This window comes from Flavobacterium sp. (genome assembly GCF_044368995.1).
GTDB lineage: Bacteria > Bacteroidota > Bacteroidia > Flavobacteriales > Flavobacteriaceae > Flavobacterium.
On record NZ_JBIPMS010000005.1, the window covers coordinates 1 to 43,998 of the forward strand.

A 43,998-nucleotide genomic window follows, 5' to 3' on the forward strand; every position below is an offset into this window, starting at 1 on the left:
TTAATCCAGAAATTATTCCTGTGCAGTTTTTAGGTGCTATTTCAGAAGAAAGCGATGCTTTTAAAATTGCGTATAAATACATAAGAAACTGTAGTTTGTTAGATGTTTCCAATTTAAAAGCTGTTTTTGATGTTCCTGAAAAAGACTTATTAAAGCATTTTATTTTATTTCACTCATGAGAATAATATCAGGAAAATATAAAGGCAGACGTTTACAAGCACCTAAAAACTTACCGGTACGACCAACAACAGATATGGCCAAAGAGGCCCTATTTAATATTTTAAATAACCATTTTAATTTTGGCGAATTAAAAATATTGGACTTGTTTTCTGGTACGGGAAATATTGCTTATGAATTTGCCTCTCGAGGTGCCACACCACTTGTAGCCGTTGATGCAGATATGGGTTGTGTAAATTACATAAGAAAAATTGCAACCGAATTTGACTTTGATATTACGCCAATTAAAAGTGATGTTTTTGCTTTTTTACAAAAACACAAAGGAAGTTACGATATTATTTTTGCAGATCCGCCGTATCATCTTGATCAAAAAGATTTTGATAAAATTCCTGTTTTGATTTTTGAAAATGATATTTTAGACGAAGAAGGCATGTTGATTATTGAACATTCTAAAGATACGAAATTAGAACATTTGGATAATTTTTCTTTTGCTAGAACCTATGGAGGAACAACATTTAGCTTTTTTGAATTGGTAAAAGATGAAGTCGAATCAGACGAAGATGATGAAGACGATGATGAAGACGATGAATCGGAATAAAAGCCATTAAGGCGATAAACGATCAATTTTCCAACTAAAATCTGCTTCTAATTTATAACGAATTCTATCGTGTAATCTGTTGGCTCGTCCTTGCCAAAACTCTACTTCAACTGGTTTTACTAAAAAGCCACCCCAATTTTCAGGTCGTTTTATTTCGGATCCGGAAATTTCCTTTTCTAAGTTTTTTAATTTTTCATCTAAAAAATCTCTTGATGGAATTATTTCACTTTGATTTGAAACAATAGCGCCTAATTTGCTGCCCTCCGGGCGAGAATCAAAATAATTATCTGAAATTTGTGCGGCTGTTTTCTCAGCTATTCCTTTAATAATAACTTGTCGTTCTACTATCGGCCAAAAGAAAGAAAGGCAAACATTTGGTTGTTTTAAAATGGCTTTTCCTTTTTCTGAATTGTAATTGGTATAGAAAATAAAACCTTCTTCATTGAATTTTTTAAGCAGTACTACCCTACTTTTTGGGAATCCATCCAAACCAATTGAAGCAATAGTCATGGCGTTTACTTCTCCATTTTCTTGAGCTTCCGCTTCATAAAACCATTTATGAAACAATTGCATCGCATCATCAGGAATGGTGTTTTCTAACAATTCGCTTTTGTTGTATGATTTTCTATAATCGGATAAATCTTTCATTTTTTTTGGTAATTATTCTTTATTCAAAACTTTAAAATTCAATTCAAATATAAAATTTTTGTTTTCTTTTTTGTGTTTCTCTGTAAATCTTTGTGAATCTCTGTGTAATATCTCTTAAAATTCAAAATCCAATCCATCATCTGCTAGCAATACTTTTTTAAAAATTTCTTGTGCTTCTTTTTTAAATAAGTCAATATTTCCGTAACGCGTGGAATAATGTCCAAGTAATAAATATTTTGCTTCTGCTAATTTAGCAATTTTTGCAGCTTGTTTGGCAGTTGTATGCATAGTTTTTTCTGCTAAATGACTTTCGCTCTCTAAAAACGTGCTTTCATGATATAAAACTGTTACATTCTTAATTTGAGGAATAATTTCTACATCATAAATGGTATCCGAGCAAAACGCATAACTTTTAGTTTCCTCAGGGTCAAAAGATAATTCTGAATTGGGTATGATGCTTCCATCATCTAAACTAATATCACCGCCTAATTTAATTTTATTATAATATAATTTTTCAATATTGTGATTTAAAATGGCGTCAATATTCAGTTTTCGCTCTGTATTTTTTTCTTCAAACAAAAAGCCGTTGGTGTACACCCTGTGTTTTAAAGGAATCGTTGTGACCTTTACTTTTTCATCTTCAAAAATCACTTCACTTTCTTTTGAAGTCAATTCCTGAAAAAATAAATTATAAGAAGTGTAAGCGTTTCCTAATTTCAAAAGCAACAAAATGGCTTCTTTTATGCCTTTCGGACCATAAATGTGTAAGTCTTTTTCTCTACCTAATAACATAAAAGTAGAAATTAAGCCAATTAACCCAAAAAAATGATCACCATGTAAATGGGAAATAAAAATATGCTCAATTTGGGAAAACTTAATTTTATATTTACGAAGTTGCACTTGTGTACCTTCTCCACAATCTATTAAGAACATGTGGTTTTTTATCTCTAAAACTTGCGAAGTAGGATGGGTTATGGTTCTTGGGGTGGCGGCATAACAGCCTAATATTTTTATTTTCAAGATGAAATTATGGTTGTTTTTGTTTCTTGTTTTCTTCGTAAATATTCATGGAAAAAAGGAAAATTAGTAGCACATTTGAAATTAATCTAAACCATTCTACTTTATTTTCTTGGTAAAAAATAATTACATTTAACACCAATAAAATTATGCCTAGTAGTAGAAAAAACAAATTAAATTTGGCTCTAGTTGTCATTATTTATTGTTTTCTATTTTGCTTAATTTGATAATCTGTAAAATCAAACCTATTGCAAATAACAGATTTGTAGCAATGGCTAAAAAATTATATTCGTTGGTTTTTAATCCAGAAAATATAAGCATTGCACTCAAAAAAGTACATCCAAATAATAATCCTGTAAAAATGTATATTTTTGTTTGATTGGAAAATTTCATAATTAAAATCCTAAGTCACGTTCAATTTCTTCCATTTCAATAATATCATGTGCTTCAAGCAAAGAAGGAACCGTATTAATTGAAGTTGGCACTTTATTAAAATCTATATCTGTTGCAACAATTACAAAAGATTTTTTATTTTTTTTATGCGCTTTTGCTAAATCTGAGAATTGCTTTAAGTTGCTTATTTCAAATGATTTATCATGCGTAATATCAATTATTAAATTAACAGATTTGTACGAGTTATATTGTTCAGTTAATTTTTGTAAAAAAACATCAAAACTACTTTCAGTATCTTTAATTGTGGTAGTATGTCCTTTATGTGCTACTTTCATTTGAACTAATTTTTAATCTTACTTGCTAATAAATAGATAACAGCCATTCTTACAGCTACGCCGTTTTCCACTTGATCTAAAATAACAGAATGATTGCCATCAGCTACATCAGAAGTGATTTCCACACCACGGTTTATAGGTCCTGGGTGCATGACAATAATTTCCTTGTTTAAGTTATTTAATATTTCATTTGTTAGTCCAAATTGCTGCGTATATTCTCTTGTATTTGGAAAATAACTTACGTCAAGTCTTTCATTCTGTACGCGCAGCATGTTGGCTACATCGCACCATTCTAGGGCTTTTATCAGATTTGGTTCGTACGTTACCCCTAAAGAATTGATGTATTGTGGAATTAGTGTTTTTGGTCCGCAAACTTTTACTTCTGCGCCTTGCATTTGTAAGGCAAAAATATTGGAAAGCGCTACTCTACTGTGTAAAATATCGCCAACTATAACTATTTTTTTACCTGCAACTTCACCTAATTTTTCTCTGATTGTATAACTATCTAACAAAGCTTGTGTGGGATGTTCGTGTGCGCCATCACCAGCATTTACTATACTTGCTTTTACATGTTGCGATAAAAAATGTGCCGCTCCAGGCGAACTGTGTCGCATTACGACCATGTCCACTTTCATGGCTAAGATATTATTAACGGTATCAATTAAGGTTTCTCCTTTTTTAACCGAAGATTGTCCGGAAGAAAAACTCATTACATCGGCTGAAAGTCGTTTTTGAGCCAATTCGAAAGATAATTTGGTACGTGTGCTGTTTTCAAAAAAGATATTTGCGATGGTAATATCTTGTAAAGAAGGTACTTTTTTAATAGGACGATTGATTACTTCTTTAAACTGATCAGCGGTTTCAAGAATTAAATTAATATCATTCTTATTGATGTATTTTATTCCTAGTAAATGATTGACGCTTAATTCTTTCATTTTAGTTATGTTGTTTTTCTTTAATTGTCCTTTATCTCGATATAAACGGCATCTTCGCCATCATTTTCTGCCCATTTTACTAAAACTTTTTCGTTATTTATGGCATCTACTTGTCGCCCACGATAATCGGGTTGAATAGGTAAATCACGACTAAATCGTCTATCAATTAAGGTTAAAAGTTCTATTGACTTTGGTCTTCCAAAAGACTGAATTGCTGTTAATGCCGCACGAATACTTCTTCCGGTATACAATACATCATCTATAAAAACCACATTTTTATCTTCAACTAAAAAATCAATTTGGGTTTGATTGGCTTCAAAATGTTTTTCGTTTCTTCTAAAATCGTCTCTGAAGAAAGTGATGTCTAATAGACCTAATTTTAAATCGGAAACTTGGTAATCGTTTTTTAAAATTTTTGACAATCTATTGGCTAAAAATGTGCCTCTTGGTTGAATTCCGATAAGAATAGTATTGGAGAAATCGAGGTGTTTTTCGATTAATTGACAGGCCAATCGATGTAGAATGATGTTGACTTCTTTTGAATTGAGCAATATTTTTTGACTCATATTTGGTGTATTGTGGCTACAAATGTAAGTAATAAATTTCAAATTTTAAAATACATCAATAAAACATGCTATTTGATAATGAAATCTAAAGCTAAAATTGCTTTTTTAAAGTGTCAGTTTCATTAATTCTTTATATAATTTATGTGTTGGCAAACCTACCACATTCGCATAACTACCATCAATTTTATCGATGGCTACCAAGCCAATCCATTCTTGAATGCCATAAGAACCCGCTTTATCAAAGGGCTTGTAATTCTTTAAATAATATTCAATTTCTTGTAACGTTAACGAAGCAAAAGTTACTGAGGTTTCATCATGAAAAACAATTTCTTTTTGTGCGGTTTTAATACAGACAGAAGTAATGACTTTGTGTGTTTTTCCTGACATTTCTGTTAGCATTCTTAATGCATGAGATGCGTCTTTAGGTTTTCCTAAAGCCACATCATCTAACCAAACTATAGTATCAGAAGTTATTAAAATTTCATTTTCTTTTAGTTTATTTTCAAAAGCACTGGCTTTTAATTTGGCTAAAAAATCAGTTATTTCTTCGGCTTGTAAATGATTTGGATAAATCTCTTCAATTTCCTTTAATCTAATTTCGAAATCAATATCTAATTCTTTTAAAAACTGTTGTCTTCTTGGAGAACCAGAAGCTAAAATAATTTTATGATTTTTGAATTTCTCTTTAAGCATATTGCATAGAAATTAAGATAATAAGTAAGGATAATATGGTTGTAATTTGAACTATTTTTAAAACATTAACTAGCAAAACGTATTCTTTAATTCGTTCGTATTGAAACAATTTGAATGCTACAACCACTAAAGGCAACATGATAAATAATATAAAATAACCTAAAGCATATGAATTATGTGCTAAATTTTCAACTAAATAATAAGTTAGATAAACAATAAAAAGCACAAGCGAAGCACTGCAAATAAGTTTTGCATTTTTAATTCCGAAAGAAGTTGCAACAGTGGATATTCCGAAAGCAGCATCTCCTTTTTCATTTGCAATTGTTTTGATAATCTCAATTGCAAATTGCAATAGAAAAATAAAAATCGCATAATCTGTAAGAATTGAAACTAGCGTTTTCATGAAAAATTCATTACCAGAATATATGGTAGGCAGAATATTAAAAAAACAAATATTTATTATAGATAATCCAGCTACAATTGCAACTATTACATTTCCTAAAATCGGAATTTGTTTTAACCCATTGGAATAAATATATAAAAGTGCGGCACAAATTATAAACAGAGTTGCAAATGCAGGTTTATTAATAACGCGACTTAAATAAAAACCAATTCCAACGCCTAAGCATGTAAATACAAAATACAAATTATAAGCCGTTTTTTCAGAGATGTGAGTGCCAATAACCACTTCATTTGGTTTGTTGATGTTGTCGGTATCTACATCAAAAATGGCATTAATAATATAACCACCTGCTAAAATAAAAAGTGTAGCACTTACAAGTAAAATATATTGAAAATTGGATAATGATTGCCAAAGTACCAAAGATTGTGGCGCACCTAAAGCATCTTTAAAATGAACATGATTTAAGAATCCGTATTTAATTATGAGTTGCATAAAAGCAAACAATGCTAAATTTTCAATTCGAATTAATTTTAAAAAATGTTTCATTACAAATTTATGGTTGTATTAAAAAAACTTAGCATCAAAATCGTCCATCCATTTCCCTTGAACTTTTAAAACTTGCTCTATAACATCTCTTACAGCTCCTTTACCACCATTGGCATGCGAAATGTATTTACTAATGCCTTTTATTTCCTGTACTGCATCTTGTGGGCATGTTGGTAAGCCTACTTTTTGCATCACTAAATAATCAGGAATATCATCGCCCATATACAGAATTTCTTCAGGCTTTAATTGATAAGCGTCACAAATTTCATGAAATTTTTCTACTTTATCTGGAGTTGCCATATAGATATCTTTTATACCCAAATTTTGTAACCTAATGCGAACACCTTCGTTGCTTCCACCAGAGATAATATAAACAGGATATCCTTTGTCTGTAGCGACTTTCATGGCATAACCATCTTTGATATTCATTTGACGAAGCAATTGTCCGTCTTCAGCAATATGAACGATTCCATCAGTTAATACGCCGTCGATATCAAAGATAAACGCTTTGATATCATTCATTAATTCTTTATAACTTTTAGCCATTTTGAATAGATTTTGTCATGATTTTATATATTTCTTTTTGATTTTCGTTTGAAAGAAAATCGATATGTTTTTCTATGGTTTTTTGGTCATTTCTTAAAGCAGGTCCCGTTTGTGCTTCACTAGGTGAGAGTAATTTTATCTTTTCAGCTGTTTCTATAATTAAAGGCTGTAAAATTTCAAACGGAATAGTATTTTTCAAACAAATATCCTTTCCAATTTGATACAAATGATTAGTGAAATTACAAACAAAAACTGCGGAAACATGAAGTGCTTTTCGTTGCTCACCTGATATAGCATGTATATTATTTGATATTGATTTTGCAACTTTTTCTAATATTTTATAATCTGAATCAGTTTCAGTTTCCAAACAAATAGGAATTTCAGAAAAATCAACAGGTTTGTTTTTTGTAAAGGTTTGTAAGGGATAAAAAACGCCCCTACTATTTTTACTATCAAGTACATTTAAATCAGAACTTCCAGAAGAATGTACTATTAACCTGTTTTTAAATTGTAATTGAGTCGATACGCTTGATATGGCAGCATCTGAAACACAAATAATATAAACATCCGCTTCTGCAATTTTAGAAAAATTAGTTGTTTGAAGTATTTCTGGAAAATCGTTAGATACTGTTCTAGAAAATACTTGAACCACTTCTATTTCATTGGCTTTCGAAAATGCCTGAAATAGATGAGTAGCTACGTTTCCTGAACCTAAAAGAATTACCTTTATCATGTGGCGAAGATAAACAATCGCAATAACAATATCAAATTTCAATTTTTTAAAACTCAGATTTAAATAATTTCTCAAATCGGAGTTGTGAAAAATAATCCTATTGTCTATTTTTGAAAAAAAAATATAAAATGAAAATTGTTATTTCTCCAGCAAAATCTTTAAATTTAGATAAAGCACTCCCTACTCCTTTATTTACGGAAGCGGCTTTTATAAAACAAGCTGAAACCATTCAGAAAACGTTAAAAAAGAAAAAGCCTAAGCAGTTAATGGAACTAATGGATATTTCAGAAAAATTAGCAGATTTAAATTGGCAAAGAAATCAAAATTGGCACCTACCATTTACTTCAAAAAATGCACGACCAGCAATTTATACTTTTGATGGTGAAGTGTACACGGGTTTAGATGTATATTCATTATCAGCTGAGAAAGTTGCTAATTTACAAGATAAATTACGTATTTTATCTGGATTATACGGCATATTAAAACCTTTAGATTTAATGCAAGCTTACCGATTAGAAATGGGCACTTCTATAGCAATAGGCACAAAAAAAAATCTTTACGAATTTTGGAAAAAATCAGTGACAGATTATTTAAATTCAGAATTAAATAAAGACGAATTATTTATAAACTTAGCCAGTACCGAATATTTTACTGCTATTGATGCTAAAATGCTGAAAGTGGCAGTAATTACTCCAGAATTTAAAGATTACAAAGACGGAAAGCTTAAAATGATTTCGTTTTTTGCCAAAAAAGCCAGAGGTTTAATGGTTAGATATATTATAGATACTACTGCTGAAACTATTGATGATTTAAAAGGTTTCAACTATGAAGGCTATGCGTTTGACAGTAATTTATCTGAAGGAAATAAATTGGTTTTTACTAGATAAAAAAAACCTCTAACTTTCGCTAGAGGTTTCTGTTTCTTTATTAATTATAGTTTATTTTACAATTAATTTTTTTACAATTCCTTCGCTAGTTTTTACTAAATAAATTCCTTTTGAAAGTTGACTTGTATTTATTGTATAGGCTTCTTTTTCTGAACTAATTTTCTTTCCAGATATGTCAAATAATTCATAATCTGCTACTCTATTGAAATACACAATTCCATTTTCAGACGGATTAGGGAAAATTGTAAATGTTTTAGTGTCTGAATCAAAGCTAGGATTGGTTAATGCATTTGTGTCTACTTCAAAAGTAGTAATTGTACCACTAATTTCGTTAGCTACCAATATATATGCTTTTCCATTTGGACTATTTTCAGGTTTGATATAAGTTATCCCTTCAGGTCCATTATCTCCTGCCCAAGCTGATGTACTTCTGCTGTTTTTATAATCTACAAAAGTTACATTGTTTGGATTTGTAATATTATAAACCATAACACCACCCACTCTTTCTAAAGAAATAAACGCAAAAGTTTGTGTTCCAATTTGAGCAATTGCTACTCCTTCTGGTTCAGGTCCTTTTGCACGGCTACGACCCTTAGGAGTATTGTTTTCGTGATCGGCATTGAAAATAGTAGGATAATTGGCAGCTGTATATTTTTCAAAATCATCACCGCTATCAAAAACAAGTTGTTTTGTGTTAGCATTAAAAATTGAAAAGGAACGAGATCCAACCGAACTAATTACTTCAAAATCGGTGTCAACGTCAGTATTTCCACTTAAATTAGATACTCTAAAGCGACCCATATTATGGGATTGTTTTAGAACTGCAGCGTGAGGAAATAAGGTGGCATCTAAAATGTATGATGATGCACCAACAGTAGTTCTTTCATTAAAACCTGTATATTCTTTTTCATCACCTTCGTTAGCTGTAACTAAATAAGTTGTTCCACCGATTGTATAATTTGCAACGGCATCAGGCATATAAAATGCTTTTATTGGCCAATTTGCAATTAACACTTGTCCGTTATTATCTGAAATATCCATTCCGTTACCAGGAATACTAACATCTTTTGCTCCTAAAGCCCAAAGTTCAGAAAAAGTTAAAGTTGTTAAATTTATTTCTGCTATTGCGTTATTTTCTTGAATTGTCACCCAAGCTTTTTGAGAATCAGCACTTATAGTAATAAATTCTGGTTCAAAATCTTGAGATAAAGTACTTGTCGCTTTTAATTTTCTGACACCTGAAGCAATTAAAGTTGCTTCTTGTGAATTAAAAGCTGTAAACATTAAATTTGTAACGTTTGCTTGAGTTAAAGCGGGAATTCCACCAGAAATATCAATTACGCTTACAGAACCTTCTGGATCAATAGAATAATCTGCGTTTGGTTGGCCTTCATTGGCTGTCATTACTTTCGTTCCATCAGGTGAAAAAGTAATCATATCTGGTAATGCGCCAACAGTAACTTGTTTTAAAAAAACTCCATTCGTATCAAAAAACACCACAGAACCATCTAAAGTTGCATTTACATTTGGTGAAGCTACAGCAACAATTCCATTTTTTACAGCTACCGAAGTTACGCTACCGTAAGTGTTCATATTTATAGATGAGACCAATATAGGTGCTGCTGGAATAGAAAAATTAATAATATCTAAATAACCAGCAATAGCACTTGTAGTAAATATTCGTTGTGAAGCTGGATCGTGAACTACTATTTCACACGTACTTGAACTTGCACCTGAAGGGTCAAAACTACCAATGTAATTTAGTTCAATTTCTTGTGAAGGAACTGGCGCTAAATCGTCATCATCTATAATAAATATGGTTGCTGTACTAGCAGTAGCTGTTACACTTACTCCAACAGGATTTTCTAAGCTTAAAACAAAATATTCTGCTTGTTGTTCTATGGTAGTATCATTTATAATTGGAATACTAATCGTTTGTGTTAAAGGACTAGAACTTGTAAAGTTTAGTGTTTGAGTAACTAATGTAAAATCAGAAGCATTTGCAGTACTGAACGGACTAGATTTTACAACTAATTCTACAGATGAAGTTGTAGGACTTACTAAATTAATAGTAAAATTAAGTGAACCTGCAGTTTCATTAACAGTTAAAAAATTTGATGCTAAAGCAACACTTGGTACTCCTGTTGTAAAAGTTGAAGATTGGATTGTAGTTAAAGCATTATTGCTTAAATCTTCAACAGAATTAGGTAATAAAGCTATATAATACAATTGGCTAGTACTTAAAATTGTAGTAGGTATAATTGTAATTACGTTTCCAGTAATTGTGGCATCAAATGGAACACTAGTTCCTGTTGCATTGCTTAATCGTAATTCAATTAAAGCATCTACATTAGTGTTTGTTATCGCACTGTTATCTATTAATCTAACAGCTTCATTAAAAGTAATTGTTGGATTTGTAGTTGTAGCAATATTCACAGCAGCGTTAGCCGGAACTATTGTTGCTGTTGGCGGAGTTGTATCTCCACCTCCTACGGTTGTTCCTTCTAAAGTAAAATTATCAAAACGATTATTTCCAACTGTTCCACCAGCTCCTTGTGTAAATTCAACTTTTAATTTAAAATTTGCATTATTATTTGCAGCTGCAATTGAAGAAAAGTCTAAAGTAGCTAATGATGGGTCTCCGTTATTAGGTAAAACCGTTGTAAAAGGAACATAGATTGTGCCATCCAGTGTATATGACCAAGATTGAGTTCCTGCACCAGAACCCGATCTTCTGGTTGCAAATTTTACAATAATGTTCTCATATCCAGAAGTTGGTAACGTAAAAATTAAAGCACCACCAATTGGATCATTAAAACGTAAATGAGTACCCTCCCCATCACCATTTCTAGCATTTAAATTTAAGACATTAAAGTTGTTACCAGTACCACCTGCAAAATCAATTGCACTAATACCACCTGCAATTGCAACTAAATTCGCACCACCAAAAGTTTGCGTAGGCGTCGTGATTGTTGCCACTGAGGCATTATTATTAAAGTTCCAATAATGAACTAAATTTTGACCCCAAGTGAAAGACGAGACCATTACTAAACCTAATAGTAAGAGTTGTTTTTTTAGATAATTTTTTGTCATGATATTTAAGTTTTAAAATACTTACAAATATCAATCTGTAAGTTTAAAATATCATTATTCAAAAATTATTAAATGGTAAATTTCAAAGAATAAATCTTTATAAATCATTAATTATTTATAAAAAATAGATAACGTATTTATATAAATCATTATCTAATCTTTAATTTAAAAAGTTTAAAAGAAAACAGAAAATAAAAGTTTAATTTATAAGCCAATTCTCTACTATTTTTTTTCCTTCAGGTGTAAGAATGCTTTCTGGATGAAATTGTACCCCTCGAACATCATAAACACTATGTTTAATTGACATAATATTTTTGTTTTCGTCCACAGAAGTAATCATTAAATTTTGTGGAAAATTGTCATTTGAAATCACCCAAGAATGATAGCGACCTACTTCCATTTCATTTGGCAACTTATTAAAAATAACATCGTTTTCAATAATCGTAATTTTCGAAGCCACACCATGAAATACGTTTTCTAATTTCGTTAACCTGCCACCAAAAACTTCACCAATGGCCTGCATACCCAAACAAATTCCTAATATACTTTTGGTTTTGGCGTAAGTTTGAATAACTTCTTTTAATAATCCGGCTTCTTCTGGAATTCCTGGTCCTGGCGACAAAACTATTTTATCAAAAACTTCTAATTCTTTTAATTCAAAGGCGTCATTTCTAAAAACAGTAACTGTTGCTCCTAAATCTTCTAAATAGTGTACTAAATTGTAGGTAAAACTATCGTAATTATCTATGACAACTATTTTCAAATTTAAATGTTTTTTAAAGTTATTATTTTACTTTTGTAAAAATATACTATTTTATGGAAAATGCAATGAAAATTGGTGATGTTGTTCAGGTTTTAGATGATAATTTAGAAGGTATAATCCTAAAAATTCAATCGGATAACTCAATTATCATTGAAACTAAAGATGGTTTCGAACTGACTTACAATCAAAAAGAGGTCATAAAAATCGCAAGTGATGCGCCTAAAATTAATTTTGAGGGTAACCTTTCTAAGGTACTAGCTGAGAAAGAAACCCCTAAAAAAACAGGTTCGGTTTTAACCAAATTAAGTAAAAAAGACCCAATGATTTTTGAGGTAGATTTGCATTTGGAGAAAATAATTACGGGTAGAAACCAAAATTTGACTAACTTCGATAAATTAAATATCCAACTTGAAGAAGCCAAACGCGCTATGGATTTTGCTATTTCAAAGCGTTATAATCGAGTCGTATTAATACATGGAGTTGGTGATGGCGTTTTAAAAAGTGAGTTAGAATATTTATTAAGACGATATGAAAACATAGTGATCCAAGAGGCCAATTATGGAAAATACGGATTTGGTGCTATGGAAATTTACATTAAGCAAAATTAATTTAATGAAGAAAATATATTTAGATAACGCCGCTACAACCCCATTACGAGAAGAAGTTATTCAAACAATGATAGCTGTTTTACAAAATGATTTTGGCAACCCATCTTCTACACATAGTTTTGGAAGAAGTGCGAAATCAATAATTGAAACCTCAAGAAAAAAAATTGCAAAATATTTAAACTGTTCTGCTCAAGAAATCATTTTTACTTCAAGTGCTACAGAAGGAACAAATTGGATTTTAAGAGAAATGGTGAAAAATAATGGTATAAAAAAAATTATTACTAGTAAAATTGAACATCACGCTACCTTGTATACCATATTAAATTTACATAGAGAATTTGGTGTTGAAGTGGAATATATTTCTGTTTTACCAAACGGAAATTTAGATTTATTTGATTTTGAAAGAAAATTAGATGATAAAATTCCAACTTTAGTAACTTTAATGCATGTGAATAACGAAATTGGAACACAATTAAATATAGATACAGTTGCTACGATTTGTCAAAAATACAATGCTATTTTTCATTCCGATACAGTACAATCTATTGGTAAAGTTGCTATCGATTTGCAAAATACACCTTTAGATTTTTTAGTGGCAAGTGCTCATAAATTTCATGGACCAAAAGGAATAGGTTTTGCATTTATTAGAAAAAACACACCTATGCAACCTATGTTGTATGGTGGTGAACAAGAGAAAGGATTGCGAGCTGGAACAGAAGCCGTTCATCAAATTGCAGGTTTAGCCAAAGCATTTGAGATAGCCAACGAGCAATTAATTGAAGAAACTAAATATATATCAGAATTAAAATCATATTGTATTGCAAAACTTCACGCTAATTTTGAGGGAATTATTATTAATGGAGAAAATACATTTTATACTATTTTAAACGTATTATTACCTTTTTCAGAAGAAAAAACAGCGCTAATTTTATTTAATTTAGATATCAAAGGCATTGCGGTTTCAAGAGGAAGTGCTTGTCAGAGCGGAAGTTTAAAGCCTTCACATGTTTTAGCTGAATTCTTATCATCTGATAACATTAAAAAACCTTCATTACGGATTTCATTTAGTCATTTTAATACCAAAGAAGAAATTGATATACTAATTGAAAGTTTGAAAACCATATAAATGCAAAAAGCCATTCAATTTGAATGGCTTTTTTATATTAGTTTATTCCAATTTATTTAGACCACAAATCAATACTATCTTTGTTTTGCTTAATATAATCTTCATTTTTTTCTGCTGTTGCACCTGCTAAAGATAATTTTGCAGTTTCAATCGCTCCTTTTTTATCACCTAATTTAAATTGAATTAAAGATTTTAATCTGTAATACCAAAATGGCACTTTCTCTCCTGACAAAGATATGCTTTGATTTACCCAAAGTAGCGCTTTATTTAAATCCGTATTCGATTGATAAAAGTATTGAGCACTAGCGTAATAGTCTTTTGCTGATGGGCCATTCATAGTGTCTTCAATAGATTTTAAAACGGTTTTCTGAGTTGGCACTTCAATTTTTATAGAAACCAATGTTTTTTCCCATGATAATTCTAAATTAGCAGCATCCGTTGTTACATTATTAAATGAAATGGTAAATGTTTCTACTAATCTGTTTAAGCTTTCAGGCTTTGCTGATGTTTTTACAGCAATCTTATCATCCATCCAGTTTTCTGGTAAACCCCAATTATCAGTATCTTTATAAAATATAATGTCCCACGAATCTGCTTTTGGAGTAGTGTATAACGCATATTTACCTTTTGCTAAAGATTTTCCATTTATGGAAACATCTTGCGAAAAAGTAACAGTTGTATTTTCATTGGCACCAGTTCGCCAATTTTTCCCATAAGGGACTAATTCACCATAAACTGCTCTTCCTTTTGCACTTGGTCTGTGATATTCTAAACTAATTTGTGTCAAACCAACTGTTTGATCAACTTTTGAGATTGGACTTGCTTGTGGTGTAGCAATCTGGGCACTTAAAATTCCTGAAATTAGAAATAAACTAAATAAGATGTATTTTTTCATAACTATATTTTTTTTGCTAAAATAATATTTTATTTTGTGTTTCAAAGTTAATATAATGATAAAACTTAAAATTAAATTTTTGCTTATTACTAATTAATCATTTAGTTTTGCAGATCAAAAATTAAAAATTATGAAAAAAATTAAAATTTTATGTTTTGCGTTATTAGTATTATCGCAATTAAGTTTTGCTCAAAAGAAAAAAATTGCTGTGGTAACCTTTTATGCAAATAAAATGATATCATTTGAGGATTTAGGACTTGGTGTTGATATTTTATTAGGAGATGTTTTAAAATTAAGGGATGATCCAAATTTCAATTTAAATCCAATATTGAAACAATACCATAATAACTTCTTTAACAATTACTCAAAAGAATTACCTTTTGATCTACTACCAGAAAGCGAAGTTCTAAATAATGCGACTTATCAAGCATTTTTACCTAAATATAATTTACCAAATTACATGGCAAACAATTATTTAACCATTGATAAATACAAATACATCTACGAAGGTATTGGCGGAAAAGTTAATGAAGAAGGAATTGCAAAAATATTTGCTGATAAAGCAGACGGTGTGATGTTTATAAATATTGATTTTGCTTTTGAAAAAGGTTTTGGAGTTGGAAGCACTTCTACTGTAAAAGTAAGAGCCACAACAAGAATGGCTTTATACAATAAAACTGGCGAGAAAGTATTCGCTTTTTCAGAATCTGAACGTTCTAAAAAGACATCTGTTATGATAAGCGGTATTCCAATTATGAGTCCAGAAAAGATTTTGCCAATGTGTGAAAGTGCTTTAACAGAACTAATGGGTGATTTAGGAAAAAGGATCGCTAAAATTGTTAAAAAATCAGAAATGAAATTATAAAAATAAATAAAAATCTAAAAATGCCTTTAAATTTATATTTAAAGGCATTTTTTTTTAATAATTTTGTTTACTATTTTATTTGTAAACTCAAACAAACGTATATTTGCAGTAATAAATAAATAATATGAAAATATACAGATTAGAATCAAAACAGAATTTGCCAATTTCTAAAAAAGAAGCTTGGGAATTTTTATCGAATCCAAAAAATTTAAAAAGCATAACACCTGAATACATGAGTTTTGATATATTGAGCGGCGCTGACAGACCTATGTTTGCAGGACAAATTATTCAATATATCGTTACACCTTTGTTAGGAATTAAAACCAAATGGATTACAGAAATTACACATGTAGTAGAAGGAGAATATTTCGTTGATGAACAACGTTTTGGACCTTACGCATTATGGCATCATAAGCATTTTATTAAAGAAATTCCGGGTGGCGTAGAAATGGAAGATATAATCGATTATAAAGTTCCAATGGGAATTTTAGGTCAATTAGTACATCCGTTTATAGTGAAACCAAAATTAGATGAGATTTTTGAATACAGAAGAAAAAAATTAATTGAACTTTTTGGAGAATTTAAATGATATGACACTTTTTTGGTTTAGACGAGATTTACGTTTAGAAGACAATACCGCATTGTTTTATGCTTTACAAGGCAATGAAAATGTGTTGCCAATTTTTATTTTTGATGAAACCATTTTGCAACATTTAGAAAAAAATGATGCTCGCGTAACTTTTATTCATAATCAGCTTGAAAAAATAAATATAGCGCTTATAGAAATCAATAAGTCTCTAGCAGTTTTTCATGGAAAACCAATTGAAATATTTAAAAAACTCTTTTTAGAAAATAAAATTGCCACAGTTTATACCAATCATGATTATGAACCCTATGCTCGAAAAAGAGACTTGGCATTAAATGAATTATTTAAAGAAAATAAAATTGAATTTAAAACCTGCAAAGATCAAGTAATTTTTGAAAAATCAGAAATTACTAAAGATGATGGTCTTCCTTATGTAGTGTATACTCCGTTTTCAAATAAGTGGAAAACAAAATTAAAAGCAACGCAACTTGTAAATTATCCTTCAGAAAAGTTACTAATAAATATTGCAAAGCATTCCTACCCTTTTTTATCCTTGCAAGATATTGGTTTCGAGGCAACGGCTATACAATTACCAAATTATAATATTTCAGAAAAATTAATTTCTGAATACGAAGCCTCTAGAAACTTTCCAGCATTAAAAAATGGGACTTCATTATTAGGCATTCATTTACGATTTGGAACTATTAGTATTCGAAAATTAGTGCAATACGCCTTAAAATTTGAGAATGAGACCTTTTTAAAAGAACTAATTTGGCGTGAATTTTTTATGCAGATTTTATGGCATTTTCCTCACACCCAAACCAAAAGTTTCAAACCTAAATACGATGAAATAAAATGGGTAAATGATGAAAAGCTATTTAAAAATTGGTGTGATGGAGCAACTGGTTATCCAATGGTAGATGCAGGTATGCGAGAATTAAATACCACAGGGCACATGCATAATCGCGTACGAATGGTGGTAGCAAGTTTTTTATGCAAACATTTATTAATTGATTGGCGTTGGGGTGAAACCTATTTTGCTTCTAAATTATTAGATTATGAGCAATCTAGTAATGTTGGTAATTGGCAATGGGCTGCCGGTTCTGGTGTTGATGCAGCGCCATATTTTAGAATATTTAATCCGACAGAACAAATTAAAAAATTTGATAAAGAGTTAAAATATATCAAAAAATGGGTACCAGAATTGGAAACGCTTCATTACCCAAATCCAATTGTGGATCATAAAGAAGCAAGAGAAAGATGTTTGCGAATTTATAAAGAAGCAGTTGGTTAATCTATTTTAAAATTGTTTTAAAATCTAACTCTTCAAACCTATCAATAACTAAATTTGCTAAGCTATAATCTTGTTTTTTAGAATTTACACTTTTATATCCTACACAAAAAATACCGGCTGCGTGAGCGGCTTTAATTCCGTTTGTGCTGTCTTCAATCACAATGCAATTTTCTTTTTTTGAATTTGATAGTCTAACCGCTTCTAAAAAAATAGCTGGATTGGGTTTAGATTGCGGAAAATCTTCACCAGAAACAATATGCGAAAAAAAAGGATGTAAATTAAAACGATTAAAAACACGACTAATAGTTACTTTTGATGACGAAGACGCTAAAATTAATTGAATGCCATTTTTGTGTAATTGCTTTATTAAATTGGCTACGCCATCAAGTAAAAATAAATCTTCTTTAGTATCAAAAGCAGCATTAAATAAACTTCTTTTTTTTTGGACTAAATTATCAATATCATCCTCTATTCCAAAATGATTTTTAATTTTTTCAAAAACATTTTTAGTAGAATTACCCGTAAAAGTCGCAAACATTTCTGCAGAAACTTCTATTTCTAATTGTTTAAAATGTTGATAATAAGCATAATTGTGTACAGGTTCTGTATCTACAATTACGCCATCCATATCAAAAATCACAGTTTGTAACATCGTATTATTTTCTTGCGAAATTAAAAAAATAAATGACAATTAAACCTTTTTATGTAACTTTAGTCAAACTTAAATTAATTGTTGATTTTGCAAGAAGAAAAATTATTTTTAGAAACGCTGATAAATCCCAAAACGCAAAACACAGCGTTTAAACAATTGGTGGCATCCTATCAAAAACCTTTGTATTTTCATATTAGAAATATTGTTTTAAACCATGATGATGCTGACGACGTGCTTCAAAATACATTTATAAAAGTGTTTTCGAATATTGGAAAATTTAAAGGAGAAAGTAAATTATATTCTTGGATGTTTAGGATTGCAACAAACGAATCGTTTACTTTTATTGAACAAAGAGCCAAAAAACAAGGTATTTCTAACGTAGAAATGCAACAAAAAGCTATACTGAATTTAGAAGCAGACGTTTATTTTGAGGGAAATGAAATACAAATAAAACTCCAAAAAGCCATAGCTACACTTCCAGAAAAACAACAATTGGTTTTTAAAATGAAATACTTTGAAGAAATGAAATATGATAATATGAGTGAAATTTTAGACACCTCAGTTGGAGGTTTAAAAGCAAATTACCATCACGCAGTAAAAAAAATTGAAGCATATTTAAAAAACAATTAAACCATTTACAATAAAAGTAGTCTAAATCAATAATGAAAACACATTTAGAAAATAACAAAAGGACAAGTGGTTTTATGACCCCTAACGATTATTTTGATAATTTATCAGATAATATAGTTGAGAAAATTAATGGCGAAGTAACTACAAATTTAATTCCTAAAGCATCAGGTTTTGTTGCGCCGGAAGACTTTTTTGTTAAAAATGAAGTGAGATTGTTAACTATAATTAATCATACAGAATCTAAAGTTATCCATTTAAAACACACGTTATATAAAGTAAGCGGAATTGCAGCGGTTATATTGTTAACCATAATTGGTTCTATGATATATAAAACTGCAGAAACTTATAATAATGAGTTTGCAGAAATGAGTTATTTAGAAATGCATTCCGAAGAAATAAGTATTTACGAAGTTGGGGCTTTGTTAGATAATAAAGAAATAATTGAATTAGAGAATGAACTCATTTACAATAATTTAAACTAAATTAATTAAATAAAAAATTAAAATGAAAAAAATAGTAATACTAGTAGCATTTATTTTTAGTTTGAGCAATCAAGCACAAGAAAATTCAGAGCAAAAAAAAGCAGAGATTGAGAAACGTAGATCGCAATTAATTGAACAAAGAGAAGGATTACTTGCAGGTAAAAAGGAAATTTTGCAAGAAAGAAAAGATAAAATTAAATCGTTGAAAATTGCTTTTATTTCTCAAAAATTGGCACTTACTTCTCAAGAAGCAGAAAAATTTTGGCCAGTATACAACAAATATGACGACAAAATAATGCTATTAAAAGAAGCGCAAATGAAACTTCGAGTAGGTAAAAAAAATAGTACTGATGAAGATGCTTTAAAAAAAATTGAAGAATCCGAAGCTATTGAATCTGAGGTAATGTTATTAAAAAAGAAAATGCGAGCAGAATTAATACCAATAATTTCTGCTGAAAAAGTAGTAACATTAGAACGTTTAGAACATGAATTTCATAGAAAAATTTTAGAAAAATTAAAACAGCGCAAAGGCAATCGCCCACCGCCTCCACCTAGAAGATAAATTAATAAGCCATTTTTAATGGCTTATTTTTATTTTGGTTACTTTGTTTTTTCCTGCAAAATAGATATTGTTTTTACCACTGAATCGTAAGGTGTAAAAATCGTCATCATTTAAAATTTTAGTCCATTTTTCTCCAAAATTTGTAGAATAATAAACACCTGAAGTACCACAAGTATAAATTACTTTACCACGGCTTTTTGGCATAAATTGAACACAAGAAGCATACCCAAAAGCTTCATCTTTAGCAACTATTTTCCATGTTTTGCCACCATTTCGTGTAATAGCTTTATTTAAAGCATTATCTTTTTGATTCTCGTAATTTCCACCTACAATAATTCCTTTTCTTTTATTGTAAAAATCCATAGAAAACGCTCCAGTCATAGCTTCACCTTGAATAATTGGCGTGTCAAAAACTTCCCAAGTTTTACCTTTTTTATCGCTCTTAAATATTCTAGATTTTTTTCCTCCAGAAATAATATAAATCACGCCATCAACAATTTTGACATTCGTATCACTTGCCGCAAAAGCCGCTTCTCCTTCAACTGTTTTTGGTAATATATCACAGGGTATTTTCTTCCAATTTTTTCCTGAATTTTCTGTTAAAAGCACAGATAAACAATCTTCTGTTGGATCTCCAATAACTATTCCTAATCCTGTTTTCGCATCTATAAACATACTGTCATAAAATACTTTTTCGCCACTTTCAGTATAAATTAAATTTGAGGAAGCACTATATCCAAAAGTATTTAATGCGTATATATTTGCTGGAGTTCCTACGTTTAAAACATATACACTTCCATTCGCATACGCCATACTTCTAAAATCTGTATTTTCTTTCTGTAATGTTACGATTTTAGTTTCTGCTTCGTTTTGGAAACTTATAAATCCTGCTTTACTATTTGTACCTCCAAACCAAACTCCGTTAATCGTTGGATAAATAGCTCGAATAGAAAGAGAATCTAACATAATATTTTTTCTTTCTAAAACTTTAAATGTTGGTTTACAGGATAATAAAACAAAAAACACGAACAAGGATAAATATTTCATAAACTACTTATTTTAGGCTAATATACAATTATTCAAAAAAAGTATTGTTTCATATTGTATATATTTAGTCATTTATAAATAAGAAACTTGCTATTTAACCCATGAATCAAAGGTTTTTTGGTTTTAATTACTATCTTTGCAGGCATTTTTACATATAATACATGAGATTTCACAGAAACATAAGTTTTGCAGTAATAGATGCCTTAATGGCAATTTTTAACGAAGGAGAGTATGCCGACAAAGTCGTGGCTAGGGCTTTAAAATTAGACAAAAGATGGGGAAGCAGCGATAGAAAATTTGTTGCAGAAACCATTTATGATATTGTTAGATGGAAACGACTTTATACTGAAATAGCTGAAATTAAAAAAGAACCATTTGATAGAGATAGTATTTGGAGAATGTTTGCTGTTTGGGCTACTTTAAAAGGTTATACACTTCCAGATTGGAAATATTTTGAAGGTACGCCATTGAGAAGAATAAAAGGTAAATTTGATGAATTATCAAAAGATAGAAAATTCAAAGAATCTATTCCGGATTGGATGGATGAAATTGGTGTAAAAGAGTTAGGTGAAGCGGTTTGGTCAAAAGAAATTACCGCTCAAAATGAACCTGCAAAAGTTATTTTACGTACCAATACCATCAAAACAACTAAAGAAGCTTTAAAACAAGAATTACTTCAATTAGACATTCATACAAACATACTTCCTGATTACCCTGAGGCATTAGAACTAGAAGAAAGAGCTAACGTTTTTATGACAGATATTTTTAAAAATGGTTTGTTTGAAGTACAAGATGCCTCTTCTCAAATGGTCGCTCATATGTTAGATATTCAACCTGGAATGCGAGTAGTTGATACTTGCGCAGGTGCCGGTGGAAAAACATTACATATGGCTTGTTTAATGCAAAATAAAGGGCAAATTATTGCAATGGATTTGTATGAAAGCAAACTAAAACAATTAAAAATCCGTGCCAAACGTAATGGAATCCATAACATTGAATATCGCATAATAGATACTACAAAGGTGATAAAGAAACTTCACGGTCAAGCCGATAGAGTACTTATAGATGCACCATGCAGTGGACTTGGCGTATTAAAAAGAAATCCAGATGCTAAATGGAAATTAAAGCCCGAATTTATTGATAACATCCGAAAAGTACAAGCCGAAGTTTTGGAAAGCTACGCTCCTATTGTAAAACCAGGAGGCAAATTAGTGTATGCTACATGTAGTGTGCTACCATCTGAAAATCAAGAACAAATAAAAAAATTCCTTTCAACTGAAATTGGAAAAAACTTTACTTTTGTTCAAGATAAAAAAGTATTAGCTCACGAATCTGGATATGACGGATTTTACATGGCTTTGTTAACTAGAAATATTTAATACCCCTAAATTATGAAAAAATATTTATTATTAATATTAGTTACTCAACTGAGTTTTGGACAAGCGGGATTGCCGGCAAATCCATATTATAATGGAATGAATTGGGCTGAAACAGGAATGATGTTAAAAGCATCATTAGCTAATAAATTAACTACAAAGCATACTAAATTTCTAACCTATTCTGAAGATTGGAATGCAACTCAGGCTACAGATATTAGTCCAACAAATACTAATGATGTTTTATTGTTATATGGTTTCAGCAGTACTACTTGCCCAACTTCTACTACGGACGACAATGACCATCGAGAGAGAAATATTTTAAGCAATGGTGGCGGGAATTCGTGCCAATGGAACCGTGAACATGTATATGCAAAATCATTAGGAACGCCTCTTTTAGTTGATGGCGCTCTGACGTCAGCTGATAGTGATGCGGGTGAAGACGCACATCATTTAAGATCTTGCGATGTGGGTAGAAATGGTATTAGGGACAATTTTAAATTTGCAACTGGTTCAGGTATTTCTTCTACGGTTTCAGGTGGTTGGTATCCAGGTGATGAATGGAAAGGTGATGTAGCAAGAATGATGATGTATATGTATTTGAGATATCCAACTCAATGTTTGCCAATTAATGTTGGAACTGGCGCAATTGTATCTACCGACACAAATATGATTCAATTATTTTTACAATGGAACGCAGAAGATCCTGTTTCGCTTTATGAAGACAATCGAAATACCTATCACGGAAATACTTCTAATACGTATGCGCAAGGTAATAGAAATCCTTTTATTGATAATCCTTATCTAGCAACAGTTATTTGGGGTGGTCCAGTAGCAGAAAACAGATGGCCCACAGTTATTTTATCATCTCAAAGTTTCTTATCTGATAAATCAGTATCTATCTACCCAAACCCAACAAATTCAAATCAAATTGAAATTTACACTGTAGAAACTATTACAAAACTATCATTGATTAATAGTATTGGACAAATAGTAAAAGAGATAGAAAAACCTATTTTCAATCAAAATATATTCAAATTAAATAATTTACAACAAGGATTTTATTTTTTACAAATTAATGCTGAAAAAGGAAGTCTGACTAAAAAAATTATTGTGAACTAATTTAGTATTCAATAAATATTGAAAATCTCTAATTATTTATAGTTAGAGATTTTTTGTTTTTGAAATAAACCCAACTTAAACCTAGTTTAGTGATATTTAAGCTTACATTCGTAAAAAAAATATGTCCATTGAAATCAAGGTTGCTGCAGTTGAACATTTGTTTAGTCAGTTAGATATTGAAATAAACACCTTTCAAAAAGAAACTAAGTTGCATTGTAACGCAGGTTGTGGAAAATGTTGCACGAAATTAGACATTGAAGCCTCGCCATTAGAATTTTTACCTTGGGCGTTTCATATTTTTTTAAATGGTGAAGCAGAAAAAATCCTTGCCGAATTAGATATCAAAACTTCCACAATTTGTCATATTTACAATCCATTAACCTTATTAGATAAAGTAAACGGAAGTTGTAGTAATTATCCTTATCGCGGATTAATTTGCAGGTTATTTGGATATGGCGCTACGAAAGACAAATACGGACAATTGCGATTGGCCACTTGTACAATAATTAAAAGTGAACAAGCCAAAAATTTCGAAAATTCAACAGACCTAATAAACAAAGGACTCCCCGTTCCGATTTTCACAGATTATTACATGAATTTATCTCAAATTGATCATCATTTAGGAAATATTATTTTACCCATAAACAAAGCTTTAAAATATGCTATTGAAGAAGTATTGCAATATTATGCATATCGACCTTTGCCAAATGGATTTAAAAATATTGCTTAACATTCATTTCATTATTGCTGTATATTGATTTGACAATTCTTTTTTAAACCGTAAATTGGCCGAAAAAAAGAATGTCAATTGAAAGAAAAGTACAAGAGATTGAATTATTATTCGATAAACTAGAAATTGAATTAGTAACTTTTACTTCCGCAACACATTTATTTTGCAACGCTGGTTGTGGAAAATGTTGCACGAATCCAACGATGGAAGCATCTCCACTTGAGTTTTTACCTTGGGCTTTTCACTTATTTAAAATAGGCGAAGCAGAAAACACACTTGAAAAATTAGCAAAACACAAAAATCCTATTTGTTTTAATTATAGTCCAACTTCAGAAGCAGACTTTCATCTGGGAAGTTGTAGTACCTATAAATACAGAGGTTTAGTTTGTAGATTGTTTGGATATGGAGCCACTAAAGATAAATTTACACAATTACGTTTGGTAACTTGTTCCATAATAAAAGAACAACAAACTAAAAATTATAATGCCGCCAACGAAGCTATAAATAATGGGTTAGCTGTTCCAATTTTTACAGATTATTATATGAATTTGTCTCAAATAGATTTTCGATTAGGAAATAGTTATGTACACATAAACAAAGCGTTACAAATGGCTTTAGAAGAAGTAGTACACTATTATGCATATAGAGATTTTCCAGAAGTAGAATAAAAAAACCTCAATATAGCTATCGAGGTTTTTTGTGATCGCGCCAGGATTCGAACCTGGGACCTACTCATTAGAAGTGAGTTGCTCTATCCAGCTGAGCTACGCAACCTAAATTTTTATGCATTTGACAACTAAATGTTGTCGGGGTGGCAGGATTCGAACCTGCGGCCTCCTGCTCCCAAAGCAGGCGCGATAACCGGGCTACGCTACACCCCGAAAAAAAAGCGGAGAGACAGGGACTCGAACCCTGGCGACAGTTACCCGTCGACAGATTAGCAATCTGCTCCGTTACCACTCCGGCACCTCTCCTATTAATTCCGCAAAGAATTATGCTTTTTTGCGGTTGCAAATATAAGATAACATTCTATTATTTCCAATTAAAAAAGTGTAATATTTTTAATTTAAAAACAAACACTCTAAATATCAACATTATACATAAATAGTAACGATTTACTACTGCCCTATTTCACATTTACATGTCAAGTATATCAAGTTAAAAAAGCAATAAATAGTTTAAAATTTGGTAAAATTTTGTTACTTTCGCAGTTCTAAATAGTAATAAAATGAGCAAAAAAGTAGTAATTGTATCGGCTGTTAGAACGCCAATTGGAAGTTTTATGGGTGCATTATCAACGGTACCTGCAACCAAATTAGGAGCAGCAGCGATTAAAGGTGCTTTACATAAAATAAATTTAAACCCTATTTTAGTTGATGAAGTTATAATGGGTAATGTGGTTCAAGCTGGTAACGGACAAGCTCCGGCGAGACAGGCTGCTTTATTTGCTGGATTATCAAATGAAGTAATTTGTACTACAATAAATAAAGTTTGTGCTTCTGGAATGAAAGCTGTAATGCAAGGCGCTCAAGCAATTATGGCAGGTGATGCTGAAATTATTGTAGCTGGTGGTATGGAAAACATGAGTTTAATTCCTCATTATGCACATTTACGAAATGGTGTAAAATTTGGTCCAACTACTTTTGTCGATGGAATGCAGAAAGACGGACTTAGTGATGCTTACGATGGAAATGCAATGGGTGTTTCAGCAGATTTGTGTGCTTCAGAATATGCTATTTCCCGTGAAGCCCAAGATAATTTTGCTATTCAATCTTACACACGATCTGCAACTGCTTGGGAAGCTGGTAAGTTTGATGCAGAAATTGTACCCGTAGAAGTACCTCAAAGAAAAGGAGATCCAATTATAGTTACAAAAGATGAAGAATATACAAATGTAAATTTAGACCGCATACCTACTCTAGCAGCAGTTTTTACTAAGGAAGGAACTGTTACTGCAGCTAATGCTTCAACTATTAATGACGGTGCTGCGGCATTGGTTTTAATGAGTGAAGACAAAGCGAATGAACTAGGTTTACAACCTTTAGCATACATCAAATCTTATGCAGATGCTGCGCAAGAACCCAAATGGTTTACTACAGCTCCAGCAAAAGCACTACCAAAAGCATTAGAAAAAGCTGGAATATCAATTTCAGATGTTGACTTTTTTGAGTTTAATGAAGCTTTTTCAGTTGTAGGTTTAGCTAATGCTAAAATTTTAGGATTACATAATGATAAAATCAATGTTAATGGCGGTGCGGTTTCATTGGGCCATCCCCTAGGATGTTCTGGAGCTAGAATTATTGTAACATTAATTAATGTACTTGCACAAAACAATGCAAAAATTGGTGCGGCAGCTATTTGTAATGGTGGTGGTGGTGCTTCTGCAATTATTATTGAAAGAGCATAAATAATAATTTAAAAATTGCGTTTAATTATCAATTATAACTAAATGTTTGGAATTTGTAATTTAGGAATTGTACCCATACGAAGTGAAGCCAGCGACAAAAGCGAAATGGTTTCTCAATTGCTATTTGGTGATACTTTCAAAATTATTGAATCTACTTCTAAATGGGCAAAAATAAAAACTGCTTTTGATGCATATGAAGGATGGATAGATGCTAAACAATTTCAAAAAATTACAGAAAATCAATATTTCATTTTAGAGAATTCGGAAGCCATTTTAAATGGTGAATTAATTGATTTTATCTCTTATGATACTAATCAACTTATGCCAATTTCTTTAGGTAGTACCTTGAATTTTTTAGATGTTAATGAAATAAACACGTCTAATTTTCAATTTGAAGGTTTAAAAGTATGTGGAGTTAAAGCTAAAGATAATATATTAAAAACAGCATACTTATACTTAAATGCACCTTATTTATGGGGCGGAAAAACACCTTTTGGAATTGACTGCTCTGGTTTTACTCAAATGGTTTATAAATTAAATGGTCATAAATTATTTAGAGATGCTTCGCAACAAGCTATTCAAGGAGAAGTTTTAAGTTTTATTGAAGAATGTGAACCAGGAGATTTAGCTTTTTTTGATAATGATGAAGGAAACATAATTCATGTTGGAATTATGATGGAAAACAATTATATCATTCACGCTTCAGGAAAAGTTAGAATTGACAGAATTGACCATTTAGGTATTTATAATGTAGATACCGGCAGGCATACTCACAAACTTAGAGTAATTAAGAAAGTGATTTAAAAATAGAATATAAAAAAGCCAGAAGTCGAATTCTGGCTTTTTTTAATATTAATCTATTCTAGTTAATTGCACCGCTTTTGTTTCTGAAATTTTTAGTGGAAACTTTTCTATTGTTACTGAACCTGGGTCTAAGCCAAATGCTCTCTCTTCAGATAAACCAAGTTTCTTTAACAAATTATAACCATCTAAAATTAGTTTTTCATAAAATGGTAAAGCGTTGTCATATGACATAAATTTTTCTATTAATACAAATCTAAAATCGCTAATAATTTTATGTTTATTTAAAGAAGTATATCTACTTGTTAAATCTATTTCGCCTCTTTTTTGCATGTCTTTTACTACTTGAGCAAACATTTTATTGAATTTTGGAGCGACTCTAAATCCTAATCTAAAATCAACACGAATAACATCATCATGAATAAATTCACAAACCCTGTATTCCATTGTATACGGCTCATCAACTACATGTACGTGAGCAAACCAATAAATATCAGCACGCTTTGGACTATTATTAATAATAGAGTAAATAATTTTCGATTCAATTTCGTATCGGTTATCAGCACTTGTTAAATACACTAAATTTGTGGCATATTTGGCAATAGATTCATCTCTACTCAAATCTTCTAAAACCGGTAAATATTTATCTAATTTTACAAATTCTACAAATCTGTTTCTAATTTTTCTAGCAAAATACCAACATGTCATAACAGCAAATAATACAAATGCGATAATTAAAGTTATGTATCCGCCTTCTCCAAATTTATGTAAACAAGCATATAAAAACGACAATTCAATAATTAAATAGGTAATTACAATTATCCAAATAAGGGTTCTGTTATACCTTTTAATTATCATATAAAAATTTAGCAAAGTAGTCGTCATTAACATAGTTAATACAATTGCCAAACCATATGCTGCTTCCATAGCAGCTGCTTTTTCAAAATATAGTACAATAAAAATACAGCCCGCCCAAAGTAACCAATTTAAAGAAGGAATATACAACTGTCCTCGTAATTCGGTTGGGTATTTAATTTTAACTTTTGGCCAAAAGTTCAAACGAATGGCTTCATTAATTAAAGTAAACGAACCGCTAATTAATGCTTGTGACGCAACAATTGCCGCTAAAGTTGCTATGGCAATTCCGAAAGGCAAAAACCATTGCGGCATCACTCCATAAAATGGATTAGTAATTCCAGCTTGTACTAAAGTCTGCCCATCATGTTGAAGTAACCAAGCACCTTGACCTAAATAATTTAAAATCAAAGTTGCTTTTACAAAAATCCAACTAATTCGAATATTATCTTTTCCACAATGTCCTAAATCTGAATATAATGCCTCTGCTCCTGTTGTACATAAAAAAACAGCACCTAAATATAAATAACCGCCGTGTATTGAAAGAAGTTTATAGGCATAGTAAGGATTTAAAGCAGATAAAATCTCAACATTATTAATGGTTTGAATTAAACCCAACCCACCAAGCATTGCAAACCATACAAACATTACAGGTCCAAAAAATTTACCAATAAATTTAGTACCAAACTGTTGAATGGCAAATAACAATGTTAAAATTATTATTACAATGTACATTATATATTTTTCTTCAAAACTTGGGTACATTGTTTTTACTCCTTCTATAGCTGATGAAACAGAAATGGGTGGTGTAATTATACCATCGGCTAAAAGCGTACATCCTCCAATTATGGCAGGAAACAATAACCATTTAATTTTAGCTTTTCTAATTAAAGCATATAATGAAAAAATTCCTCCTTCACCATTGTTATCAGCTCGAAGTGTAATAATAACGTATTTAATTGTAGTTTGAAGTGTTAAAGTCCAAAATATACATGAAATGGCTCCTTTTATGATATCTGAATCAATAGGATTTCTTCCAATAATTGCATTAAGAACATACAAAGGAGAAGTTCCAATATCTCCATAAATAATACCTAGCGTAACTAGTAAACCGGCTGCAGAAAGTTTGTGCAAGCCATGATGACCTTTTTCCATCTTTATTTTTATAAACGAACAACAAAATTACAAAAACAATATGTTTCACAATCTATTTTATGCAAAAATATTTACTAACTAAATTTTGCAGGAAGTGTAAAAATTGCTTTTAATTTCTAATCAAATACTTATCTTTGTATTCTTATTAAAATTTCGAAACATGCGTATTTCTTATAATTGGTTAAAACAATTTATTAAAATAGACTGGAAATCAGATGAAACAGCCGCTTTACTTACCGATTTAGGTTTAGAAGTAGAAGTTGTTGAAGCATTTGAAAGTGTTACTGGTGGACTGAAAGGTATTGTTGTTGGGCATGTTTTAACATGTGAAAAGCATCCTGATGCTGATAAATTAAAAATTACAACAGTAGATTTAGGCGATGGAAACGCACCCGTTCAAATAGTTTGTGGCGCCAATAATGTTGCAGCTGGACAAAAAGTTCCTGTAGCCACTATTGGAACAAAATTATATGACAAAGACGGAAATGCTTTTGAAATAAAAAAAGGTAAAATAAGAGGTCAAGAAAGCCATGGAATGATTTGTGCCGAAGACGAAATTGGTATAGGAAATAGCCATGATGGAATTATGGTTTTAGCGGATGATTTAAAACCAGGAACTCCTGCTAGTAAAGTTTTTAACATTGAAGTAGATGAAGTTTTTGAAATTGGTTTAACACCAAATCGTGCGGATGCCATGAGTCATATGGGAGTAGCACGTGATTTAAAAGCAGGTTTATTACAATCAAACGTAACAACTGAATTTATTACACCATCCGTTAGTAAATTTAAGGTAGATAAAAGAACATTAAAAATAGATGTGACAGTTGAAGATGCTAAACTGGCTCCTCGTTATGCTGGTGTAACGATTTCTGGAATTACTGTAAAACCTTCACCAATTTGGTTACAAAACAGATTAAAAGCTATCGGTCTGACTCCAAAAAACAATATTGTTGATGTTACAAATTATGTTTTACATGAATTGGGACAACCGTTACATGCTTTTGATGCCAATACAATTAGTGGCAACAAAATAATTGTTAAGACCGTTAGTGCAGACACAAAATTCTTAACTTTAGATGGCATAGAGCGTGCACTTCATGAAGATGATTTAATGATTTGTGACGAATCTGGTCCAATATGTATGGCAGGTGTTTTTGGTGGTGCACATTCTGGAGTAACTGAAACAACCACTAATATTTTCTTAGAAAGTGCGTATTTTAATCCAGTTTCCATTCGGAAAACAGCTAAACGTCACACTTTGTCAACAGATGCTTCCTTCCGATTTGAAAGAGGTATTGATCCTGAAATAACAGTTTATGCTTTAAAACGTGCCGCTTTGTTAATTCAAGAAGTTGCAGGTGGCGAAATTACTTCTGATTTAATTGATATTTACCCAAAAAAGATAGAAGATTTTAATGTCTTTTTGTCTTTTGAAAAAGTAAATAATTTAATTGGGGAAGAATTAAAAAAAGAAACTATTAAAAATATTTTAGCTTCTTTAGATATTAAAATAAATAGTATTTCTGATACGGGTTTAGGTTTAAATATTCCACCATATCGTGTTGATGTGCAACGAGAAGTTGATGTTATTGAAGAAATTTTAAGGGTTTTTGGATACAACAATATTAAAATTCCTAATAAGATTAACGCATCGGTTTCAAACTCTTCAAGAACAGAAGAATTTAAAGTGCAAAATATAGTTGCTAATCAACTGTGTTCATTAGGATTTAATGAAATGATGGCAAATTCGTTAACCACTTCAAATTATGTAGCATATTCTGAACAAATACTTTCAGACGAAACGGTTACGATATTAAATCCGTTGAGCAATGATTTATCTGTAATGCGCCAATCGATGTTGTTTTCTGCTTTAGAAGCAGTTTCTTATAATATAAATAGAAGAAATTCAGATTTAAAATTATTTGAATTCGGAAAAACTTATCATTCTGTTGAAGGAAATTATACTGAAAGAAAGCATTTAACGTTAACAATGTCTGGAAATGCGACTATAGAAAATTGGAATTTAGCTCAAAAAACAAGCGATTTCTTTTTGTTTAAAGGATACATTACTGCTATTTTATCAAAATTAAACATAGAAACGAAAGTCAAAACAGTGCCTGTATCGCACGATATTTTTGCTGAAGGAATTGGGTTTGCAATTGGAAATGAAGTTATAGCCGAATTTGGTTCTATTAAAAAATCAGTTTTAAAACATTTCGATATCAAACAAGATGTTTTTTTTGGAGATATAAATTGGGACGCGATTCAAAAATATGTTTCAAATAAAATAAAATTAGTTGATATTCCTAAATTTCCTGAAGTTAGAAGAGATTTGGCTTTATTAGTAAATCAATCGGTAACTTTTGATCAGTTATATCAAGTAGCCAAACAAACAGAAAAAGTTTTATTAAAAAACATTAATTTATTTGATGTATACGAAGGAAAAAATTTACCAGAAGGGAAAAAATCGTATGCTTTAAGTTTTGTACTTCAAGATACTTTAAATACATTAACAGATGTTCAGATTGATACAATTATGAATAAATTACAGCATACTTTTGAAACACAATTTGAAGCTGTTTTAAGATAAAAATGTTTTATTTGTCAATTTATGTGCTTTGTCTGCGAATATTTGAGTAATTACTACTTTAAAAACCCTGCCAATTTTATTTCTTTATGAATTTGAAGAATATTTTCAGGAATTTCTACCTCTAAAATCCAGTTGAGATCTAAACTATTGTAGTTTGCGGTTTTCAAAAGCATTTTATTAGAAGAAATATTTGCCCCTAACTTTTTTAAATCTTCTTTAAAATCTAAAAGAAAATCTTCGTGAAGCGAATTAATTAATAGTAATATTTTAAAAGCTCTCACAATTATATAATTATAAAACTTTGCTGATTTTTGCGGTTTAGAATGAGACAATGAGAAGGTATTTTGCTCTATAACTTCATTTAGCATTTGTAAATTCAAACTAATTTCTCCAAACTGATCTTTTGTAATTTTTACATGATGCGATATTTTTCCACTGATGCGGCGCATTTCTATTGCTATATAATCTAACGAATGAAAATTTTCAGAAAATCGTTTGATATCATTTGAAATTATAGTTTCCATATTTCGGCGTTTGTCTTCAATAGAATCAGTATCTACTAATTCAAAATGAAGTTTTTCTGCCAAATCCATATCTCTTCGCAACAACCTATATATAAGTTTGTCTTTTTCTTTTTCAGGCAATTCTTGAAGTGCTCTTTTGAACTCAATATCTTTAAACATATTAGTTTTCTATAAGTTGCTAAATTAAATAAAAAAATCCCAACCATTTCTGATTGGGATTAAGTATTTATAAAAAATTAGAAAATTATTTTTTCTCTGATTTTTCCATTTTTGCTTTTAATTCCATTAATGCATCAATATCTCCTAAAGTAGATTTTTCAGCATTGTTTGAAGATGAAGCAACATTATTATTACTAGATTCGTTAGAAGAAGATTTGAAGTTTTTTTCTTCTTCTTCTCTGAAAGTAGCAGTATGTGAAGCAACAATTCTTTTGAATTCTTTGTTAAATTCGATAACTTTAAATTCAATTGAATCACCTTTTTTCAATTTTTTACCATCTTCTTTTTCTAAATAACGTGTTGGAACAAATCCTTGCACGTCTTCAGAAAATTCTACTGTAGCACCTTTGTCAACAATTTCAGAAACAGTACCAGTGTGAACTGTACCTACTGCATAAGCAGCTTCATGTTTGTCCCAAGGATTGTCTAAAGTTTGTTTATGACCTAAAGATAATTTACGAGCGTCAACATCTAATTCTAAAACTACAACGTCTAAGTTATCGCCAACATTAACAAATTCTGATGGATGTTTGATTTTTTTCGTCCAAGATAAGTCAGAAATATAAACTAAACCATCAATTCCTTCTTCTAATTCTACGAAAATTCCGAAGTTTGTAAAGTTTCTAACAATTCCTGTATGACGAGAACCAACTGGGTATTTCTCAGTAATTCCGGTCCATGGATCTTGCGTCATTTGTTTGATACCTAATGACATTTTTCTATCATCTCTGTCTAAAGTTAAGATAACTGCATCTACAATATCACCAACTTTAACAAAATCTTGAGCAGAACGTAAATGCGTAGACCAAGACATTTCAGAAACGTGAATTAATCCTTCAACTCCTTCAGCTACTTCAATGAAAGCACCATAGTCAGCTAAAACAACTACTTTACCTTTAACTTTATCACCAATATTTAATTCAGCTGATAAGGCATCCCATGGATGCGCATTTAATTGTTTTAAACCTAATTGAATTCTTGTTTTCTCATCATCGAAATCTAAGATTACAACATTTAATTTTTGGTCTAGTTCTAATACTTCGCTTGGATGATTGATACGAGACCAAGATAAATCTGTAATATGAATTAATCCATCTACACCACCTAAGTCAATGAACACTCCGTAAGAAGTAATGTTTTTAACCACACCTTCTAATACTTGTCCTTTTTCTAACTGACCAATAATTTCTTTTTTCTGTATTTCGATATCCGCTTCGATAAGCGCTTTATGAGAAACTACAACGTTTTTAAATTCGTGATTAATTTTCACAACTTTAAATTCCATAGTTTTATTTACATATTGATCGTAATCACGGATTGGTTTCACATCAATTTGAGAACCTGGTAAGAAAGCTTCAATACCAAATACGTCAACAATCATTCCACCTTTAGTTCTACATTTCACAAAACCGTTTACAATTTCTCCAGTTTCGTTAGCAGAAATAACTCTATCCCATGCTTTGATTGTTCTTGCTTTTTTGTGAGATAATACTAATTGTCCTGTTTTATCCTCACGGATATCAATTAATACTTCTACTTTGTCACCCACTTTTAAAGATGGATTGTAACGGAATTCGTTTAAAGAAATAACCCCTTCAGATTTAGCGTTAATGTCTACAATAACATCTCTGTCAGTAATTCTTACAACTACTCCATCTACTACTTCTTCATCAGAAGTTGAAATGAATGTTTTTGATACTAAATCTTCAAATTCTTGAAGGTTAGTTGCGTCAATAGGGTCAATTCCTTCAGCATAGTTATGCCAGTTGAAATCCGCTAAAAACGAATCTTGTTCTTTGTTTAATTCAGACATGCGTTTATTATTTGTATGCTGTGTTTTTTGAGTTTTATTGTGCAGATTAAAACAACAACAGTGATTTACATAAATATTTGATTACCAATTGAAAACTCTACTCTACCAAAAGGTGTGCAAAGATACTATTTTTTTGATAAATACAAATGTTTTGTAGTAAAAAGTAAGAAATTAGAACAGGATTCCTAAAGAAAGTTGCAAAACAGTATTTTTATTTTCTGTGTCGGGTTTCAATTCTGTTAATCCAATGCCATATCTAGCTTGCGCAAAAATGGAGTTTGTAATTTTTAATCCCAAACCCGCATTTGCTGTAAAATCAAAAGTATTGGATTTTTGAACATCAAAATTATTTTTTTCATTTAATAAAAAACCTACTTGAGGCCCCATATCTAATGATATACTTTTGGAAAGATGAATTTGCAGCATCACAGGAATATTAATATAACCTAACTCATTTTTATATTCAGAAAGAGCTGTTTCATAGGAAGCTCCTTGTGTTGAATAAAGTAATTCCGGTTGAAATGAAAGTCCTTTTGAAATGCCTATTTTAGCAACCAAACCCGCATGATAATTTACAATAGGACTTGTTTTTAAATTGGAACCTTTTACATTAGCATAATTAGCACCTGCCTTAATACCTAGTTGAACGCTCTGTGAATAGCTTATTTGTATAAAAAACAAAATAGCAAAACAATTTTTAATAATTTTTTTCATATTTATTTAGTTAAATTAAATTTCTTACTTTTTACTTTAAAAAATCATTCACCAATTCCATTACTAATTCAAATTGTTCTTTTTTGGTCAGATTAGAATTGTCAATTTCAATGGCATCTTCAGCTTTTACTAATGGAGAATCATCTCTATGTGTATCAATATAATCTCGCTCTTGTACGTTTTGTAGTACTTCTTCAAATGTAACTTGTTGGCCTTTTTCAATTAGTTCATCAAACCTACGTTGGGCTTTTGTTGTTGTACTTGCTGTCATGAATAGTTTCAAATCAGCATTAGGAAAAACAACCGTTCCAATATCTCTGCCATCCATAACAATGCCTTTATTTTCTCCCATTTGTTGTTGTTGCTCTACTAATTTGGATCGAACCTGAGATATTTCCGCAATTTTACTTACCAAACGTGAGACTTCAATGTTTCGAATGGGAGTTTCAATATTTTCATTATTTAAATACATTTCTGCAAAACCCAATTTTTCGTTAAATCGAAATTGTAAAGTAATATCTGAGAGATTTTTAATTAATTCTTCTGTATCCAAATGATTTTCTGAAACAAAATTATGTTGCATTGCAAAATAGGTAACTGCTCGATACATTGCGCCTGTATCAACATAAATATAGCCCAATTGATTAGCAATTTGTTTGGCTAATGTGCTTTTTCCGGTTGACGAAAATCCGTCTATTGCTATGGTGATTTTTTTCATATTATAAACATTTGTTTTCCCTTTACCTTTTACCCAAAACCTTTAACCCGATTAATCCAAATTCATCATCAAACCAAAAATACTTGAATTCGCAGCAATAGTATAACGAGAATGTGAAAATTCAAATCGTACTTTATTAAATCGTAAACTAAAACCTGCGGAAATTCCAGAAAAATTTCTTTGATCGATAATATTTAATTCTTGTCCTCTTCTGAAATTATATCCTAATCGAATATTAAATGCTTTTTCTGGAAACAACTCTGCTCCTATAATTACATGGCGCAAAGCATTATTAAAAAACGAAACTTTTTCGGCTTCAGAAAAACCATCTAAACTACTTTTTGCTCTGTTTGGATTTGAAAATGCAATATTCCATTGTTGTAAATTCTCAAAAGTTAGGTGCCATCTAATTGGAACATTTTCAACTAATTGAGAAATTCCAGCTGTAATTTCAAAGGGCAATTTTTCTCTTGTGGTTTCGTATGGTTTAATTTGATAACCTATATTTCTGAATGAGATACCGTAATTAACATCGTTAGTTGTATCAATGTATAATAAACCAATATCAGTGGCCATACCAAATGAATTATAAGATTCTAGTGCAGATGTAATGAATTTCACATTTGTTCCTGCGTAAAAATTCGTCCAAGGAATATTATAGGAATATCCAAAAGATAAAGCGCCTTCTGATCCTGTAAAACTGTTAGTTGAATTTCCTATTTCATCATAACCATCAAAATTTCCGTAATTAACATAATTGGCTCCGATATGAAAAGTTTGCACATGTCTGTCCCATGTATAGGCGTAACTTGCAGTACCATAGGTAACTTCACCAAAATAATTACTATAACTTGTCGCTAACTGATTATGCATTTTGGGATTAATTGTAGCGGGATTAAAAATGGCTTGATTCACATCATAATCAACAATTGTGACGGTTTTTCCACCTAAAGCCGCTTGTCTTGGCGATTGCACTAAATTTAAAAACTGATACACCGATTGCCCTCCTACTTGTGCATAAATAGGTAAAGCAAAGACAAAAAATAGTGGTAAAAGTTTTCTAAGCATTTTTATGTTATTCTGTAATAACGCAGATGCGAAGATAAAATTATATATTAGAATGCGAAAATTTAGTTTTATTTGTTTTTGAATTGTCACTTACAGGACTTATTTCGCAGGTAAAAACTTTATTGAAACTGAATTGGTACAATAACGTTGTCCGGTTGTTTCTTTTGGTCCGTCATCAAAAACATGACCTAAATGTCCACCGCATTTGGCACACATAACTTCTGTACGAATCATTCCATAAGAAACATCTTTATGATATATAGTCGAACCTTTAATGGATTCATCAAAAGAAGGCCAGCCACAATGTGAATCAAATTTAGTATCCGATGTAAATAATGGATTTTCACAAGCCGCACACACATACATTCCTTTTTCAAAATGTTTGTCGTATTCACCAGTATAGGGACGTTCGGTTCCTTTTTCTCTTAAAACTGCATATTCTTCTGGTGTAAGTTGCACTTTCCATTCTACATCTGTTTTTACAATTTTAAATTCCATAGCGTCTTTTTTTGTTTGTTTGGCAATTTCTTTATTTATTTTATCAGTAGCTTTTTTAATTTCTGCATCCTTATTTTGGCTATTGCATGAAGTAAAACTTAATACTAGTATGATAATACATATATTTTTCATATTTTTTTATTTTAATTCTATAAAATTACAAAAAAGTTATACTTGTGATTTAAAAATAATAAATTTTAAGGAATTTATAACTTTTGTGAATCTAAATTCAAAATATAAGAAATAAAAAAAACCAGAACTAAATTCTGGTTTTATAAAATTTTTAATACTATTTTACTTGATGTATAATGTTTTTATTCTTTCTATTGGTCCGCCGCATTTCACTTCATGACAACTTATACAAGCGTCTACCATGGTGTTAAAACTATTTTTTATGTTTTTTGATTCGTAAATTTCAGATTGTGTTTTTAAGAAAAATCCCGCTTTGGTATTAAAAAAATCGTCCCTTTCTTTTCCTTTTGTCATGGTTGCGTCTGAAATATTCAAAAAATATTTAGGCAATTCACCTAATGAATCATTTTTAATTATTTTTTCACGAAGTTGTTTATTATGAACATACATTTGTTCCATTAAAATAGCCATTTCGGAAGCTTTATACATTTGTAAATCTTCTTTTGGTTTTTCGCATGTTGGGTTTTCATCTTCAGTTTTATTTTGATTACAACTCAAAAATATAACGGAAAATATAACTAAAATATATTTCATTACTTAGAAATTAAAACGCCGTGGGCTAAGAATTTATATTCTGTTTTAGGCTCTGTAATTGCAGCAATTTCTTTTGGAGATTTTCCTTCATCTTCTGCGTAATGTTTTAATTCTGCAACAGAAGTTTCTTCTACAAATGCTTTTCCTTCAATAATAGTGTTTCTTTTTTGAGCATTCATGGGTACAAAAAAGCCATAATCTTTAAACTTTACAAATGCGGTTTTTCCACTTCCTAAATCTAAAGTCATCCAACATCCTTTGTTTTGGCAAATTTCATTAATTTTTGAGCTTACTTTGACTGCTAGTGTATCTCCTTTTTTTAATGATTTATATTTCTCTAATAAAATCTCTTTAGAAATGGTGTTTTCTTCAGTAATTTTCTTACCAAAGAATGCATATACAGACTTAGATGCTGTTTTGGATTCCTTTTTATTACAGGAAATAGCAAATAAAAAAACGGTTAAAATTAGTAGTGATCTCTTCATAGTACTTGATTTGTTAAGTGAAATAAAAAACAAAATTAATCAATAATACTTCACTTTGTTAATAATTATTCTAAAAATGAATCTTCAGGAATAATTTATTTAATAAATTTGTAAAAATTTTTTGGGAAACCAATATATACAAAGAAATATAATGAGTAGCATTACAAACGATTTTAAAATCATTAAAAATGAAACTTCAAAAATTAATGAAGTTGACTTTGAAAACTTAACTTTCGGAAACACATTTACAGATCATATGTTAATTTGTGATTTCAAAAATGGCGTTTGGGAGCAACCTATTATTAAAGCATACGAACCTTTTACAATTGATCCGTCTGCAAAAGTTTTTCATTACGGACAAGCTATTTTTGAAGGCATGAAGGCTTTTAAAGATGTAGATAATGATGTTTGGTTGTTTCGCCCTGACGAAAATCATACTCGTTTTAATAAAAGTGCTATTCGTATGGCAATGCCAGAAATACCGGAAGAAATTTTCATCAATGGATTAAAACAACTATTGAATTTAGATAGAGATTGGGTGAAATTCGGAAAAGGTAATTCCTTATATATAAGACCATTTATGATTGCTATTGGAAGTGGTGTAATTGCACAACCTTCTTCGCAATATCGTTTTATGATTATTTTATCGCCTGCTAAATCCTATTACTCAGGTGAAGTTAAAGTTTTAATCGCAGAGCATTATAGTCGTGCTGCAAATGGTGGAATTGGAGCCGCAAAAGCTGCTGGAAATTATTCAGCACAATTTTATCCCACAAAATTAGCAAACGATTTAGGTTATCAACAAATTATTTGGACCGATGACGCTACACACTCAAAATTAGAAGAAGCAGGAACGATGAATGTATTTTTCAGAATTGGAGATACTTTATTAACCGCACCAACTTCTGAAAGAATTTTAGATGGTGTAACAAGAAAATCTGTTTTGGATATTGCAAAAAGAGACAATATAACCACAGAAGTCCGCCCAGTTTTAGTGGACGAATTAGTTGCTGCTGCAAAAAATGGTACCTTAAAAGAAATTTTCGGTGCGGGAACAGCTGCTGTTATCAATCCAATTGTTGGTTTCTCTTATAAAGACGAATATTTTGAATTACCTAAATTAGAAAATTCATTTGCTTTAAGTTTAAAAGAAAAATTAAATAATATACAATACAAATTAGCAGACGACACATTTGGTTGGACTGTTAAAGTTTAATTATTTACAGCTGATTATAAAAAAAGCAATTAGAAAAATCTAATTGCTTTTTTTATATCTTGAAGTTTCAAAAAGAAATTAATCTTCTTCAATTTGTACCGCTTTACTATAAACACGCCATTTTTCAATGCAAGAAGAAATTTCTTCGGGTATTTCACTTGTAAAACGTAAGAATTCACCAGTTGACGGGTGTTTAAATCCTAAAGTTCTGGCATGAAGTGCCTGTCTGGGTAAGGTTTTGAAACAATTATCTATAAATTGTTTGTATTTGGTAAATGTAGTCCCTTTTAAAATTTTATCACCACCATAACGTTCATCATTAAAAAGCGTATGTCCAATATACTTCATGTGTACACGAATTTGATGCGTTCTTCCTGTTTCTAATTGGCAAGAAACTACAGTAACATATCCAAATCGTTCCAAAACTTTAAAATGTGTAATGGCAGGTTTTCCTTGCTCGCCTTCAGGATAAACATGCATTTGCATTCTATTTATGGGATGACGGTCTATATTTCCTTCAATGGTTCCTTCATCTTCTTCAATATTTCCCCAAACTATAGCATAATATTCACGTTCTGACGTTTTTGCAGCAAATTGTTTGGTTAAATACAACATAGCTTCTTCTGTTTTCGCTACTACTAAAAGCCCTGAAGTGTCTTTGTCAATTCTGTGAACCAAGCCAGGCCTTTCGCTGCTATTCATTGGTAAATTATCAAAATGATATGCTAATGCATTTACTAAAGTTCCCGAATAATTTCCATGTCCGGGATGTACAACCATTCCAGCGGGTTTGTTTACAACAATGAGTTGATCATCTTCATAAACAATATCAATTGGAATATTTTCTCCTTTTAATAAATGTTCATATGGTGGATGTTCAAGCATTACTCTTATTACATCGTCTGGTTTTACTTTATAATTGGATTTTACAGCAATATCATTTACAAAAATAGTTCCAGCATCAGCTGCTTTTTGAATTTTGCTTCTTGTGGTATTTTCAATACTGTTTATCAAAAATTTATCAATTCTTAAAGGTTGCTGGCCTTTGGCTATTTCAAACCGATGGTGTTCAAATAAATCTTCATCACCCGTTTCATTCTCATCTATAAATTTTTGCATTATTTTGTTGTATCAATTTCTATATTTTGTAAGGAATCTAAGTCTTGATCTGTAAACATATCTTTACCATCACCTAACACAAAATCAATTTTAGAATTTTTCATTAACTTATCTCCAGCTTTTACTTGTTTCCCTTTATAAGATACTCCTAAAACAATATCTTTAGCTAAATCGGGAACATATTTTAATTCGCCTTCTACTAGACCTAAAGCTCTTAAAGCGTTTGTAGCTTGACGAAATGTTTTGTTCTTTAAATCTGGAAAAGTTACCATGGCATAGCCACCTGCATTAAGTTTTACATATATTTTTCGCCCATTTTTAACTTTAGAACCAGCTATTGGATCTTGCTCGACAATAGTATATGGGGGAAATTCTGGATGAAATTCTACTGTATCTAATAAAAAAACTTCTAAACCTTTCTCATCTAGTTTTTCTTCCGCAATTTCTAATTTCATTTTAGATAAATTGGGTACCTTAATTTCTTCGCCATGATTGGTACTGAAATCTAAAAACTTCACAAACACTACTAAAAATAGGATAACAATTACTAATGCCAAAAATAAATTTTTGAAAAATGGGACACTCGTTAAAAACTTTCTTAAACTCATTGAAATATATTTTCGCAAATATAAGAAAAGTAAAACATTTTATGATATTTTTGTATAAAACAGAAATAAATATTTTTTTATGAACATAGCAGTTGTAATGGGCGGATATTCAGACGAATCTGTAATTTCTTTAAGAAGTGGACAACTTATTTTAACCCATTTAAACAAAGATAAATATCAAGTTTTTGAAGTTCACATCTTAATTGAAGGTTGGTATGTAAAAATAGGCGACCAAAAATTACCTATAAATAGAGCCGATTTTTCATTTGAAGACAATGGAATTTCTGTTAAATTTGATGTGGCTGTGAATACTATTCATGGAACTCCAGGAGAAGATGGTCATTTGCAATCCTATTGGGAATTAATTGATTTGCCTTACACCGGTTGCGGATTTTACCAAAGTGCACTTACTTTTAGCAAAAGAGATACGCTTTCTGTTTTGGGAAAATTTGACATTCCAAAAGCCAATTCGGTTTATATTACAAAAGGGCAAGAAATTGATGGTGAAAAAATTGCTAAAACATTAGGATTTCCTTTTTTTGTAAAACCCAATCAATCTGGAAGTAGTTTAGGGGTTTCAATGGTAAAAGAACTTTCAGAATTAGATAAAGCCCTAGTATTTGCATTTGCAGAAGACAAAGATATTTTAATTGAATCACAGTTAAAAGGCGTTGAAATTTCTGTTGGTGTGATGAAATTGAACGGAAATACAAAAGTATTAGGAATAACAGAAATTGTTTCAGGAAATGATTTTTTCGATTACGAAGCTAAATATTTAGGCAAATCTGAAGAAATTACTCCTGCCCGACTTACTAAAGAAGTTTCAGAATTAGTAGAAAAATCTGCAGCAAAAATATATGAAGCCCTTGGAATGCAAGGATTTTCTCGCATTGATTTTATAGTAATGAATGATATTCCTCATTTTATTGAAATTAATACCAATCCTGGATTGAGTCCACAAAGTATTTTTCCGCAGCAAGCGGCTTATGCCAATTTGAATTTTTCAGATTTATTAGAAAATGAAATCAAATTGGCTTTAGATAGAAAACCAATTTGGAAGAAATAAAATTAAGAATAAAGAAAATAGAAAATTAACAATATCAGATTTCATCGAAATCAAATATTTTTAAATTATTTACTAATGAGAAAAGCAATATTCCCAGGTTCGTTTGATCCAATTACAAACGGACATTATGATATTATTAAACGTGGCATTTCTTTATTTGATGAAGTAATAGTGGCGATTGGTGTAAATGCCGATAAGAAATATATGTTTACTTTAGAAGACAGAAAACGCTTTATCGAAGAAGCATTTAAAGACGAACCAAAAGTAAAAGTTATAACTTATACCGGTTTAACAATCGATTTGTGTAAAGAAGAAAAAGCCCAATTTATTTTACGTGGCTTACGTAACCCAGCCGATTTTGAATTTGAAAAAGCCATTGCACACACCAACAGACGTTTATCTAAAATTGAAACGGTGTTTTTATTAACAGCCGCAAAAACGTCTTATATTTCTTCAAGTATTGTGCGTGATGTAATAAGAAATGGCGGCGACGCTTCTCCATTTGTACCAGATTCAGTTGTTTGTAAAATATAAATTATAAAAAGGTCATTACTAAAATAACTGATTTTGTCATTCCGAATTTATTTCGGAATCTATAAATATTTGAAAATAAAAATTTAAAGAAACTGAAACGAGTTCAGTTTGACAACAATAAAATTTTTAAGACTTACTACTTAATTTAATCTTCTAATGCGTTTTTAACAACGTCTCGGGCAACTTCAATTTTATATTTTTTGCCTTTCATTTTTTCATCCTTAATATTTTGTAGCAATGGTACTACTTTAGCATATTTTACTGCGGCAAACGAAACAAAATCTTTGACTTCAATTAAACCTAAATCGCCTTTTTCTAACTTTCCTTTTTGAGAAAAGAAACCTAAAATATCAACTTTATTTAATTTGTTTTTCTTGCCTCCACTAATGTAAATGGTTTTAAACTCTGGTGGTTTCGGAATGACACTATAATTTGATACATCAATTTTTTTTATGTCGTAATCGATATAATCCACTTTTTTCTCACTTTCGTGAATAATAATATATGCAGTTCCAGATGCCATCATACGTGCAGTACGCCCATTTCTATGCGTAAATTCATCTACTTTTGAAGG

The 43,998-nt window shown here is 30.7% G+C and carries 46 protein-coding genes and 3 tRNA genes; 20 read left to right on the forward strand and 29 right to left on the reverse strand.

What is annotated here, in order from left to right:
• The first annotated feature begins 175 nt into the window (after positions 1-175).
• On the forward strand, positions 176-775 hold the full coding sequence (gene rsmD / locus ACIQ2I_RS00885) for a 16S rRNA (guanine(966)-N(2))-methyltransferase RsmD (protein ID WP_396180551.1): 600 nt from the start codon (positions 176-178) through the stop codon (positions 773-775).
• 6 nt (positions 776-781) lie between these two features.
• Here the strand turns inward: rsmD and pdxH are convergent, their stop codons facing one another.
• The 9 genes from pdxH to ACIQ2I_RS00930 form a co-directional block, all read right to left on the reverse strand.
• A complete protein-coding gene (gene pdxH / locus ACIQ2I_RS00890; protein WP_396180552.1) occupies positions 782-1,423 on the reverse strand; it encodes a pyridoxamine 5'-phosphate oxidase in 642 nt (213 codons plus the stop codon).
• A 114-nt stretch (positions 1,424-1,537) separates the two neighbouring features.
• Positions 1,538-2,443 (reverse strand): ribonuclease Z, encoded by a 906-nt coding sequence (locus tag ACIQ2I_RS00895; protein ID WP_396180553.1) that lies wholly within the window; start codon positions 2,441-2,443, stop codon positions 1,538-1,540.
• Between the two features lie 392 nt (positions 2,444-2,835).
• Positions 2,836-3,168 carry a ribonuclease Z gene (locus ACIQ2I_RS00900; RefSeq protein ID WP_396180554.1) on the reverse strand — a complete coding sequence of 111 codons (333 nt, stop codon included), beginning with the start codon at positions 3,166-3,168 and terminating at the stop codon, positions 2,836-2,838.
• Positions 3,169-3,173: 5 nt separating this feature from the next.
• On the reverse strand, positions 3,174-4,103 hold the full coding sequence (locus tag ACIQ2I_RS00905) for an aspartate carbamoyltransferase catalytic subunit (RefSeq protein ID WP_396180555.1): 930 nt from the start codon (positions 4,101-4,103) through the stop codon (positions 3,174-3,176).
• A gap of 20 nt (positions 4,104-4,123) precedes the next feature.
• Positions 4,124-4,669, reverse strand: a complete 546-nt coding sequence (gene pyrR, locus ACIQ2I_RS00910) for a bifunctional pyr operon transcriptional regulator/uracil phosphoribosyltransferase PyrR (protein ID WP_396180556.1) — start codon at positions 4,667-4,669, stop codon at positions 4,124-4,126.
• Between the two features lie 105 nt (positions 4,670-4,774).
• Positions 4,775-5,362, reverse strand: coding sequence for a Maf-like protein (locus ACIQ2I_RS00915; RefSeq protein WP_396180557.1), 588 nt, complete (start codon positions 5,360-5,362; stop codon positions 4,775-4,777).
• Positions 5,355-6,311: a geranylgeranylglycerol-phosphate geranylgeranyltransferase gene (locus tag ACIQ2I_RS00920; RefSeq protein WP_396180558.1), complete on the reverse strand. Its 957-nt coding sequence runs from the start codon at positions 6,309-6,311 to the stop codon at positions 5,355-5,357. Before ACIQ2I_RS00920 ends, ACIQ2I_RS00915 begins: the two co-directional genes overlap by 8 nt.
• Before the next feature lie 18 nt (positions 6,312-6,329).
• Positions 6,330-6,857 (reverse strand): KdsC family phosphatase, encoded by a 528-nt coding sequence (locus tag ACIQ2I_RS00925; protein ID WP_396180559.1) that lies wholly within the window; start codon positions 6,855-6,857, stop codon positions 6,330-6,332.
• Entirely contained in the window at positions 6,850-7,590 is a 741-nt protein-coding gene (locus tag ACIQ2I_RS00930; protein ID WP_396180560.1) for a Rossmann-like and DUF2520 domain-containing protein, read from the reverse strand. The genes ACIQ2I_RS00925 and ACIQ2I_RS00930 overlap by 8 nt, the downstream gene beginning before the upstream one ends.
• 128 nt (positions 7,591-7,718) lie before the next feature.
• Between ACIQ2I_RS00930 and yaaA the strand changes: the two genes are divergently transcribed.
• Positions 7,719-8,477, forward strand: coding sequence for a peroxide stress protein YaaA (gene yaaA, locus ACIQ2I_RS00935; RefSeq protein WP_396180561.1), 759 nt, complete (start codon positions 7,719-7,721; stop codon positions 8,475-8,477).
• A 51-nt stretch (positions 8,478-8,528) separates the two neighbouring features.
• Here yaaA and ACIQ2I_RS00940 read toward each other — a convergent pair whose 3' ends face one another.
• Both ACIQ2I_RS00940 and ACIQ2I_RS00945 read right to left on the reverse strand, forming a co-directional pair.
• Positions 8,529-11,570 carry a choice-of-anchor I family protein gene (locus tag ACIQ2I_RS00940; protein ID WP_396180562.1) on the reverse strand — a complete coding sequence of 1,014 codons (3,042 nt, stop codon included), beginning with the start codon at positions 11,568-11,570 and terminating at the stop codon, positions 8,529-8,531.
• Between the two features lie 199 nt (positions 11,571-11,769).
• Entirely contained in the window at positions 11,770-12,333 is a 564-nt protein-coding gene (locus tag ACIQ2I_RS00945) for an anthranilate synthase component II (RefSeq protein ID WP_396180563.1), read from the reverse strand.
• 53 nt (positions 12,334-12,386) lie between these two features.
• Between ACIQ2I_RS00945 and ACIQ2I_RS00950 the strand changes: the two genes are divergently transcribed.
• The gene (locus ACIQ2I_RS00950) at positions 12,387-12,941 is read left to right on the forward strand and encodes a Smr/MutS family protein (RefSeq protein WP_396180564.1); all 555 of its coding nucleotides are present in this window, start codon (positions 12,387-12,389) and stop codon (positions 12,939-12,941) included.
• 4 nt (positions 12,942-12,945) lie between these two features.
• Positions 12,946-14,067, forward strand: coding sequence for a cysteine desulfurase family protein (locus ACIQ2I_RS00955; RefSeq protein WP_396180565.1), 1,122 nt, complete (start codon positions 12,946-12,948; stop codon positions 14,065-14,067).
• A 52-nt stretch (positions 14,068-14,119) separates the two neighbouring features.
• Here ACIQ2I_RS00955 and ACIQ2I_RS00960 read toward each other — a convergent pair whose 3' ends face one another.
• Positions 14,120-14,962 (reverse strand): DUF2911 domain-containing protein, encoded by an 843-nt coding sequence (locus ACIQ2I_RS00960; protein ID WP_396180566.1) that lies wholly within the window; start codon positions 14,960-14,962, stop codon positions 14,120-14,122.
• Between the two features lie 130 nt (positions 14,963-15,092).
• Between ACIQ2I_RS00960 and ACIQ2I_RS00965 the strand changes: the two genes are divergently transcribed.
• The 3 genes from ACIQ2I_RS00965 to ACIQ2I_RS00975 all read left to right on the forward strand — a co-directional run bounded on the left by ACIQ2I_RS00965 (position 15,093) and on the right by ACIQ2I_RS00975 (position 17,707).
• The gene (locus tag ACIQ2I_RS00965) at positions 15,093-15,827 is read left to right on the forward strand and encodes a hypothetical protein (protein ID WP_396180567.1); all 735 of its coding nucleotides are present in this window, start codon (positions 15,093-15,095) and stop codon (positions 15,825-15,827) included.
• Positions 15,828-15,951: 124 nt separating this feature from the next.
• Positions 15,952-16,416, forward strand: a complete 465-nt coding sequence (locus tag ACIQ2I_RS00970; RefSeq protein WP_396180568.1) for a cell division inhibitor — start codon at positions 15,952-15,954, stop codon at positions 16,414-16,416.
• Between the two features lies 1 nt (position 16,417).
• Positions 16,418-17,707 carry a cryptochrome/photolyase family protein gene (locus ACIQ2I_RS00975; protein ID WP_396180569.1) on the forward strand — a complete coding sequence of 430 codons (1,290 nt, stop codon included), beginning with the start codon at positions 16,418-16,420 and terminating at the stop codon, positions 17,705-17,707.
• Between the two features lies 1 nt (position 17,708).
• Here ACIQ2I_RS00975 and ACIQ2I_RS00980 read toward each other — a convergent pair whose 3' ends face one another.
• The gene (locus ACIQ2I_RS00980; protein ID WP_396180596.1) at positions 17,709-18,359 is read right to left on the reverse strand and encodes an HAD family hydrolase; all 651 of its coding nucleotides are present in this window, start codon (positions 18,357-18,359) and stop codon (positions 17,709-17,711) included.
• A gap of 87 nt (positions 18,360-18,446) precedes the next feature.
• Here ACIQ2I_RS00980 and ACIQ2I_RS00985 point away from each other — a divergent pair, with 87 nt between their 5' ends.
• From ACIQ2I_RS00985 to ACIQ2I_RS00995, 3 genes are read left to right on the forward strand one after another with little or no spacing between them, the layout of a single operon-like run.
• Positions 18,447-18,989: an RNA polymerase sigma factor gene (locus ACIQ2I_RS00985; RefSeq protein ID WP_396180570.1), complete on the forward strand. Its 543-nt coding sequence runs from the start codon at positions 18,447-18,449 to the stop codon at positions 18,987-18,989.
• A 32-nt stretch (positions 18,990-19,021) separates the two neighbouring features.
• Positions 19,022-19,471 carry a hypothetical protein gene (locus tag ACIQ2I_RS00990; protein ID WP_396180571.1) on the forward strand — a complete coding sequence of 150 codons (450 nt, stop codon included), beginning with the start codon at positions 19,022-19,024 and terminating at the stop codon, positions 19,469-19,471.
• Positions 19,472-19,493: 22 nt separating this feature from the next.
• Positions 19,494-20,033 (forward strand): hypothetical protein, encoded by a 540-nt coding sequence (locus ACIQ2I_RS00995; RefSeq protein ID WP_396180572.1) that lies wholly within the window; start codon positions 19,494-19,496, stop codon positions 20,031-20,033.
• Positions 20,034-20,048: 15 nt separating this feature from the next.
• Here the strand turns inward: ACIQ2I_RS00995 and ACIQ2I_RS01000 are convergent, their stop codons facing one another.
• On the reverse strand, positions 20,049-21,080 hold the full coding sequence (locus ACIQ2I_RS01000) for a WD40/YVTN/BNR-like repeat-containing protein (RefSeq protein WP_396180573.1): 1,032 nt from the start codon (positions 21,078-21,080) through the stop codon (positions 20,049-20,051).
• 161 nt (positions 21,081-21,241) lie between these two features.
• Here ACIQ2I_RS01000 and ACIQ2I_RS01005 point away from each other — a divergent pair, with 161 nt between their 5' ends.
• From ACIQ2I_RS01005 to ACIQ2I_RS01020, 4 genes are all read left to right on the forward strand, one after another.
• The gene (locus tag ACIQ2I_RS01005) at positions 21,242-22,459 is read left to right on the forward strand and encodes an RsmB/NOP family class I SAM-dependent RNA methyltransferase (protein WP_396180574.1); all 1,218 of its coding nucleotides are present in this window, start codon (positions 21,242-21,244) and stop codon (positions 22,457-22,459) included.
• Between the two features lie 12 nt (positions 22,460-22,471).
• On the forward strand, positions 22,472-23,578 hold the full coding sequence (locus ACIQ2I_RS01010; RefSeq protein WP_396180575.1) for an endonuclease: 1,107 nt from the start codon (positions 22,472-22,474) through the stop codon (positions 23,576-23,578).
• A gap of 121 nt (positions 23,579-23,699) precedes the next feature.
• Positions 23,700-24,308: a YkgJ family cysteine cluster protein gene (locus tag ACIQ2I_RS01015; protein WP_396180576.1), complete on the forward strand. Its 609-nt coding sequence runs from the start codon at positions 23,700-23,702 to the stop codon at positions 24,306-24,308.
• A gap of 71 nt (positions 24,309-24,379) precedes the next feature.
• Entirely contained in the window at positions 24,380-24,976 is a 597-nt protein-coding gene (locus tag ACIQ2I_RS01020) for a YkgJ family cysteine cluster protein (RefSeq protein ID WP_396180577.1), read from the forward strand.
• A gap of 32 nt (positions 24,977-25,008) precedes the next feature.
• Here the strand turns inward: ACIQ2I_RS01020 and ACIQ2I_RS01025 are convergent.
• From ACIQ2I_RS01025 to ACIQ2I_RS01035, 3 genes are all read right to left on the reverse strand, one after another.
• Positions 25,009-25,082: transfer RNA gene (locus ACIQ2I_RS01025), tRNA-Arg, on the reverse strand.
• Between the two features lie 32 nt (positions 25,083-25,114).
• Positions 25,115-25,189: transfer RNA gene (locus tag ACIQ2I_RS01030), tRNA-Pro, on the reverse strand.
• Positions 25,190-25,198: 9 nt separating this feature from the next.
• Positions 25,199-25,282, reverse strand: a tRNA-Ser gene (locus ACIQ2I_RS01035).
• 254 nt (positions 25,283-25,536) lie between these two features.
• On the opposite strand from ACIQ2I_RS01035, the gene ACIQ2I_RS01040 reads away from it, so the two are divergent.
• Entirely contained in the window at positions 25,537-26,715 is a 1,179-nt protein-coding gene (locus ACIQ2I_RS01040; RefSeq protein WP_396180578.1) for an acetyl-CoA C-acyltransferase, read from the forward strand.
• Between the two features lie 42 nt (positions 26,716-26,757).
• The gene (locus ACIQ2I_RS01045; protein WP_396180579.1) at positions 26,758-27,519 is read left to right on the forward strand and encodes an NlpC/P60 family protein; all 762 of its coding nucleotides are present in this window, start codon (positions 26,758-26,760) and stop codon (positions 27,517-27,519) included.
• 48 nt (positions 27,520-27,567) lie between these two features.
• On the opposite strand, the gene ACIQ2I_RS01050 is transcribed toward ACIQ2I_RS01045, so the two are convergent.
• Positions 27,568-29,526: a KUP/HAK/KT family potassium transporter gene (locus ACIQ2I_RS01050; protein ID WP_396180580.1), complete on the reverse strand. Its 1,959-nt coding sequence runs from the start codon at positions 29,524-29,526 to the stop codon at positions 27,568-27,570.
• A 160-nt stretch (positions 29,527-29,686) separates the two neighbouring features.
• On the opposite strand from ACIQ2I_RS01050, the gene pheT reads away from it, so the two are divergent.
• The gene (gene pheT / locus ACIQ2I_RS01055) at positions 29,687-32,116 is read left to right on the forward strand and encodes a phenylalanine--tRNA ligase subunit beta (RefSeq protein WP_396180581.1); all 2,430 of its coding nucleotides are present in this window, start codon (positions 29,687-29,689) and stop codon (positions 32,114-32,116) included.
• 53 nt (positions 32,117-32,169) lie between these two features.
• Here pheT and ACIQ2I_RS01060 read toward each other — a convergent pair whose 3' ends face one another.
• The 8 genes from ACIQ2I_RS01060 to ACIQ2I_RS01095 form a co-directional block, all read right to left on the reverse strand.
• Positions 32,170-32,799 carry a hypothetical protein gene (locus ACIQ2I_RS01060; protein WP_396180582.1) on the reverse strand — a complete coding sequence of 210 codons (630 nt, stop codon included), beginning with the start codon at positions 32,797-32,799 and terminating at the stop codon, positions 32,170-32,172.
• An 85-nt stretch (positions 32,800-32,884) separates the two neighbouring features.
• The gene (rpsA, locus tag ACIQ2I_RS01065) at positions 32,885-34,672 is read right to left on the reverse strand and encodes a 30S ribosomal protein S1 (RefSeq protein ID WP_396180583.1); all 1,788 of its coding nucleotides are present in this window, start codon (positions 34,670-34,672) and stop codon (positions 32,885-32,887) included.
• Between the two features lie 171 nt (positions 34,673-34,843).
• The gene (locus ACIQ2I_RS01070; RefSeq protein ID WP_396180584.1) at positions 34,844-35,386 is read right to left on the reverse strand and encodes a porin family protein; all 543 of its coding nucleotides are present in this window, start codon (positions 35,384-35,386) and stop codon (positions 34,844-34,846) included.
• A gap of 31 nt (positions 35,387-35,417) precedes the next feature.
• Positions 35,418-36,104 (reverse strand): (d)CMP kinase, encoded by a 687-nt coding sequence (gene cmk, locus ACIQ2I_RS01075; RefSeq protein WP_396180585.1) that lies wholly within the window; start codon positions 36,102-36,104, stop codon positions 35,418-35,420.
• Between the two features lie 51 nt (positions 36,105-36,155).
• Positions 36,156-37,172 carry a type IX secretion system protein PorQ gene (porQ, locus tag ACIQ2I_RS01080; protein ID WP_396180586.1) on the reverse strand — a complete coding sequence of 339 codons (1,017 nt, stop codon included), beginning with the start codon at positions 37,170-37,172 and terminating at the stop codon, positions 36,156-36,158.
• 99 nt (positions 37,173-37,271) lie between these two features.
• Positions 37,272-37,802: a peptide-methionine (R)-S-oxide reductase MsrB gene (gene msrB, locus ACIQ2I_RS01085; RefSeq protein WP_396180587.1), complete on the reverse strand. Its 531-nt coding sequence runs from the start codon at positions 37,800-37,802 to the stop codon at positions 37,272-37,274.
• Between the two features lie 162 nt (positions 37,803-37,964).
• On the reverse strand, positions 37,965-38,396 hold the full coding sequence (locus ACIQ2I_RS01090; protein WP_396180588.1) for a hypothetical protein: 432 nt from the start codon (positions 38,394-38,396) through the stop codon (positions 37,965-37,967).
• Complete coding sequence (locus tag ACIQ2I_RS01095) at positions 38,396-38,881, reverse strand: DUF4920 domain-containing protein (RefSeq protein ID WP_396180589.1); 486 nt, start codon at positions 38,879-38,881, stop codon at positions 38,396-38,398. Before ACIQ2I_RS01095 ends, ACIQ2I_RS01090 begins: the two co-directional genes overlap by 1 nt.
• Before the next feature lie 151 nt (positions 38,882-39,032).
• Between ACIQ2I_RS01095 and ACIQ2I_RS01100 the strand changes: the two genes are divergently transcribed.
• On the forward strand, positions 39,033-40,097 hold the full coding sequence (locus ACIQ2I_RS01100; RefSeq protein WP_396180590.1) for a branched-chain amino acid aminotransferase: 1,065 nt from the start codon (positions 39,033-39,035) through the stop codon (positions 40,095-40,097).
• Positions 40,098-40,175: 78 nt separating this feature from the next.
• On the opposite strand, the gene ACIQ2I_RS01105 is transcribed toward ACIQ2I_RS01100, so the two are convergent.
• Positions 40,176-41,216 (reverse strand): RluA family pseudouridine synthase, encoded by a 1,041-nt coding sequence (locus tag ACIQ2I_RS01105; RefSeq protein WP_396180591.1) that lies wholly within the window; start codon positions 41,214-41,216, stop codon positions 40,176-40,178.
• The gene (locus tag ACIQ2I_RS01110; RefSeq protein WP_396180592.1) at positions 41,216-41,773 is read right to left on the reverse strand and encodes a PASTA domain-containing protein; all 558 of its coding nucleotides are present in this window, start codon (positions 41,771-41,773) and stop codon (positions 41,216-41,218) included. Before ACIQ2I_RS01110 ends, ACIQ2I_RS01105 begins: the two co-directional genes overlap by 1 nt.
• Positions 41,774-41,903: 130 nt before the next feature.
• On the opposite strand from ACIQ2I_RS01110, the gene ACIQ2I_RS01115 reads away from it, so the two are divergent.
• Positions 41,904-42,890 carry a D-alanine--D-alanine ligase gene (locus ACIQ2I_RS01115; RefSeq protein ID WP_396180593.1) on the forward strand — a complete coding sequence of 329 codons (987 nt, stop codon included), beginning with the start codon at positions 41,904-41,906 and terminating at the stop codon, positions 42,888-42,890.
• Between the two features lie 75 nt (positions 42,891-42,965).
• Positions 42,966-43,424, forward strand: a complete 459-nt coding sequence (coaD, locus tag ACIQ2I_RS01120) for a pantetheine-phosphate adenylyltransferase (RefSeq protein WP_396180594.1) — start codon at positions 42,966-42,968, stop codon at positions 43,422-43,424.
• A 145-nt stretch (positions 43,425-43,569) separates the two neighbouring features.
• Here the strand turns inward: coaD and ACIQ2I_RS01125 are convergent.
• Positions 43,570-43,998: DbpA RNA binding domain-containing protein (locus ACIQ2I_RS01125; RefSeq protein ID WP_396180595.1), on the reverse strand; the 429-nt coding region annotated here is incomplete at its 5' end.

Bases quoted from the DNA above. Each gene is read 5' to 3' on its own strand.
- ACIQ2I_RS01015 (WP_396180576.1), top strand. From the start codon at position 23,700: ATGTCCATTGAAATCAAGGTTGCTGCAGTTGAACATTTGTTTAGTCAG.
- ACIQ2I_RS00930 (WP_396180560.1), bottom strand. From the start codon at position 7,590: ATGATAAAGGTAATTCTTTTAGGTTCAGGAAACGTAGCTACTCATCTA.
- ACIQ2I_RS00925 (WP_396180559.1), bottom strand. From the start codon at position 6,857: ATGGCTAAAAGTTATAAAGAATTAATGAATGATATCAAAGCGTTTATC.
- ACIQ2I_RS00905 (WP_396180555.1), bottom strand. From the start codon at position 4,103: ATGAAAGAATTAAGCGTCAATCATTTACTAGGAATAAAATACATCAAT.
- ACIQ2I_RS00950 (WP_396180564.1), top strand. From the start codon at position 12,387: ATGGAAAATGCAATGAAAATTGGTGATGTTGTTCAGGTTTTAGATGAT.
- porQ (WP_396180586.1), bottom strand. From the start codon at position 37,172: ATGCTTAGAAAACTTTTACCACTATTTTTTGTCTTTGCTTTACCTATT.
- ACIQ2I_RS01010 (WP_396180575.1), top strand. From the start codon at position 22,472: ATGAAAAAATATTTATTATTAATATTAGTTACTCAACTGAGTTTTGGA.
- ACIQ2I_RS01050 (WP_396180580.1), bottom strand. From the start codon at position 29,526: ATGGAAAAAGGTCATCATGGCTTGCACAAACTTTCTGCAGCCGGTTTA.
- ACIQ2I_RS00965 (WP_396180567.1), top strand. From the start codon at position 15,093: ATGAAAAAAATTAAAATTTTATGTTTTGCGTTATTAGTATTATCGCAA.
- ACIQ2I_RS00900 (WP_396180554.1), bottom strand. From the start codon at position 3,168: ATGAAAGTAGCACATAAAGGACATACTACCACAATTAAAGATACTGAA.
- coaD (WP_396180594.1), top strand. From the start codon at position 42,966: ATGAGAAAAGCAATATTCCCAGGTTCGTTTGATCCAATTACAAACGGA.
- ACIQ2I_RS01000 (WP_396180573.1), bottom strand. From the start codon at position 21,080: ATGAAATATTTATCCTTGTTCGTGTTTTTTGTTTTATTATCCTGTAAA.
- ACIQ2I_RS00960 (WP_396180566.1), bottom strand. From the start codon at position 14,962: ATGAAAAAATACATCTTATTTAGTTTATTTCTAATTTCAGGAATTTTA.
- ACIQ2I_RS00995 (WP_396180572.1), top strand. From the start codon at position 19,494: ATGAAAAAAATAGTAATACTAGTAGCATTTATTTTTAGTTTGAGCAAT.
- ACIQ2I_RS00975 (WP_396180569.1), top strand. From the start codon at position 16,418: ATGACACTTTTTTGGTTTAGACGAGATTTACGTTTAGAAGACAATACC.
- ACIQ2I_RS01070 (WP_396180584.1), bottom strand. From the start codon at position 35,386: ATGAAAAAAATTATTAAAAATTGTTTTGCTATTTTGTTTTTTATACAA.
- ACIQ2I_RS00955 (WP_396180565.1), top strand. From the start codon at position 12,946: ATGAAGAAAATATATTTAGATAACGCCGCTACAACCCCATTACGAGAA.
- pyrR (WP_396180556.1), bottom strand. From the start codon at position 4,669: ATGAGTCAAAAAATATTGCTCAATTCAAAAGAAGTCAACATCATTCTA.
- ACIQ2I_RS01095 (WP_396180589.1), bottom strand. From the start codon at position 38,881: ATGAAGAGATCACTACTAATTTTAACCGTTTTTTTATTTGCTATTTCC.
- ACIQ2I_RS00915 (WP_396180557.1), bottom strand. From the start codon at position 5,362: ATGCTTAAAGAGAAATTCAAAAATCATAAAATTATTTTAGCTTCTGGT.
- ACIQ2I_RS00990 (WP_396180571.1), top strand. From the start codon at position 19,022: ATGAAAACACATTTAGAAAATAACAAAAGGACAAGTGGTTTTATGACC.
- ACIQ2I_RS01020 (WP_396180577.1), top strand. From the start codon at position 24,380: ATGTCAATTGAAAGAAAAGTACAAGAGATTGAATTATTATTCGATAAA.
- cmk (WP_396180585.1), bottom strand. From the start codon at position 36,104: ATGAAAAAAATCACCATAGCAATAGACGGATTTTCGTCAACCGGAAAA.
- ACIQ2I_RS01100 (WP_396180590.1), top strand. From the start codon at position 39,033: ATGAGTAGCATTACAAACGATTTTAAAATCATTAAAAATGAAACTTCA.
- ACIQ2I_RS01045 (WP_396180579.1), top strand. From the start codon at position 26,758: ATGTTTGGAATTTGTAATTTAGGAATTGTACCCATACGAAGTGAAGCC.
- pheT (WP_396180581.1), top strand. From the start codon at position 29,687: ATGCGTATTTCTTATAATTGGTTAAAACAATTTATTAAAATAGACTGG.
- msrB (WP_396180587.1), bottom strand. From the start codon at position 37,802: ATGAAAAATATATGTATTATCATACTAGTATTAAGTTTTACTTCATGC.
- ACIQ2I_RS01090 (WP_396180588.1), bottom strand. From the start codon at position 38,396: ATGAAATATATTTTAGTTATATTTTCCGTTATATTTTTGAGTTGTAAT.
- ACIQ2I_RS01040 (WP_396180578.1), top strand. From the start codon at position 25,537: ATGAGCAAAAAAGTAGTAATTGTATCGGCTGTTAGAACGCCAATTGGA.
- ACIQ2I_RS00980 (WP_396180596.1), bottom strand. From the start codon at position 18,359: ATGTTACAAACTGTGATTTTTGATATGGATGGCGTAATTGTAGATACA.
- ACIQ2I_RS00920 (WP_396180558.1), bottom strand. From the start codon at position 6,311: ATGAAACATTTTTTAAAATTAATTCGAATTGAAAATTTAGCATTGTTT.
- rsmD (WP_396180551.1), top strand. From the start codon at position 176: ATGAGAATAATATCAGGAAAATATAAAGGCAGACGTTTACAAGCACCT.
- ACIQ2I_RS01060 (WP_396180582.1), bottom strand. From the start codon at position 32,799: ATGTTTAAAGATATTGAGTTCAAAAGAGCACTTCAAGAATTGCCTGAA.
- ACIQ2I_RS00970 (WP_396180568.1), top strand. From the start codon at position 15,952: ATGAAAATATACAGATTAGAATCAAAACAGAATTTGCCAATTTCTAAA.
- pdxH (WP_396180552.1), bottom strand. From the start codon at position 1,423: ATGAAAGATTTATCCGATTATAGAAAATCATACAACAAAAGCGAATTG.
- rpsA (WP_396180583.1), bottom strand. From the start codon at position 34,672: ATGTCTGAATTAAACAAAGAACAAGATTCGTTTTTAGCGGATTTCAAC.
- ACIQ2I_RS01115 (WP_396180593.1), top strand. From the start codon at position 41,904: ATGAACATAGCAGTTGTAATGGGCGGATATTCAGACGAATCTGTAATT.
- ACIQ2I_RS00940 (WP_396180562.1), bottom strand. From the start codon at position 11,570: ATGACAAAAAATTATCTAAAAAAACAACTCTTACTATTAGGTTTAGTA.
- ACIQ2I_RS01005 (WP_396180574.1), top strand. From the start codon at position 21,242: ATGAGATTTCACAGAAACATAAGTTTTGCAGTAATAGATGCCTTAATG.
- yaaA (WP_396180561.1), top strand. From the start codon at position 7,719: ATGAAAATTGTTATTTCTCCAGCAAAATCTTTAAATTTAGATAAAGCA.
- ACIQ2I_RS01105 (WP_396180591.1), bottom strand. From the start codon at position 41,216: ATGCAAAAATTTATAGATGAGAATGAAACGGGTGATGAAGATTTATTT.